Source organism: Vibrio sp. 14N.309.X.WAT.E.F5, assembly GCF_030397615.1.
Classification (GTDB): domain Bacteria; phylum Pseudomonadota; class Gammaproteobacteria; order Enterobacterales; family Vibrionaceae; genus Vibrio; species Vibrio lentus.
In genome coordinates this window covers 1-57,671 of record NZ_JAPNXR010000007.1, presented here as the reverse complement: position 1 = coordinate 57,671, position 57,671 = coordinate 1, and the positions used below count along the sequence as shown (strand labels likewise).

Sequence of the window (57,671 nt, the reverse complement as noted above, 5' to 3'; positions counted from 1 at the left end):
TTCTATCTTTAATATGATTGATATCCATCCATGCTCCACTTCTGGTTAACCCTGTATTGATAATTATACTAAAGCCCTTTATGGTCTGCACAACTGGATGAAAACAAAAGAATATAATTGCTCATGAAAAAGAAAATCTTACCTATACCTCTGATTTTATTGATTCCAATTGTCATGCTGGTTGTGGTGATACTGGCGGGTATTTATCGTTTTAGCTTAAGTGACGAAGAGATCTTGGCGAAGTTTCCTTCTTCTCAAGTCAGTTATGATCCTGTTGTTGAAACCGTTTTTGATTTGAAGACGACCAACCCATGGACAATTAAAGTACCCGAAACCAACGCGTACGCTTTTATTAATGAAGTCGATGAACCTAGAGCTATAGCCTTTGGACGCTATGACTCGGGTGTTGAGCGTGGTGTAGTAACGGTAGACACCAACAACCTTTCAGCCGTCACGTTGGGCAAGGCGAGTTTCTTTGTCGCACCGATGTGGGTATCTAACCAAGGCAGTGGCGTGTTCTATTATCTTGGCTTGTTTAAACATGACCAGCAGCGAAGCCGTGTCGTGCTAGTCGACCAGCTTTTTCTAGGCGATAGAGTGCAAATTCAGACTTTAGAGGTCGCTCAGCAGCAAGATTTACAATCCGCTAGCAAACAAACAGGGGAAGGTTTTATCGGCTTTACTCAGCATTCTGCGGAACAATCATTTGCAGAATCCCCTTCTGAAAAGGTGTTAATGAGCTTTTCTTTTGATACGCAATCAATTGGTAAGCAATAACGTTTTCGTTAATGCAAGGATCTGTTGTTTATGTGAGCTAAATTACATATTATCTTAATTAGATGAATGAAATTTAGACACTCCTTATGCTTGGTGTCTGCCTATTTTTACAAATGGAGCTTGCGAATGATTAATAAACGTTTTTTTAAGACGAAAGATGAAGTTGAAGTGACCTTCGAGCTAGAAGCTCAAGAAGCGAACTCTGTATCCATCGTTGCTGACTTTCTTGATTGGAAAGCCACCCCAATGAAAAAACTGGCCAAAGGGAAGGTTTACAAGTTTAAAACTCGCCTGCCTAAAGATGGCGAGTTTCAATTCCGCTATCTAGTAGATGACCAACAATGGGTGAACGATGCGAATGCTGATCGTTATATCCCGAATGAGTTTGGTGAAGACAATTGCTTGGTATCGACGGTTAACGCTTAATCGAGATGAAGTAGCGTGAACCAATAGAAAGCAGAAACTAGCCGTTTCTGCTTTTTTATTTTTTTATTTGGCGGTTAATATTATTAATCGTGAAGCGGGTTTCCACTTACGGTAACTCAATGACTTAGTCTAGATTGGGCAGATTCACATCATATTATGACAATGCAATGATGATTTATGCGTTTGAAAAGCATATCCTATGCCTTTATATCGTAGAAAGACCTGTTTACCGTGTATTCAAAAATATTTTCCTCTCCGTTTGCTGAGCTTTCACCTGTAAAAAAAGTAGCTATTTTAGGACTGCCACTTATTGCAGCGTTTGGTATTGCTTTGCAATCTTCAGAATCGGATCTGACGAAAACGATCGATCTTGATTTACCCGACTCAACCGTTATTGAGTCAATCCTATCACCTTCTTCTGTCGCGATTATCGAACCGCCGACGTTTGAGTATCAAATTCAGACGGGCGATAACTTGAGTAGCATCTTCACTCAACTTGGATTTTCTTATAAATCGATGATGAGCGTGATGGAAACCGATTTAAACTTCCTTGCCCTAGACACACTTCGTCCTGGTAACACATTACGTTTTTGGCGTGATGAGGCGACGGGCAGCCTTTCCAAAATGGAAATTCAATTTAGTGTTGCGGATAAAGCGGTTTACCGACGACTTGAAGATGGCAGCTATGAATTTGAAGACATTTCTATTCCTGGTGAATGGAAACAAAAGCCTTTAGTGGGTGATATTCACGGCAGTTTCTCTATGTCGGCGAACAAGGTTGGCCTGAATAGTCTTGAGATTGACCATATTGTGACGCTTCTTAAAGATAAGCTGAACTTTAGCCGCGACCTGCGTGCTGGCGATCAGTTTGAAGTGCTTCAGAAAGCACAATTTGTTGATGGTGTCGCAACCGGAAAGCGTGAAATCGAAGCGATTAAGATCATGAATCGTAATCGTGTTGTTTCTGCGTACTTACACACTGATGGGCAATATTACGATGCCAATGGCGATAGCTTACAACGTGCTTTCCAACGTTACCCTGTGAGCAGTGGATGGCGTCAGAGTTCTCAGTTTAATCCAAAGCGCTTACACCCTGTGACAGGCCGAGTCTCACCACATAACGGTACAGACTTCGCGACGCCAATTGGTACGCCAGTTCAAGCTACCGGTGATGGTAAAGTGATCATGACCCGTAAACACCCTTACGCGGGCAACTACGTGGTGATTCAGCACGGCAGCACTTACAAAACGCGCTACCTGCATTTGAGTAAGATCCTTGTTCGTAAAGGGCAAACGGTGTCTCGTGGTCAACGTATTGGCTTATCGGGTAAAACTGGCCGAGTGACGGGTGCGCATTTACACTACGAACTGATCGAACGTGGTCGTCCTGTTAACGCGATGACAGCGAACATTCCGATGGCCGACTCTGTGCCGAAAAAGGAAAAAGCGACATTCGTAGCATCGAGAGATGAAGCCGACAAGCTGCTTAAGAAAGCGTTGGAAGAGCAATCTAACAACAGCTAGTGATAGCGAGTCGGATATCGCTGATGGCTCTAATAGGTGAATAAGCGAATAGCTTGGTCGCTTATATATCTAAACATTGAACAGCCGCGAGTGCTGATTTGAATACCTAAGTGTTCAATTCTGCCCTCGCGGCTTTTTTGTTGCTTAAGCTACACTCTCTCAAAAGTCAAAAGTCAAAAGTCAAAAGTCAAAAGTCAAAAGCTAAAAGCTAAAAGATCAGAGTCTTATAGACCTGAAGACTTTTGCTGTCATACGCTCAGCGCATTTATATTGCTGACGATGGTTTCTGGGCGAAGTGGACAAGAATAGAGGTAGCCTTGGATACTGTCGCACCCCATTGAGTGGAGTTTATCTAACTGCTCACGTTCTTCGACACCTTCCGCGACGAGTGAGACACCCAGTCTTTGTGCCAATTGAATGATCAACCAAACGACGCTTTCTGATGTGGAGTTGGTTAACAGGTTCTGGATAAAGACAGCATCGATTTTAATACAATCGATAGGGTAGCTGTGGATGTAGTTTAGACTTGAGTAGCCAGTACCAAAGTCATCTAAAGCAATGGTGAAGCCTTGCTCTCGAAGATAGTTAAGAGCGTCTTTGACTTCAGGTGTTGGTGAAAGCAATACGGTTTCGGTCAACTCGATAACAAACTCATTCGCTTCAAAGTTGTACTGTTTGATCGTTCGAGTGAGATAAGTAAGGTAGCGCTTAGAGTCACTAAGCTCGTGAGCGGAACAGTTGATACCCAGTTTGATTTTATAGCCTAAGCCTTGCTCAAGTGTGATTTTTGCTCGGCAAACGAGTTCGATAATACGTTCGCCTAACTCGACGATAAGGCCAGATCCTTCCGCGACTTGTATAAACTCTACTGGAGATATGTCTCCGTGTTGAGTTGTTTTCCAACGAGTGAGCACCTCAAAATATTCCCAACGCGTATCGTCTTTGCCTACGATCGGTTGAACCACCACATACATTCCATTGCCTTCAGATGCAGGGGCATTGGCTTGATTACCATTAGATACCGTTTTACTTGATATTGAGCCTTCAAGCTCACTGCGTAAAGCCGCTATTAGCTCGGTTTTTCTTTGGTAGCGAGCTCTTAAATGGGTGTCGTAGCATTGGATGTGTGTATCAGTGTGCTGCTTACATTCTTTTAAAGCCAAACTGGTATTAAAGATGATCTGTTCTACATCTTTATTGTTTCCATCTGAGCGAGCGATACCAATACTGACATCAAAATCAATCTTCAAATCAACGCTGCAGTAGCCTTGTTTTATTTTGGTTACTATCTGTTCGCAGATACCGATTGGGTCGTTGTGATAAGTAATGAAAGCGAACTCGTTACCTGCTGTTCGAAAGGTTAAGTTGTTCTCTGGTAATGTTCTGCGTAGGGTTTCAGCGACATGCTGCAATACCTTGTCACCAATGTAATTACCGTGCATGTCGTTAATGGCTTTGAAGCTGTTTATATCCAACAGAGCCACAGTAAAAGGGGTGACATTCTGTTGAGTAATGGACTCTAACGTATCCGACAAACAACTGCGGTTGAGCAACCCAGTAAGACTATCGTGTGAAACTTCATAACTGAGTTGATTGACCAACTGCTCAGATCGGTCGTTGAACCACATTTCACGTAAGGTATGAATGACGATGTCCGCGAAAAGTTGATGGTGTTTGATCACTTCTTGTTGTTGGTCTGGGCTAAGAGGTGATGTGAAGGTCGAAAATAGCACACCCATGACTTCGCCACTCTGAGTTCGAGTGGGAATCGCGATCGAGTTTTGAGAGGTGATTTCTTGCCTGAATGCTGACGTTGGCAAAGATTTAACAATGTATTGAGCGAAAGAACAATCAGGGTGACTTTGATTAACGGCTTGTTGGTAGATGTGACCATGACGTGGATTGATCTTGTCATGCAGTACGTGGTCAGATTGCGCAATCACCAAAGGTACCATTTGGTCTGGAAAGTATTTTTTCTCAATGATGCTGGTGTATTGAGTGCCAAATGTTTGATGCAAAGTAAGCACGGCCGACTCTAAAAGGTCGATACCTTCCAATTTCAGTAAACGGCCAATGCGCTCTGTATCTATCATGCTGCTGTGCGTATGTTGAGTCATAGTCACCATCCGTAGCTAACCAGAATCAGTGTGTGAGCTGTATGTGTATGATTTTTATAAGCATAGTTTTTAAGTGTATAGTCTTGTATGCATAAAAACGGCACACACAATTAATATGCGTCTAGTTTATTATTGGTCGTGTTGTGTATTTTTTCAAACTCAGTTGTGACTTATTTCACAAAATCTGAGTGCTACGTTCTCTGTCTAGCCTGTCTTTCAGGTGATCCAAAAATAGCTTTGTTCGTGTATGTGAGTAGTCAAGCTTAGGGTAGTACGCGTAAACCATCACTTCGTCGGCCGTTATATTTGGCAAGACTGGAACTAATGTCCCTTGTTTTAGATCTTCTTTGATCATTGCTTTGATGGTTAAAAGCACGCCCATTCCTCGCTTCGCCGCATGAAATAATGCTTCAGGGTTGGTAGTCGCGAAGTTTCCATTCAACGTGATTCGTTGCCCTTTGGTGAGTGTCACTTCTCGAGTCGGGCGCTCTCCCCAGATTAGAGAATTGTGCTGCTCTAAGTCTTGCTCACAGGTGGGGTAACCATGTTTGGCGAGATAACTCGGTGCGGCATAGAAACCGGCTTTGTGCTCAAACAAGGGGGTTTTCTTGAAGCTCAAAGAGTTTAGCTGTTCCAGTTCTCGACTGATCACCAAATCCAATCCAAGTTCAGGTAATTGTCCTGAAGTGGTGGTGATGAGCTGTACTTTGATATCTGGGTATTTCTCCAAGAAGTCGTCCATATATTGCACTAGAAACTTAGAGCCAACGGCAATGGTCGCACCTATCTTTAGCAAGCCAGCGGGTGTTTGGTTTACTGAGCGAGTCTCGTCAATAATCGACTGCCAATTATCGAGCTGATCTTTGGCTCGTAGGTAAAAGAGTGCGCCTGCTTCGGTTTGGCTAATCGAGCGAGTCGTGCGCTTTAAAAGTTGAGTGCCAATGCGTTCTTCCAGCCAGTTTACTCTTTTGCTGATTGCTGAGCTGGTGGTATTCAGTTTACGTGCGGCTCCATTGAAGCTGCCTTCTTCTACCACTCTTACGTAGCTTTTTACGTTAAGAATCCAATCCATATTATTTCCTGTTGGGACTTAATCAAATTCCAATTTGGTTAATTATCAATTACTGGTTTTGAATATAGACTTATATCATGAACAAATAACAAACGAACAGGGAATTTTTTGAGCCAATCGACCTTTAAAAAAACGCCGTTACTCTTAGCGATGATGATCATTGCTACGGGGCAAGTGGGTGTGAGTATCTACCTCCCATCATTGCCATTAATCGCTTCTGACTTAAGTGTTACCCAAGTGGATGTGCAACTGCTCGTTACACTGTTTCTTGTGGGTTTTGGCTTGTCGCAGCTATTTTATGGCCCAATGTCTGATGCAGTGGGAAGACGACCTATCTTCTTGTTGGGTCAAGGTGTTTATCTGATTGGTACAATCGTTTGTTTTGCATTTTCTGACAATATGACCGCTTTAGAAGTTGGCCGCTTGTTGCAAGGCTTAGGCGCGGGCAGTGCTTCGGTGCTCGGACGTAGTGTTCTTAGGGACAGTTATGATGGCCCTCAACTCACTAAGGCGCTGTCTTATATTTCAATAACAGCTTCTATCATGCCGATTATTGCGCCAGTGTTTGGTGGTTGGATCTCGTTTCATCTAGGCTGGCAGGCGGTGTTCCTGTTTGTTCTATTGTATTTATTGGCCATATATATTCTCGGTTACTTTGTGTTGCCCGAGACACTGCCTTACGGAAAGAGTCGTTTTGAAGTCAGCCAAGTAGTGAAGAACTACGGGCGCTTGTTGACCAACCGCCAAGTGATCAGCAGCGCGAGTTATAACTGGATGAGTTACATGGCGAGCTTGGTGTCGTTATCGCTGTTCCCGTTCTTGATGCAAGAGCAACTGGGATTGACCGCGGCTGAATATGGCTCTTTGATGATTGTCCCTTCGGCAGGATTGTTGATCGGCAGTGTAGCGTTAAACTTACTTAACCGTCGATTCAGTACACCGCAGTTAATGAGTTTAGCGATTTTGATCGTGTTGGCGTCAGGTACTTGGTTATTAACACATGAACTATCCATCTTTAACCTAGTGTGGGCATTTACTTGGCTGGCGATAGCGCAGGGCATCTCTTTCCCTCTATCGATCAGCATGCTGTTGGAACCGCATAAGAAACAAGCGGGTGCGGTGTCTGCGCTGTCGGGTTCAATTCAAATGTGTTTGGCGGGCTTGTTAGGTGGGTACTTAGTTGAAAGCTGGGTCACGACTCACCTACAGCTTGGCGTGTTCTACCTGATTATTGGTGCCGGTATGGGTTCTGTACTGTGGTCCTCAAGTCGAGCCAACAAAAAAATCGCCTCTGCAGCAATAGAGTATAGCTAGATAGGTTTTATACTTGCACGCTCTAGTTAAAGCGTTGTATTTGTGTTGATGGTTTCCTACAATAACTCGGTCCATTTAATAGGTGTAAAACATGCAGCAAAATGAATTTGAAGTACTGGTAAAAGCGATCTGTGTTCTGGATGGCTTGCCTCAAGCGCTCGAGCTATTGAAATCCAACGAGGATACTGAAGTCGCTGAGGCTGCTGAATCACTGACTGGTCAATTTGCGTTAGCTGAAGTTGACGGCGAAAAGCGTATTTACCACGTGACGCTTCAAGAGAATGAACAAGGCGAAGAGCAAGAGTACATCGAACACGTTATGAACGAAGGCGATGACTTAATCAAATTTGCAGCTTGGTTCTTCGAGACAATGTTCGAATTAAAGCAAAAAGATACGTACCAGATTGCTGGTAAAACTTACAGACAGCCAAAGCGTAGCTAGTGTTATAACAGCTTCGTTTGAAAGGTATCTTTAGAACTAACGGTTTTTTAGAACTCAGCCTTTTTCTAAAAGCAGCTTATTGAGCTGCTTTTTTATTGCGTTCTATTTATAAACTCATATGTAAGTTTGGAATTTAATTACATAAAAGTGTGATGTGAGTCTTGTTTTTGGGTGCTTTAAGTGTAGAATCCGCGCATAAGAAAATTGATTATGTGCGGAGATAAGCATGAATTACGAACTAGGCCACGCATACCTTGGCCAAATGGTAGCAAAAAACATGATGCACGAAGCATTGTATGGCAAGTCAAAGCCAAAGAAACCATCGTTCTTTAAACGAATGATGAAGAAAATGTCTAAGTAAGCATTTTTAAACGGAATTTTAAAAGGCCTTAAACTCAATGAAGTTTAAGGCCTTTTTCGTTTAAGCAATTGATGACATTCAACGCTCTTTTTTATTGTGGATGGACACAAAAAATCTTTTAACTCAGCAGCTTATTCAGCGATCTTCGGAGATCAACTGGCTGATTGGTTAGATAAATCGACAACGTTGTTTGGAATGGAATCTAGACCATTTTCTTTCATCCAAGCTTCTAAGTTGTCTGCTCCGCCAATGTATTTACCATCAAGCCAGATTTGAGGGACAGTGACTGGTGTTTTTTCACCAATGTGCGCTTTTACTTCTGGAATCATGCGATATAGAGTGGCGCTGTCTTTCACGACATCGTGGTATTGGTACTCCACACCCGCTTCATCAAGCATTTTCTTTGCTTTGACGCAGAATGGGCATGTCGCTTTCCCGTAAACAATGTTGCCTTTCAAGCTGTCTCGTTTCGTCCACTCTTTGATTACTGATTGAACTAACACTCCGCGATTGAGTGCTTCGCCTTGGCTAACAACCTTGCCTTCAACGACAAGGATCGGCGCATGCCAAGAACCCAATTTGAGTGGTTCCCACCAATGAGATAACCAATCTTTCACTTCCAGTTCGACATCGACATCGGCTAATTCATTCTCAAAAGTATCCTTAAGAATGTCTTTAGTAAGGGTACATTCTCCACATGGGATATTGACTTTAAATGGACCCCAGCTGCCTGCCCAACGGTATAGTGTAATCTTGACTGGTTTCTTCATGGTTACGACCTCGTTTAAAATTCTCTTATCAATATAGAACGGACAGTAGCGTTATTTATTTCACTCGCTTTAAACTTTCTTCGATTTCGATGGTCTTTTTGTTTCCCAGTGGGTAATAAAAGCAACTGACGCAATAATAATAGCGGCTCCTAGCCATAAACGACCAGGTGGAACCCAACTAAATACGATCCAGCCAGCTAATACATTGAGTGGAAGCTTCGCGTGGTCAAATGGTTGAACAAAAGAAGCATCGGCTACGGAGTACGCTTTTACAATTGCCCATTGTGCAAGGGCAGTCATTACGCCAATGACCACTAATATTCCCCAGATAGTGCCACCGCTCGGGGTTTGCCAATCGGGCACAGCAAGAAGAAGATTAAAGGGTGTGATTAAAAGAAGAAGGTAAACCACCATGGTCGATGGGCTGTCTTGCGATGACAGTTTTTTCACCATTAGAGAGTAGCACGCCCAAAAGAATGCAGCGCCAACAGGCAGTAGCGTTGCCCAGCTAAAATCTTCTGCCCATGGTTCCAAAATGACCATAGCACCGATGAAACCCGCTAGGGTAGCACCCCAACGAGCTGCGCCTACTTTTTCTTTTAAGAAAAGCCCAGATCCGATAGTTGCAAAAAGTGGCGAAGTCATAAGAAGAGCAATACCTTGCCAAATCGGCACAGGGCAAGCCAGCGCCCAAATCCACAGCTGAATACCAATAACCGATAAGAAGACTCGGAACACGTGCAATTTTAGATTATCGGTTTTTAGCGCGCGGCGAATCCCTAACGTTTTAAGGTAAGGCAGAATAGCAAGTAACGCGATAGCGTATTGAATGACGGCGACGGTGGTAGAAGTAAGTCCGAAATGAATGCTAGCGATTTGAGTAAGGCTGTTAATGACAGCAAAGGCTAAACCAGCGGTTAGCATCCAGCTAGCGCCTTGAATCGGATGGTGTTGTGACATGATGCTTCTAATTCTTTGATGTGGTTTGTGTATGATACGGATTTACCACGATGAAACCAGAAAAAGCATTGATGAAGTTGGTCAGAATATTTGAATATGAAAAAAGGTTGAGCGATTGCCCAACCTTTTTAGCTTTAATCTAAGTCAGTTTTAGATTAGAAGTCGTAGCGCAGACCTAAACGAAGTGAGTCTTCGCTTTGTGTCTCAAGACCTGCAACTTTCACATCGTCTAGGTTGTTTAATTGGTAAGCAACGTATGTGCGAATAGATTTATTGAATTTGTATGTACCCGTTAATTCAAAGAAGTCAGCAGTGTCTACAGTGATGTTCTGAGTCGCATCTTTTTCCTGTTTTTGGTAAAGAGCAGCGAGTTCGAATTGACTTGTTAGTTTGTACTTAGCTGCAACTTCTACACCAGAGAATTCAGTATTCGCTTTGTCGTCTAGGTCACCCATTGTGTAGGTAGCACCTAGGTATAGAGCATCCATTTTGTAGTTGATACCAGCAATCACTGCGGTTGCAGAGCCGTTACCCGCACCGTTGTCATTGCCTGAGTAACCAAGACCGAAACCTAAGCCCATAGGTAGTGTGTAAATACCAGAGATGCCGTAACCGTCAGTATCTTTGTCTTCACCAGCAATCAAACTTGCTTTAAGAGAAAGTGCGTCTGCATCGTAAGCGTATACAAACGTGTTGTTAATCTGCTCGTCACCGGCATTGATGAATGCTTTTTGGTCACCAGAGTAGATAGTAACATCCGACATTTCTGAGATTTGAGCTGCAGCTGTATCTTGACGACCTACCGAAACAGCGCCAAAGTTACCTTGAAGGCCAGCGTACATGTAGCGCTGCTTAAAGTTGTCAGTTTCATCATTGTCAGCTGAAGAATTTACGCCTTGTTCTGCTTCGTAGAAACCGAAACCAGATAGGTCGCTAGTGATTTCTGTAGTACCGCCAACATTTAAACGCACACGGCTTTTATTTTTCATTGTTCCGTCGATTTCTTTACCGCCTGAACCAATGAAATCACCACGGAATTCTGCACGACCACCAATCTTAAGCTCAGTACCATCAGAGCTGTAAACTGTTGCTGCTAGAGATGAACCTGAAACTAGTGCTGCTACCACTGCAGAAGCTAGAACTGCCTTTTTCATAATCACTTACCTTGTATTTTAAAATCCGTGAGCAATGCGCTCTCCGTTTCGATATGAAGCTAATTTAGAGCAGATAAATTAAGCTTTCATTTCTATAAAATTACATTTTCGTGAATAGGGAACTTTTTTACATGTTGATTTTATTGCACTTTTATTTCAAGGGGCTGAGTAATTAGTGAATAGTTATACAAGCTCTGGCGTTTTTCTATTTGTCTGTTTGTGTTTTGATTCGCGGTTTGTTCGTGGTCGCTAAATAGCAACGAAGGGAGATCGTGAACTCTCGTCGCCGAATAACAGTTTGTGCTGGTGGTTATATCCTCTATGATGCAAAAACTTCAAAGCGAATAGATTCTGCTCAACAGGACGGAGAGGTTTCATGAAAACAGAGTACTTAGGTGACGTTTTACAAGGTAGACAAGTTATTGGATCCTTGAATGTGGACGACTTACCTACTGGGGAACATCAGTTTTGGTTCCAAGTGACCAGCGATGGACTAGGGCAACCGAAAAATATGCCAGTGTCTGTTTTTAAAGGAAGCCAAGATGGGCCAAAGTTGATGATCACCGCTGGTATTCATGGTGATGAGTTGAATGGCGTGTTGGCTGCTCAACAAATTATCAGAGATCTCGTTGGTAAGAGCTTAACAGGTACAGTGACGATTGTGCCTACGGTCAACTTGTCTGGTTTGTTAAATCATAGCCGCGATTTTATCTCTTCTGATCCGGGCTCATGTCCAGCTAATCTTAATCGACTTTTCCCTGGTGATGCACATGGTTTAGCTGCCGAGCGTTTTGTGGCTTCATTATGGGAGCGCTTACTCAAGCACAATGCAACGTTCGCGGTTGATCTTCATACCCAAACGCGCGGTGCGGTTTATCCTCTCTACGTTTTTGCTGATTACCGGATTGATCAATGCTTGGAGATGGCGAGATTAATGCAACCCGATTGCGTACTTAATGACCCCGGCGATCCAGGTATCTTAGAAACCGTATGGAACCGAAGTGGTATCCCAAGCATCACGGTCGAAGTGGGAATGGGTAAATTTACTCAGCCTGATATGATTCAAAGGGCAGTCGACGGCGTGTTTAATATGCTGTCTTACTATGAGATGTCTGAGGCTGTCGGTGAGCAAATAACAGAGCCTAAGCAACTTCCCGAGCCAGATTGGATCGAAGGCAACAATGTTGTGTCTATTCGTGCCGATATCGGTGGTTTTGTTCTACCTCAGGTTGAACTCCTGCAAAGCGTAGAACAAGGTGAATTGTTAGCGATTCAATATGATGCATTTGGTAATGAATGCCGTCGCTATCACGCACCGTCTGCAGGGCGTGTACTTAGCTATAATGTGGATGCATTAAGGGAGCCGGGGGCGCTTGTTTGCCGCTTATTGAGCTAGACCTAAGTTAGAAAGTCGCTGTATCAGTTAAACTTACCGTCATTTGACGTGGGTAAAAAAAGACCGAGCAGAGCTCGGTCAAAGGACAGTTGTCTAGAGTTAACACGTCTTTGGACTCTTCGACATAACTGCTCTTAGAGTAACGAGAATAAATTAAGAACCCATTGCGAGATGGTGACACTTCGACTGCTTTTTTGTTTCAAAAATAATATCGGAAAACATTATCTTAAGCTTATGAAAAAGCCGACTGCGAGTTACGCTAGTCGGCTTTTTATCCTCTTCTCTTTTGAATCTTTATCTCTATCTAAATTTGATTAAAAAGCATCATCCACAATATCTTTTAGTCGATCGTAAGGTACATAGCCCGGTAGAACCTGATCATTCATCATCATCGTTGGCGTTCCTGTTAAACCCAGAGCGCTAAAGGTTTGATGGTTGGTCATTAGCGTGTTCTTTTGTTCACCTGTAGTGTCCAACTGGGCTTCTGTTCCTGTTTTCTTCGCCACAGCTTGTAGTGAAGATTTTGTGTGGCTACCACTTTTTGCCATCAGCAGTCTGTTGACTTCAGGGAAGGCTTCTGGATTATCTTTCCATACTTTCATAGCGTATAGAGCTGCATTGGTATCAAGGCCATCGACTTGTTGCTGCTTAAATGACAAGTACACATTGATGATTTTGATATCACTATTTTCAGAAGCTAATTTCACTAAGCCTTTCTCTAAGCGTTTACAGAAAGGGCAGTTGTAGTCAGTGAAGTTAACGATGACTGATTTTCCGTCAGGGTTGCCCGTGATTGGGTGAGCGTTATTGTTATATAACCAGTCGTGACTCTCAGCTTGAGCTTTCTTTGCTTGCGCTTGGCCTGCGACATACTGCTCTAAACTGGTATGCAGCCCTGAAATCGTAGAAGGGTTCTCCTTCAGGAACTGGTTAATTTCTTCGAGTTGCTGGGTTTGTTCTGTGCTTAACTCAGCGAAGGCACTTGTGCTCATTAGTGAGCCTAAAATCAGTGTGCTAATCAGATGTTTTTTCATGTTGTTTATTCTCTAATTCTTGATAATCGTGAGCGCGTTTTGGGTCGCACTCACGGTATTATTGTTTGTTAAATTGGCTTTAATCGGTTCATTTGCTCTGCTCTGTTTTTCTTAGTGAGCGAGTTATGCAAAGTAGGTTCTTAACCACAGGCCGATAGGGGAAGTAACGCCGGTTGCGATACTGCTAATCTTTCCATCTTTGATGATGACAATACTTGGCGTGACATTGACTCCCCAACTTCTGCTGATCGATCCAGAGAGATCATTGATAACAGGGAAGTCATACTCTTTGGCGTCTAAGAAGCGCTGAACACGTTCGTCTGGGCCAGATGAAAGTGCTACAGAAACTACTTGATGGGAGTCGCTGAAGCTATTAACCGTTGGGCTCACCAATTTGCATGCGCTACACCAAGTCGCCCAAAAATAGACAATAACGGGCTTACCGTTTTTGCTTAGCTCGATAACATCAATATCTTCCCCTTGGATCGACTGACCCACGATTGGAATCGCGTCTCCTTGAGGCATGCTTCTGCTGTGGTAAAAATCCATGGCAAACGAAACCACGCCAACGATCAGTATCATTGAAACGAGTTCCTTTCCCCACTTCTTAAGACGGCTTGGCTTTTTGGTTTCAGCCTTTACAGCATTGTCTTCAGCTGAGCTAGGCCTTTGTTCATTGTTGGGCGTCTTCATCAATTATCTCGCAGCGTCGATGGCTTGAATAACAGTGTCACTGTCTAGAATCACGGGTAATGGAATACCATTTTTATAGCTCGGGCCATAAACGATATTAAATGGCACACCAAATCGCCCATTACTTTGTAAGTATTGAGTGACACTTTCACTTGGTGTTGTCCAATCGCCTTTCATCAAAACAATGTCTTCTTGTTGCAGGTGGCTGTAGACAGGGTCTTGAAGAATGACGCCAATTTTGTTGGCTTTACAGGTGATGCACCATTCCGCAGTCACGTCGACAAAGACGGTTTTTCCTTCCTCGACCAACTGAGGGATTTGTTTCGCATCCAGTTTCTGCCAATCAAGGTTATCGACAATTGGCGTTGCCCAGTTATCAGCGGTAACACTACCGACGATCAATGCAGCACCAAATACCAAGGTGGTGGTTGCCATGATAGGAATCAGTACCTTGCGCCCTAATTTCATGCCAATCCAAATTAGCACTGAAACGACGATAAACAGTGACAACAAGATGGTTGGGAACTTGCCAATGAATGGGCTCAGTAGGCTTGTTAACCACAGACTGGTGATGAACATCATTAAGCCGAATACCAACTTAACTTTGAACATCCACGCGCCCGGTTTTGGTAGCAATTTAGTTAGGCTTGGGAATAACGCGAAGATCAACCAAGGTGCGCTCATACCAATGCCGAGTGCGATAAAGATAGCCCACAACTCTTGGTAACTTGCGCCCAGAGCATAAGCCACTGCGGTTCCTAGGAATGGAGCACTGCAAGGCGTCGCCAATAGTGTCGCAAACATGCCTTGGATGAAGTGACCTGAATGTGAGTCGTCGCCTTTGGTTGCCATCCAAGTGTTTAAGCCTGACGGAAGTCTGAATTCGAATAGACCGAGTAGGTTAACTGAGAACAGTAGGGTAATGATCAGCATGAACCCGATGAACCAAACATTTTGGAACTGGATTCCCCAACCAATCGCATTGCCACCCATTTTTAGAACGGTCATACCTAGAGCTAGCAGCGCAAACGAAGTAATAACACCGGCAGCAGACGCTAGGAATGATAGTCGGATATGGCGATTTGAAGCACCTTGGTTCTGAATGATGCTGTTTAGCTTCATCCCTAACACGGGTAAAACACACGGCATGATGTTGAGGATTAAACCGCCCACTAACGCAAAGCCAAGCATGACTAGAAAGCTGTTGTTGCTTGTTTGGTAAGCTATCGGGTCTGACCCAACTTGCGCGGTCATCTCTTCGGCAAAGTTAGTATCTGAAACGGTAATACTCACTGTGCGATCCGTTAAGTCGACCTCGCCGATCCAGTTACTCACATCGAATACTGCGGTCATTGTATTGTCTGTGATGTGGACGGTTGGTGGAGAGAAGAAGTCATCAAGCACTTCTTGTCCATCAATCAATACCATCGGTTTATCCCAGCCTTCCTTGCTTGTTAGCTGAGTAACCAGTTGTTGTTTGCTTTTATCCCAGAACAGGCCGTTCACTGAAGTGCGGTTAGCTTCTCGTGGAGATTGGCTCATGCCTTGATTGAACAAGAACATCGCTTCTTCATCGAGCTCTAATGTTTGCGGATCAATCGGCAGTTCGATGTCGTAATCGGTTAACACACAGATATTGGTACACGACGGAAAGGTGAACGACGCCTTGAACAGTGCTGGCTTCGTGTTGTCTTTCAGTGTCAACGTAACGGGAAAGCTGACGTGTTTTTTGTAGCCTAACGTCATCACGTCGAGTTGTTCGTAGTACTTAGGGATCGGCCAATGCCACTCTACCGACTCTATGTTTGTTGAACCAGACCAGTCCCAACTTGGCGGGATACCACCTTCGCCGGGGCTACGCCAATAGGTTTTCCAATCGCCGTCGAGAACGACATCCAGCACGGTTTGAATCTTAGAACCGTCGTCCGATTGTTCACCCGTCGACATCATTCGCATCTTGACTGGTGGATGTTCAGGCACGCTGAGCCAGCCCGTCGTCTGTGCCAAAGCAGTAAATGACGTCATAACCAAAAGGGCAGTGACTAGCGTTTTCGCGCATGTACGCATGCAGAATGCCAACGAATCGACAAACTTAGTTAGTAGTGTGTTGTACACAAATGTATCTCCAAAAAATAAATAAAAGGGTGTAGTAGCCCGGTTATTTACTCTCTAAATATACAGTGCTTTAGATGTAAGCGGTGTTTTGTAGGTCGAGAAGAGCGATGGTTATCTCTAGACAATCTCGATATGTGCGGTGATAGGCTGTACGCAACAGCAATAAACAGGATAAAAGGAATCAGCCAACCTGTTTTAGGTGTCGCGAAGGTGAGCATTTTTGAGCTTAGGCTGCACGCGCTAGAGTTTGGCGCTGACAGAGTTTTAGACGCTTCTGAACCAAAAACGCTAGCATAGAGCTCAGACATTTTATCGAAAGATGCGACGTTTGCTTGAGGGTGGCTGGTTTCTGCGCCGACAAGTATTGACTGTCCAATTAAGGAAGCTGAAGAGGTTACTTTGTTTGTAGACAGCGTACTCGCCAGACAGGTTACGATAACCAGTCCGGTAAGGAACAGCGCCCAAAGCGAATGCTTTTGTCGGCGGTTCTGTTTAGATAAGAAAAGTAATGGTGTATTCAGCAAATCAGTCAGTAATCGAATCAGTTAGTCGTTAGTCGTTAGCAGCTAAAGCGAGCTCGTTGAATTGTGGCTAGCTTAGATAACTTTGCTCTGAGCTACAAGTCATAAAATTGTCAAAGCAAAAGGGATGCATAAGTGCCAAACCTTGCGAGTGAGGCATCAAGTATCGGCTTAAGTTCATAATAATTTGTTATTTTTCTCTGACCGCTGTTTTTCTCATCAACGTGACTCTATTTATCACCAAAGTAGTCGTTTTCTAATCAAGATAACCGTTTTCTAACTAAGGGACTTGTTTCTTACAAAGGTGACTGTTTCTAGCCAAGGTGACTTTTTTCAAAGTAACGCTTTTAAGCGCCTGTTGCGCATATATGAGGGGCAGTTTGGTTCTGTTTGAAAAAGATTAAGTAAATAGCAGACACAAAAAAGCCCAATTGCTCGTTAGAAACTGAATTGGGCTTTTTCCATCAGAGCTTAGTGCTCGCAACTCAAAGGCTTTGCTCGGTTTACTTAGTGAGTACGACGAGGACCGTTGCGAACTAAGTCTTTACCATTTTCGAATACTTCTTTAGTGATCCAGCGAGCAAGCAAAACCTTGTGACTGCTGTTGAATACTGCAACGAAATGACGACCATCAGAGTTATTGGTTGCCATACCTACGCCTTCAACGCCTTCAAGACCTAAGCCGCCCGCTTCCACTGAAATTAGGAATTGTTCTAGCTCTTCTAGCGTCTCAATAATATCAAGTTCGTTGTTCATTTTATGCTCTCTTGCTGTGTGCCAACATCGGATTTTAGGCGTTTTAGTACATGCGCCTGAGAAGAAGTATTGGCCGTTGTTCTTTGTTGGTTGCGTACTTTACAGGTCATAAGAGGGGATTGGAACTCTCAAATATTAGATACGAGCTGATATTTTGCGATTTTTTAACATAACATACGTTTAAATGCTTGTTATCCATATTCTTTTTACTACTATTTAGAGGGTCAATTTAGACATTAATAGGAATTAATATGATGAAGGTTTGGCGTTGTCTATTTTTAATGTTGGCGTTTGTCGCATTCGGAAGTTTTGCGCAAAGCGTGGAAAAAATAGCAGTAGCACAAGATCAGTTAATGCTCGATCTGGCAACACTAGAAACGGCGCACGATGCTGAAAAACCCTTTCTTGAAGATATATTAAGGCGTAAGAACCAAGCCTTACGCGAAGAGATCTTTTCACAACTGTCGTCAGATAAAAAAGAGGGGCTTGATGTCACTCTTGCTCAGCAGGTTGAACTCTTACAAAAATTGCTGTCATTGAATGAAGTTAAAATCATCTCAATGAGCAAAGAAAACCGTTCGGCTGAAGGTGATGTTAAAAAACGTCTTGAGTTACGCATTCAAAAACGAATCGGGATGATGGATGTCTATTATCAGCAGCTTGCTAAGACATTAGATTGGTCGAAAGAGCGTGGTGTGGATGTTGCTGTACCGGAAGGTGAACTTAAAACGGCACTTGTTGGTCGTTCTAAATATCTGACTAATGCCATTCTTTACACCGACACACAGCGACAAGATCTAGAAGCGCGTCTGTCCTTCGTCAGTGAAGAAGAGAAAGCGGTCATTAAAAAGGAGCTTGAACGATTCAGCGAGCGAACCAGTGTTATGGTGGCGAGCTTAGAAGAGACCATCACGTTAATGGAACCGTATGGCGTGGATGTGACCTCTTACAAGCGTGTGCTTTTGGCTACGACGGGTGATATCAACGCTGACGTGTTGGATGTTGATGTCGCACTTGAACTGCTCGATGGTTGGTTACGTTCGTTCAGCTCATGGGCTTTCGAAAATACCCCTTCTTTTATCGTTAAACTCGCTCTGTTTCTCGGTATTTTGTATATAACTCGCCTTATTGCTAACGTCGCCCGCAAGACCGTTCGTAAGAGTGTCTCGCACTCTAAAATGGACTTCAGCGTACTGATGCAGGATTTCTTTGTATCCATCGCATCTAAAGCGGTCGTGTTTATAGGTTTGCTGATTGCCCTTTCTCAAATAGGGATTGAGTTAGCACCACTATTAACGGGTTTCGGTGTTGCGGGTGTCATCATTGGTTTTGCATTGCAAGATACGCTGTCTAACTTTGCTTCAGGTTTGATGATCTTGATCTACCGCCCTTATGATGTGGGTGACATGGTTAAAGTTGCTGGCGTGCAAGGCACAGTAAAAGACATGAGCTTAGTATCGACAACCGTCCAAACCATTGACAACCAACGTTTGGTTATTCCGAACAACAAGATCTGGGGTGACGTTATTAACAACATCACAGCAGAGCGTGTGAGACGTGTGGACATGGTGTTTGGCATTGGTTATTCCGATGATATCGATAAAGCAAAAGCGGTATTGAATGACATCATCATTGCGCACCCTCTAGTACTTAAAAAGCCAGAGCATATGATCAAGCTTCATACGTTGAATACATCTTCTGTTGATTTCGTAGTAAGACCTTGGGTTAAAACCGACGATTACTGGGATGTGTATTGGGATGTGACGGAAACCGTGAAGAAACGCTTCGATGAAGAAGGCATCACGATTCCATTCCCTCAACGCGATGTACATGTTTACAATCACGAAGAGAGCTAATCCGAAAAGAATTAAGTACGGCTTAAGGTCGATTTTTTCTTAATGTGAAATTAAATGGACGCTGAGTAAGCGTCCATTTTTATTGGCTGTCAGTTTAAATTGAGCTTCATTCTTTTATGTCACTTCACCCACCTTAGAATTACGTTATGATGGGGTAGGCTTAGTTTGGACAGTTGAAATCGAATGGATGATTCACAGCAAAAAACGAATACTAGAAATACAACGGTAAGAAAAGCGACCCGAATTGAAAGCGTCATGAACTCTGCGATGTGGCATTTAACTCAGCGAGATATGACGGAAAGCGAGCTGATTGCAAAGCTGAAAGTGAAAACCGACAATCAAGAATGGATCGATGAAACTTTGGGTACTCTGAAAGGCTTTGGGTACCTTAAGTCTGACCAAGTGTTTGCTGAACAATTCGTGGAACAAGCGTTCTCTGGTGAATTTGGTTCTCGATATATTGTCGAAAAACTGAAGAAGAAGGGCCTGACGGACTCAGTGATTTCTGATGCGATTCATAAGGTGTCATTCGAAAAGTCTATTGATGAACAAACTATCTTGATAGACCGAATCAACCATTACTACACAAGCTTTACCATGAGTCGTGAAAAGCTGGTTGCGACGCTGCAAAAGCGTGGTTTTAGCTATCAGCAAGTAAAAGTTGCGATTGACCAGCACTCACAAGCGCATGAACTAAAAAGTAATATCCAAATCAAGGCTGAGAAAGCCGATTTAGAGAAAGAAGTACTCAAGTACGCTCGCAAGGGCAAAGGCTTGACCGCGATTCAGCAAGAGCTCAGACAGCGAAAAATCGACACGACTGAATTGCCACAATTGGTCGACCGATTAATTAACGAAGAGCAGCTAGATTTTTACTCTTCTTGTTTAGAACAGTTGCAGAAGAAATCTTATGATCTTAAGGATCACAAAGAGCGTTCAAAGGCTTATGCGATGTTGAGCCGTAAAGGCTTCTCTTCTGACGAGATCAAGTTTGCTTTGAGTGAAGGTAACGAGTAGCGGGTGCTATTGAGTTCAGGCATACGTAACGGGATAAGTATCTAGCCTCAAAACACCGTAGCTTCAGACATACCCGTTCAAATATGTAGCAGTTTCAGATAGCCAAAGGCACCTAACACTTTGTTTTAGCGTGTCGTGTGCATGCTTTCTGCAATACCTAGCCCATTACGCAACGCGAACTGAAGAAGGTCATTGTGGTTGTTCAAATCGAGTAATCCAAGCATTCTGTACTTATGTGACTCTATAGTTCGAGGGCTTAGGTGGAGCTGTTCCGCACATTCTTTCGCACTTAGGCCTTGGGCAATAAGTGCCAAAACCTTGGTCTGTTTTTTCGTCAGCAATAACAGTTTGTCACTGTCGTCTTCTAAACGGTTCTCAGTTTGTTTCAGTGTTCTTGCTAAGGTCGAATGTTGCCAGTAACAAAGCCAAACTTCACAGACCAACTTCAGGCGTTTGATATCTTCTAGGTCGAAGTTGGTGTCAGTGTCATGGAAGTTGGTGAAAGATAGTGCTCCCCAACGTTGATTAAAGAGCTGTAGAGGTATGATGCAGTGCCATCGGCCGCCTTCTTTATACAGTTGCTTTAATACGTAATTCTGAGTGTTCTTAAGCTCGTCTTTCGAGAATGCGAGATAAGTTTCGTTGGTCTTTAGCAACTTCAAATAATCAAGATAGTTGCCACCAATGAGGCTCTGTTTATTGACTGGTGGGATGTGTTTTTTGGATACGGAGAATGTTTTGCCATCTTCGACCAAAACCATTGAATTTGGGTAAAGTGTCAAACGATCAATGCCAAACCAATCAAGCACATCAAAGCTCGCTTCTGACCAAGTGGCTTGAAAACACTTAGGATCACTATTGATGAGGGTCGAGGATTGCTTCATCAATAACTGTTCAAAACTTAGGTTAGTAGCAGACACATCTTTCCTTTAGCAATATATTCATCAGATTAATATCCCGAAGACTATGCGTTCGCAAAGCACAGTGCAAGATAAGATGTTTACATTTTCGAGTGGTTCTAGTTTTCGTTTTTTTATAACTCTTTAATCTAAATGTTAGGATGATAAGCGGTAGATCTACTGCATTAATTGAACGGTGTTTTTTAATAAAATCGGGCATTTATACAACCGAGTAAACACTTTGATAAGTTTAAGGGCGTTACTGAGTCTTTCAGTCTCGATACTGACTTTTTTTCATCCTGCTGCAAGCGCGAACGCATCCCCAATGTTTGTCTATGCGCAGTCACCTATTCATTCAAATGTGCTTTCAACACAACTTCGTTCTGCTCAGCCCAAAAGGGTGGGGACTATTGAGTTCAAGTCCTCTTATACCCAAGCCAGTATATGGGCACACACGAGTGCGTATTCGCTCGACTATTATCAAAACCAGTCAAATATAGCAGTTCAATGGCAAGCATCTCCTGTTTGGAAAGCGGAGCTGGATTATCGAGTTGTGACTGCAAAAGATAATGGTTTAGACAGCTTTGTGATGGGTTTTCACGATCTGTTTGGTATTGGGCAAAATGGCCGTGATGAAGTGGCGGAAGATCAGTTCACCATGGGTTTTCATAATGCAGGTGTGCATGTGTCTGACTTTGAGGGTGATGATTTGACCAATGCGCTGACTTTTTACAATGAGCTTCTGTTGCATTCTAGAGGGCCGATGTCGCTCTCTGCTGGTGGCTCTTTATTTTACAACAACGTAAAAAGTGGCCAGTTTGCCAGAACTAGCTTCGAACAAGGCGTCCAACTTAACTACAGCTTTATCACTTTAAGACATAACTTTTTTTCAACGGTAGGTTTGGTTCACCGTAACGGTGATGACTACCTAGTTAGTTTAGAGGGTTTCAGCGCAAGTTGGGCATTAGGGTATGAGTATATGTTTAATGCTCGGCACAGTTTGTTAGTTGAGTCTTTAAATTATCAAGGGTGGGCAACGGATGAACCAGATTTCTCAGAACCTTCCAATGAAGTGGTTGTTGGTTATCGATATCGTTTTAATCAACTCGCCATTGAAGCTTTAATGATCGAAAACATCCGTAATATGGACAACAGCACCGACATTGGGTTTACGCTCGGCTTGCGCTTCTCTATATAAAAGCCATATCAACATATCATTATGTAATTTAATTCACCAAAACTATAAAATTTTCAGTAATTTTACGGTATATCAATATACGAAATTTTTGAACAATAGCACCACTCCAAAAGGCCGGATTAACAAGGCCAAATCAATATAGACAGGTAGTGGTTATCATGAAAAAGACATTAGTAGCACTTGCGATTGCGAGCATCTCAAGTTCAGCTTTTGCTGTAAACACAAGCAGCCAGAACAGCCAAAACGAAGACATGTTTGCATTCGATTCAATGCACAAAGATCAATTCTCAGTATCAGGCTCTTTCGGTGTTGGTGGTTACTACGACACGGGTTCTAAAGCGTTCTACGATGACTGGGCAACGGGTCTTACTCTTGCCGTAAACTACCGTAACAACCGTATTGTTGGTTACTTCGAAACTGACATGATGGTTAACTACACGACAGACAATAACGTTTCAGCGAATGATTCAGCTAACTACAAGTGGACAAACGGTATCGATACGGGCCCTGCAACAGATGTAGATAAAGCGTGGCTTGGTTTTGATACTGGTTTCGGTATCGCTTCATTCGGTTGGGAAAACGATACAGCACTAGATAAAGTTGATGGCGCAGGTGACAACACTTACGAGTTTGGCGCTTCTGCTGGTGATGCTTCTGACGGCTTTAACGTTGTTAAATTCCAAGGTGCAACAAGCGGCATTGCTTACGGTATCTCTTACTTCGAAACGAAAGACTCTCGCAACGATGAAGGCTTCGACAAAGGCGTGAACGGTTACATCGGTCTAGAGCAAGAAGTGTTCAACCTATACGCAGGTTACGAAAACCGTGATTACGAAGCTGATTATGAAGTTTACACGGTAACAGGTAACTTGAAAGTCGGCGCTCTTAAGTTAGGTGTGAACTCTTGGATTGAAGAGAGTGACTCTGTTAAGAACACAGGTTACTACGTTTCAGGTGGCTACACAGTTTCTGAAGACCTAACAATTGCAGCGGGTTACGCATCAAGCAACAACGAACTTGACGGCCAAGCGGATGTAGACGCTTCTTACATCAACATCGCTGCAATGTACCGTATCTCTGATAACGCTGACATGGGTATCGATATCAAGCAAGATCTAGACGGTTACCGTATAGGCGAAACTAGCGCGCAATACGACGAAGAAACACACGTATTCGCAGCAGCTTATTACTACTTCTAAGAGCTTTGAATTTGATTGCTATGGTGTAATCGCTTGCCCGGTCGTTACGCCATATTCTCTTCTTTATGCAGTTTAAGCATCCACAAATCGACATGTGGTATGCCACTCAAGTGTTATGAGTGGAATTATTATTTGGAGAAATGTAATGGTTAAGAACATTACTGCCAAGGGTGTTATTTACGGAAATGATACCCTGTTTACATGTAAACCGAATCGAAACGGACTATTTGAATTGGCACGTAAACATGGAAGAGTTGCAGGTACTCGCCCACAAGATCTCAAGAACAAGGTTTATGCTGAATCTCTTGATGAAGCTTGGAAATTACTCAAAACAGAGAAGTTTTATATTGTTTTGACGGGGCAGGTATTTGGCATTCATCGAAAATCACTAAGAAGCGCTGATTCTGTTGATGTTGAGTTTAATACTGAAACTCGCTCGGCATGTGTCACGGTATAGATCCAAAGCTGAATAAAAAAGGACGATAGATTATCGTCCTTTTTCCGTTTCAGTCTTGAGCTCAACCTTTGTTACTGAGGCTCAAACACAATCTATCGACTGTTATTGTTGACTATTGTTATTATCGACTATTGCTATCGACCGTATTGCCCAACGATAAATTGCTCAAACTCATCACACATCTTGTTGTTTGATTCATCATTATTCGCCAACTCTGTCGCCCCATCCACGATCGATATCTTTGCATTCAAATCGGTGACTGGCGCTCGTTCTCTTGTCGACAGCTTTTTAATCTTTTGCTCTTCAATAGCCCAAGCTTCTTGCGGTGATAAGTTACACTCGTCAGCGAGATATTTGGCATTAAAACCTTCCCCAGTCAGGCTTTCGATTGTACCGTTATGGTTCACGCTATTGCCTTTATGCCAATAGTGTTTCGCCAACAAAGGCCCGATCTCTGGGTTATCTGTTAAGTAACCAAACTTGTCGGTGAAATAAGCTCGTGTTTGATACACCGCCATATGAGCCAATAGATAACCTTGGTATGAGCAAGATGCTTCATCAGACAATAAGTGAGGGATCGCCATCAGTGGACGAGGACTGCAAGCCAATCCAAGAATTGCCTTTTCACTGCTACGAGCAAGTGCCGTGATTTTTTCAGGCGTGAGGTCTTCATCAGCTAATTCGTACAGGGCTCGCTCGAAATATGGAACTACAAGAATGCTGCGTTCTTGGTAAGCTCGGAAGGGCTGTTTATTGTCGATGATGGCTTTAATTAGATCATCTGGCACAGGTTGCCCGTCCGCATTTAGAGCGTACTGTTTTAGCCAGTCAGCGTCATTTAACAAGCTGTCGCAGAACATGGATTGTGTTTCAGCATAAGCCATCGAAGTCGGCGCAAACTCTTGAGAGAAACAAGGTGCGTTCATTTTTACATTAGAAAAATGCGCCGCGTGACCACCTTCGTGAAATAGTGTGTTAATCCCATCATAGCCACTGCCTATTTGATCGGGCTTAGCGTTGCTCGTGAAATTAACTTGAGCCGCAACCCAAGCATCTTGGTCATAGAAAGAAGGGATAGGACCATGACAGAAACCGTTAGGGTATTTTCCTTTACGATCAAGCAAATCGAGTTTCAATGTCGCTTGAGAGTATTCAATGTTGAGGCGACCAAAAGACTCTATCCAGCGTCTCAGTGATTTTGAGAAGGGAACATACGGGTCTAAGTCATTCATAACGTCACCAGCAAAAGAGTAGGTAAAGTTATGAGCTTGCAGTGCACTTTCACCTTTCTGCTTAGCTAAGTTCGCTAGGCTTTGTTGATGGCTGTCACGCGTACGTGCGTCGAAGTCGTCCAAGATCGTAAATAGTTGCTCTGTTGTCATCTGTTCAGTTTTAACTACTGAGTAATCAAAAAAGGTGTTGAAACCCAGTGACTGAGCAAATTGGTTACGTTTTTTGATCAGTTCAATGAAGCCGTTAGCCAGCAGCCACTGTTCTAAATCGAGTAATGTTTGGTGTGCAGAAAGTCTGACCTTTTCATTACTATTGCTTCTAACTGTAGAGCCCAGAACGGGCAACGAGCCTTCTGTGTCTTCACCTGCCTCATTGACGTAAGTCATTACGTGATTTTGTTTTTTCTCAAACAGCTCTGCTTCGAATTTGATGAGGTCGGCTTTCAGTTTCTGAGATTGTTGAGATTCGATCGCGTGAGATTTAAAGGTTGCTAACCAGCCATTTAGTCCAGTTAATGTGCTCTCTTTTTCTTCCGCGTCTTGAATTTCGTCAATGGCGGAAATGTGCTTTTCGATAGTGGTTATCTGTTCAGCCGCGCTAAGAAATTCGGTCCACTGAGTTTGCGCTTGTGTTGACCCATTATGGTCGTCACTTATCCCCATGTAAGTATCCCAAAAGAAGTCTTCTTTGGCTTTATGAGTTGCAAGATACTTTTGATTTAATTCGTTGAGATAGTTCGTAGCAGTCATGATATTCCTTGAAAATAACGCTTGAATTTCAAGATTATGACACATTCATAAGGTGTATTGTGTGACAAAACATATAACTGAATGCAAGTCACAGCATATCGATTTACTTTACAGCGTATCAGTGATAATTAATTAACTGTTAAAGATTTGTTTTTTGCTAGTATTAATAAGAGATTGTTTGCTGATTTTTCTCCCCTTTTATTGAGTCAATTGATGTTCTCAATGTCAGCGTTTTTGTAAGGAAGAGGTTTAGGATGGATCCTATTTTATATATCGAAGTTGGTGGCGTTGTTTGGCAGGTGCTTGCAGATGGTACTTGGCTTCAAGTGCCCGCATCACAACCCAAAGTTGAAGGTGTGCAAGTTGTGAGTATTGAACCTCAGAATTTGGACCAAACTCAGCCTCTCACTGAGCCGCAAATTGCCGCTGTTGAGCAACAGTTGGAAGAGGTGGTCTCCCAACTCGTTAACAATCTTGAAAGCGCACCTCAGCAACAGAACTCTGTCAACGATCAGCCCAGCTCTAGCGCTTCTTTTATTGCTTATGTTCGCTCCACACTAGACGAAACATTCGCAGACGCGGGCTTTGATACTCGTCCCACAGAATATGAAGAAGAAGACACCAATTCAAACGATGGCAACCTAGATGCGCTGTTACCTAGCGCAATATTAACCGTCGATATATTAGATGGCGGTGACGGTTACGAAAACCAGTTCGAAGTACCAGGTGTCACGATTACGGGCACGGCTGTGGATGTTCGAGACGGGCGTACTGTTGTTCTGACCATCACCGATGTTAATGGCAACACAGTCACCACTTCCGCAATCACAAATGACGAAGCTTATGTCGTCGACGGCGTCGATCTTTCTTCGCTCGCGGAAGGTGACCTTAAGGTCGATGCGATCATTGCTGATGACTTTGGAAATAGCATTACCGCTAACGATTCCACAATCAAAGACACCCTAGCCACAATCGAAGTCGATTTTGATGGCTTTGGTGACGAGTTTTATAACAAGTTTGAAGTCGAGAATGGAGCCTTAGTAGGTACTGTTGCCAATGTCGAAGATGGCCAGACGATAAGCATTTCTATTACCGACAGCCAAGGTCTCACACAAGAATACACAACCACCGTTTCAGGCGGCACGTGGACACTAGTTTCTCAAGATTATTCTAGCTTTGCCGAAGGTGATCTCACTGTCGTTGCTAGTACCGTAGATATTGCAGGAAACCCTACAACAGCGACCGATACCATCGTTAAGGACACGCTTGCGAGTATTACAGCAAGTGTTGATGATGGCGGGGATGGTGTTCTCAACAGTTTCGAAATCCAATCTGCCAAATTCTTTGGTACCGTGCAAAATGTTGAGGATGGTCAAACGGTCAATATCCGTATTTCAGACAGCACCACCAATGTTATCGTTCTGACGGCAACGGTAGTCAATGGTACTTGGTCTGTGGAAGGCGTCGATTTAACGAGCTTTGCTGATGGCAGTATTACCATCGAGGCTGAAACTATTGATATCGCAGGTAACCCAGCGACCGCAGTCAATAGTTCAGGGGTAATTGTTATTGATACCGTTTCGCCTGTTATTGATATTGATACGTTAGATGGCTTTAGTATTTTGGCGTTTCGTAGTGGCCAACTTACAACCATGCAGGGTACAACCAATGTTGCAGAAGGACTGCCAGTTTACATTGAAGTAAGCGACGGGGCTCAGACTCTAGTCTTTGAAGGTGTTGTTGATTCTGCGGGTAACTGGCTGGTGGAGAATATTGATATTTCTGCCCTAGATTCGTCTGCTGAATGGACGATTGACGCAAAAGTTTTCAATACCGTCGGCAACGAAGCCATCGATGACATGCCGACGATTATTCTTCCTGAGTCTGTGGTGTTTTCGGAAAACGTCATCGGTATTTTTGGCGATGAAACACAAACATCAGATATTCGCATCGATTTTGCAGACTTCTCGTTTGGTGATGATCAAAGTCTAGCTGAGTCATTAACCTCTCAAGGCCTATCCATCACCATAGCGGTATCGGCTGACAAACAAAGCCTTGTTGGAACACGAAGCGATGGCGAAACTGTATTCGATGCTGCTATATCTGGCAGCAACGTAAATATCAACTTCTATAAGGCGATTGACCAAGAAGCAGGATTAGATTCAATTCAGACTGCACTGGTTATTGAAGGTTTACAAACTGACGCGGACAACACCACAGAGTTAGTAATTGGCCATCTACCCATTGTAATCAAAGATTCGGAGCCGTTAATTTTCGATGAGTCTTATGATGTGATAGAAGGTGAGGTCACGTCAGGAAATGTATTGAATAATGATATCGACCTTGATACACAGCTGACAATAAAAAGTGTTGAAGTTGATGGAACGACACAAACAATATCCGGTAGTGCGCCAGTTTCTTTTACTCTTGATGAAGGTGTTTTAACCGTTTTTGCAAATGGTCACTGGACGTTTGTCGCCAACAGAAACTTAGATCACACCGTAGCTCAAAACATTAGTTTCAACTATGTCGCCGGCGATAGCAGTAACGACTTCGGAAATGGCACTGCGGTTATCGATATTTTCGATGGTGATGCGGGATTAGTGGTAGATGGGACAACGACCAGTACGGAAGGTGACGTATCTGATGGAGTCCAAACTGTCGTCGGTCAGTTTACTGTTTCCGCAGGTTCAGACAATCCAGATCCCACCTCGATTGTATTTAATGCCAATACCCTGATGCAGCTAAACGCCTTGGGCTTAACGACTGGGGATGAGGAGCTTCCTCTAACTTACACGTTAGCCAATGATGGTAAAACGATTACCGCACAAGCAAATGGTGAAACGATATTCACACTAACGTTGAGTGCGGTTGCTAGTGGTATTGATGTTCTAGCAGACGTCACATTAGTGTTAGAACAGCCTATAAACCACCTAATCAGCAACGATTCTATTACCCTACCACTTATCATCGATGGAGAAGATTTAGATGGTACTGCTTTAGAGCAAGGGCAATTCGATTGGATTATCCAAGATGGAGTCGACCCGGTACTAACTTCAACTAGCAATGCTGCTGTGGACGAATCTGATCTTATTCACGGAAGTGTTTCTGATACTGGTATTTTTAATCTCAACGTCGGGAGTGATTTTGTGGAGTCAGTCTTTTTCGATGTGGGAGATCAGCCGCAGTTATTCAGTGGCGGTGTACAGATCATTTATGTTGTCTCTGCGGATGGAAGTGAACTTACTGGCTATGTTGGTTCTGAAAGTGCTGACAATAAAGCATTCACCTTGAGCTTTACCTCTCCGTCAGGTGAGGCGGATACTGATGTTACTTATACTTTTGAACTCTTTAAGGGACTCGACCAAGATAACATTACAGACGAACTTCCATTTGTTGTTACCGCCAGAGATGATGACAATGATGAAACCAAATTAACCTTGAATGTATCAGTGACTGATGGCGGTGAACCAACGATTGGTTCCGGAACGGTTGAACTGAGTGAAATTCCTGTTGCTGATAGCACTCCGTCGGGAGTAGGTTCAACAGCGAATGTGACTCTGGCTGTTACCGCGGGTAATGACCCGCTGGTTTTCTTAGGTTTGGATGTGACTACGGGGCAAGCTGTTCTTGATAGCGATGGTGTAGCAGTAACCAGCAATGGTGAAGTGCTGACTTGGCGTGATAACGGTAATGGAACCTTTGATGCAGTCCTTAGTAATGGCGATGCTGTCTTCAAAATCAAGTTACCAGATGATTTTAGCCTTGAAGCGAATGGCTCAACAAACGTAAATGTAGTTATTGAGCTCTATCAGTCCATTGATCATGGCTTAGGTTTAAAAGATACCGAGCTGACAATTCCAGCTTCTATCGTCACTATTGACTCAGATGGTTCTCGAGATACGCAAGAATCCGACATCAAAATATACGACGGTAAGGACCCTGAATTCTCAACTGTAGGTAGTATATCTGTCGATGAAGACGGCCTCATTGGTGACAATGAACAAGCTGGTACTGAAGAACCGAGTCCATCGATATCAATTATCCAAGGCTCAGATGATATCGCATCAGTGTCAATTAATACCGCTGCTTTTGATGCGCTTGGCTATAGCAGTGGTGGGCGAGCCATATCTTTGCAAGAAGTGAATGCCGATGGTTGGTATTACGCTCAAGATTCGTCAGGTAACGATATCTTCCGAATTCGTTTTAACAACGATGGTACTACAGAGTTCAATCTGTATGCACCGCTCGATCATGCAACGGGTGATGGTGAAAACAACCTAGCTGTGAATTTTGAATTGGTTGTCACTGATGTCGATGGTGACAGCTCTGATCCTGCTATCTATTCAGTCAACGTTACGGATGCGGTTCCGACCTCTCGAAGCGGTTCGATTGAAATGGTTGAGGGCGATGATCTCAATGGACAGTTCTTAACGGAAGAGTTTGCAGGTGCAGATGGTGCGGAAATCATTAGCTTCACCTATCGAAATGTCACGTATACCTTTGATGATGTCGGTACTCCTATCACGATCAATCTTATCAACGACTATGATAGTGGATCTACTTATGGTCAGTTTACTCTTTCTCCTGATGGTAGTTACCAACTAACCACGAATCCAAACGTATCGACAGATCCTACTAACCCTAAAATAATCGATGATATTGACTATTTGGTACGAGATGCAGATGGTGATGAAGTAATAAGTAACGCAGAGCTCATATTGGATGATAGCGAAGGCTTTATTCGTTATGAAGATTCTGAAACTACAGAAGATAACAACGCGATTATCGTTGTGAGCGTTTCTACTGGAGATGTGGACCAAAGCGAAACCGTTACTGCTATTGAGTTCTCTGAAGCTTCTTTGCAAGGCGGTAGCTTGTATTTAGATGGTGTATTGCTTCAAGTGGTTGATGGCAAGGTGACGCTTTCAGGCAATCAGTTAAAGGCGATTGACAGTCAGTTTACCGGCCCGAATGGTCAGTTAACTTATCGACCTGCACTCCATGAATCGAATACGACCTCAACGGTTATTCTAGCGATCAACGCCATCATTAGTACTGACACCATTCCCAAAGAGTTGACTGCTGACGTTGCTGTTTCTGTTTTACCCGTGGCAGATGCGCCGGATTGGTCAGATTCTGAATTTACTTATCAATCAGTGGAAGATGACGCAGACCCCATTAAATTGGATATCACCGCTCAGTTGGTTGACCAAGACACATCTGAAGAATTGTCTTACACCATTAGTGGCATTCCAGATGGGCTGAATATCACCTTGAACGGTAACGCGGTTAAAGAGGGCAAAGAGTACACCCAAGCTCAAATCGATAAGATGGAAATTAGAGCCGATGAAAACCTTGCGGGTCGATTCGAGTTTGATATCACTGCGATTGCAACCGAAGCGGGAAACACCTTCGCTAACCCTGATGATAGAACTGCCGATATTGTTAATACTGTAGTCGTTGAGATCTCACCGGATGCGGACACTCCCATTTTATCTGTTAAAGATTACAAAGGTCTTGAAGATGAAAACATCTTCTTAAAGAACGTAATCAATGGTGCGTTGACTGATACCGATGGTTCTGAATCATTGAGTTATCAAATTGAAGTACAAGATGGCTGGGCGATTCAAGGCGGATTATTTGATCTAATTGGTCCTAATACTTATCTCGTTTCTGCTGAAGCGATAGAGAACGGCACCGCTTATTTAATACCAAAAGAAGACATCAGCTCCTTTACGGAAGACCTATTTATTAACGTGACTGCCGTTTCTTATGAATCGACAATTGACTCGTTAGACCCTGTTAATGTGACTGCGCTTAGCGACACTAAAACCATCAATATTTTCCTCAAAGGTGTGGTGGATGAGCCTAACGTCGTGGACGGAGGTAATGCACACTGGGAATATGACAGTGATACTAAAGTTATCAGCAACCAATCTGTTCTCAATGAAGATGGTCTGATTCGACTTGATTTTGTGGTTCAAACTTCTGATGACGACGTTTCAGAAGAGATCAATATACTTCTGACCAATATCCCTGACGGCACCTTGTTAGTGGATTCGTTGGGTGAGCCAGTGTCGCTGACGATCGCGTATGTTGATGATGTGACAGGGCCGGTATTCCAAGTCTCTAACGCTCAACTGAATGACCTATACCTCAAGCCTGTTACTGATTTCAGTGGCGAGTTAGAGCTAACTGTTATTGCTATTTCAACAGAGCCTGATGGTGATTCGGGTGAGTTCCCGATGACGTTGAAAGTAGAGTTAGCGCCCGTTGTTGATCAAGAAGATGGTCAAACAGTCAGCACTCAAGGTATTGAAGACAGTCAAATTGGATTGAATCTAGAGCCATCAGTGAATCAAGATGTTGATGGGAGTGAGTCTTTAACGGGGTATGTGATTGACAGTCTTCCTGCTGATCTGACTCTTTATTTTGATGGTAGCGTTATTGATGTATCGGTTTCAGGGTTAGATTTAGAAAGTTTACTAGACTCTACGACGCCAACACTGTCCGAGCTTTTAAGTAGCGGAAGACTATCCGTCACCGCTACTGAAGATTTGAGCGGTACATTTTCGATCCCAATTACCTATGAAGTTACCGACACTTCACCGACAGGCGCGACTGATGTAAAGGATATTTCAGGATCAATCAGTGTCACTGTAGATGCAAGGGTCGAGTCAGATACTCGTTTGGAAAGTTCTGGTCAGCTATACCTCAGTGAGGACGGTTCTCCAGTCAACGTGTCGGATGCGGTTACTTTTGTTGACGCTGATATCGATGGCTCAGAGTACTTAGATTATATCTTGATCGATGTGCCTGATGGCTATTCGCTGATTATCGATCACCCCAACGGAGCCGCTCAAGATGTTTCAGGAAACTGGATTATCTCCGCCAATGGCCTGACGAGTGACTCTATTCAAGAGTTGGCACAAGAGATCTTGAGCGGTATGACGATCTCCAGCCCAAGTGACACACCTGTGTTAGATATTGTGGTGCGTGCTCGTGTCATTGATGGTGAAGATTCGAAGTATATTGATACTTCATTCCAAATTCAGATCACTGGCCATGACGGCGGTGGCGGTTCTTGTGACCCTGTAGGTCCGCCAAGCCCGATTCAACCGGATGGCGAGATTAAGACACCAGAAGGGGAAGATATCGATCTTACGGGCTTGCTCAATACCAATGTAGCCAGTGATCCAGACAATACGATCTCTTTCTATATTCCTGCCGATTCTCTTCCTGAGGGTGTCGAGATTTCTGGTGATGGCGTTATTGCTGAATATGACGCATCTGGCGAAGTAGTCGGTTACTCGATTACTGCCGATGGTCTCTCGAAACTGACGTTAACTGGATTGGATGAGGATTTCGCTGGATGTATTGATTTCACGATAGAGACGATTGAAACCTCACCGTGTAACGGCGAAACAGTAACAACACAACAGACGATTAGCATTCAGGTGTTACCAGTCGTGGATGACATTACCGTGGCTACAGATTCGACAACAATCCAAGAAGATATCGCGACAGACCTTAATCTCGAACTCGTTCTTGGCGATAGCGTTGAAGATGGTCAGTTAATCACGGGCGAAGGCAATAGCGCTACTGGTAAAGAAACCGTTAACTCTCTGACGATTACGGTATCAAATGGTGGCATGCTATCGGAGAGCCCTGCTGATACTGGCTTGTTGGTTGATAACGGCAATGGTACTTGGACCGTAACCGATCCTAGCCGCTTGAGTGATGTGTTGGTAACACCACCTGAGCATTACAGTGGCGAAATCACCTTAACAGTAACCGCCAATATTACCGATGAAGCGGATTGCGTGACTGAAACGGATACGCAAGATAAAACGACCGTGGTGACGATCACCGTTGAACCTGTTGCTGATGCGGCAAACTTGGTGACAGAGGATATAGTAGGTGACGAAGATAACTACATTTCATTGTCATCGCTGAGCGCGGAGCTGATTGACCAAGATGGCTCTGAAAATATGTCTTTGGCACTAAAAGGTGTACCTGAAGGGGCTGTCGTTGCGATAAAAGTTGGGGACTCATATGAGTTGGTTCCAAACAACGGCGCAGATGGCGGTACCTTCAATGGAAACCCTACCTATGAGTGGCAATTAGATCCAAGCCAGTTGGCTAACTTAGTGATTATGCCGCCAAGAGATTTCAGTGGTGACATGAACCTGGTACTTGAGGCAATCACTCAAGAAATCGGCACCACTGAAATCCGCTATACCGAATCTGACTTTACCGTTGGTGTGAACCCAATTGGTGATAAAGTTGAGTTCTTCGATTTACCAGAACAGCTCACTGGAAGTGAAGATGATGGCATTGCTATCCCACTTGATGCCAATAGTTTTGAAACCAACAGCGATGAATTCTTATCTATTACCGTAACGGTTAATGCAACTTCGGATCCGTCAGGGTTAGTCGGATTAGATCGAATTCGAATTGGCTCAGAAACCAGCTCGTTTATCCGTGTTGGCGATATTGCGCAGGCGACGATTCTCGTTAAAGCAAGTTCTGTTGATGAACTAGAATTCTTTGCGGGCGATGCGTTTGGTAATCTCGACATTACGATTACCGGCCGAACGGTTGATCAAAATACCGTACTTGGCGAGTTAGTGGTCGACACGGGTGACCCAAGCTCACAAGACATGACGCTTATCATTACACCAGAACCGGATGCGCCTTTACTAAGCGTTGAATACTCTTCAATTGTGGCTGAAGCAAGTGGCACGATTCCTCTTGGTTTAGACCTTTCTCTTGTAAATCCTGCCGATTCAGAAGTGGGCTTCATTACTATTTATGATATTCCCGCAGGTTTGACGTTCTCACACGGCTCTATGGTTGATGGTCAATATGTGGTGGATTTAGCAGATGTACCTAATTTAGCAATTACTGGCGGTTATGATGGCGTTGACCCATTTGAACTCACCATCGAACCTTCTGCTGAGATAGGCAACAACCAAGCGGTAGGGTTGCCTCAAACGGTATCGGTTGAATTTGTTGCTGAAGGAGACTCTACGATTACCGCAACAGACGATAACGACTTGCTGATTGGCGGTACAGGATCGGACAATTTTGTGTTTGAATCATCAGGTTTGGGCAGTGCTGGGGCACCAAGTTACGATGTAATTCAAGATTTTGATGCGTCGCCAGACACTGATGCGATTGACCTGACGAATATTCTAGGTAGCTTGGATCTTAGTACTGGAGCACAAGCTCGTAATTACTTAGACCTCGAGGAGTCGGGCGAAGGCGTAACCATTTCTATCAAGCCTAATGGTGACGAAGATGTTCAACAAAACATCTTGCTGGCTGATGTCACGTACGACGATTTGTATCAAGGTGATAGTAGCAGTGCATTAGAAGCACAAATTTTACAAAAAATGATAGATGACAACAACTTAACGCTGTAAGTTAGATGTACGGTCTATAAAAGGAAGTTTAGATTGGTAGAACAAAAAGACAGCTGGCTAGGTTGTGTTGAGTGGTTATGTGAGCATTTTAATGTTCGAAGCCATCCTTCCAAAATAGTGTCTGGCCTACCTTTAGTCGAAGGAAGGCTCAATGAGTCCCTTTTCCCAAGAGCGATTGAGAAATCGGGCTTAACTCTGAGCCACGTAAAAAAAGAATTACTGACTCAATGTCAGTTCCCCGTTGTTGCTGTTAATTCCGCGACAGGGAGCCCCCTTGTCGTCACTCAAGGTTCCGGTGGCGACTTTCAAGTATTGGATTGCGAAACCAACTCAAACCAACAAACTTCATTAAAAGAATTGGTTACTCAAGTCGAATCGTATGTTTGGCAAGTGGGTGCTCAAGCTCTCGATGATGCTCGCGTTCAATCCCATGAACGCAGCGAAAATAAGTCCAACACCCGTTGGTTGTGGCGTGTCGTCAAAGAAGTAAAACCCTGGTACAGAGATCTGTTTATCGCTTCATTCTTGATCAACTTGCTCGCGCTAGTCGTGCCTCTTTTTACTATGAACGTGTATGACCGCGTGGTTCCGAACCAAGCGTTTAACACGCTTTGGGTTCTGGCGGCAGGTGTTGGTATTGTTGTTATTTTTGATTGGGTATTGAGAAGCTCACGAAGCTCTGTGACTGACATGGCTGGACGCTATATTGATAACAAGTTGTCTTCTCAACTGTTCTCTAAAGTCCTTGGTATGAAATTGGAAAATCGACCTCAATCAGTAGGCGCATTTGCCAGACAGCTTCAAGATTTCGATAGCGTTAAAGATTTCTTCACTTCTATTTCTTTGGTTACTTTAGTCGACCTGCCATTCACCTTGTTATTCCTATTCCTTATCGGCTGGCTCGGTGGTGCGATGATGTTCATCCCCGTCGCCATCATGTTGGTCTTGATCGTGCTGAGCATTGCGATGAAAGGCAAAGTAGAGAAAACATTCGATGAAACCGCACGTTTATCGACACAAAGACAAGCACAGCTGTTTGACTGCTTAACAACCCTTCCGGACATCAAGCAAAACAACGCAGAAGGAATCACTCAGAAACGTTGGGAACAGACGATTTCATCGCTCTCTCAATGGCAGACTCAATCTCGTCACTACTCTAATATTGTGACTCATTCTATTCAGTCGAGTCAGCAGATCGTCACCATCACTCTGATCATATTCGGCGTGTATCAGATCTCTGAAGGCTTATTGAGTATGGGTGGCTTGATAGCGGTGGTGATGTTGAGTGGACGTGCTGCGAGCTCAGTAAACCAACTTTCTCTTTTAATGCTGAGATTCCAACAAACACGCTCTGCCGTTGAAGGTCTCAACCAGATCATGGACTTACCGCAAGAAGAATCTAAGCACCAAGTGATCGACAAGGGTGATTTTGCTGGTGGAGTCAGATTAGATGAGGTCACGTTTACCTATCCTGATACTCAAAGCCCTGCGTTGAAAGAGATTTCTCTTGATATTAAGCCGGGCGAGCGAGTTGGTCTTGTCGGTGCGGCGGGTGCTGGAAAAACCACACTTTTATCGATTGTGGCTCGTCAGTATTTACCAACAACAGGGCAAGCTTTTTACCAAGAGATTGACGGGCAATTATGGCCTACCAGTGTCTTGCGTAGCGGTATGGGATGGGTTGGACAAACCACTAATCTTATCTTTGGTAGTGTTTACGACAACGTCACTTTGGGTGCGACCAACGTTGATGAAGAAAAGCTAAGACAAGCGCTGCAACAGTCAGGGCTCAACGGTTACATGGGGCGCTTGAGCAACGGCTTAGAAACGCCAGTCGGCGAGGGGGGGCGATTGCTTTCAGGAGGCCAACGACAAGCTGTGGCGATAGCGAGAGCACTGTATCGCTGTCCTAAATTATTGATTATGGATGAACCTACTAGTGCGCTAGATAATCAAGCTGAGATACAGTTCTTCAATGCACTTCAAAGTATGCCAAGAGAAACTTCAATGCTGATCAGCTCGCACAAATCTTCATTCTTGATGATGTGTGACCGAGTGATTGTACTGGACAAAGGTCAAATCGTAGCTGAGGGGGAGCCAAAAGATATCCTCTCTCTACAGAAGAAAAGTGTACCCAAAGGGGCGAGTCGATTTAAGACGGTTTCAGTGGTGAAGGGAGGCCGTCATGAGTAATGATATTCAATGGACCAACAACCACTTGGCATTCCGTTCTCGTAAGCTGATTTGGCTAAGTGCTCTACTCATTGTCTCGATTATTGGTTGGGCGACGTGGGCAACATTGGAAGAAGTGGTTATCGGCGAGGGCAAAGTCGTTCCTAGCCTTTCTGTACAAACCATTCAGAGTTTAGAGGGCGGTCTTGTCCAAGAAATCATGGTGCGACAAGGCCAATCAGTGGTGAAAGGACAGCCTCTGGCTAAGCTCGAAGATACACGTTTTAAAGCTGCGTTTTTAGAGTCGGCTCAACAAGCCGATACCTTACTGGCCCAACAATTAAGATTGAAAGCGGAACTGGCGACGGTCGTTTTAAATAATGATGCAAAAGAGTGGTTTGAAAGAGTGGTTTTAGTACCGCAAGATATTGTTGTCGATGTATCAAGCCATCCCGCGTTAATGAATGCTAAGGCGAACTATCGAGAGCGTTTAGGACAGTTGAAGTCTGAGCTGGAAGAGGCGGCACTTCGCATCGAGCAGCAAGATCAAGCACGTGTCGATACGCTCAATAATATTCAGACTTTAGAGAGCAGCCTAGATATCGTGATTCGAGAACGCAACATGTTGAAAGACGTAGTGGCGAGTGGTGCTGTAGCAGAAGTCGAGCTGCTGAAACTGAACCGTGATGTGGTCAAGCTGAAAGGTGATATTGCCAGCTCGAAAGTGGCGGCTCAGAAACAGATAGCGGCTTACTCAGAATCGATCGCCGACCACCGCAGCATCGCGTTAGATTTTCGTGCCAAAGTACAAGGCCAACTGAACGAAGTTGCCAGCAAAATAGCGCAATTGAATGAAAGCCAACAGGCGATCGCCGACCAACTGAAGCGAACACAAATCTTAGCGCCAGTTGACGGCACAGTAAAAGAGGTCTTTGTGCGTACCATTGGTGGTGTTGTGCGTCCAGGAGAACCGATCATTGAGATCATCCCATCAAACAGTGACCTGATTGTTGAAGCGAGAATCTCTCCGCAAGATATCGCGTTTGTTCACACGGGACTGGGTGCAACAGTCAAATTCACGGCCTATGATTTTGTCATTTATGGCGGACTTAAAGGCGAGGTGATTTATGTCAGTGCCGACGCCTTACAAACGGAAGACGGCAACGCCTATTACCGCGCCCATATTCAGTTAAACGAGGACCAACAACAAAATTCTGCTTTTAGCATTATCCCAGGGATGCAAGTCGCGGTTGATATATTGACCGGAGAAAAAACAGTATTGAGTTATTGGTTAAAACCTATTTTACGAGCTAAGGAAAACTCACTTCGCGAACGATGAAGTGCGTTGAGCATAAATATAAAAGGAAGTGTAATGCATTCAAAATTCTTACTCTCTTCTTGCTTACTAATGAGTGGACTGTCTCAAGCAGCGTCATTAGAAGAGTCCGTGGCCTTTGCCATCGACTATAGCCCAGAGATATTGGCGCAGTACTCCCGATATCAATCGGTGGTAAGAGACGGAGACGCGGCGAGTGGTTTGTATATGCCACAAGTGAACTTGTACGCAGCAGCAGGTTATGAAGAGACACGCTACAACAGTGGCAGCAAACTCGATACCGATGATAGAGGCCTAACGAGAACCGAAATTGGCGTTAAAGTATCCCAGTTACTGTTCGATGGTTTTAAAACGACGTCGAATGTCGACCGATTAACCTTCGAAGCGGAAGCTGAGCGTCTAACTCTGATTTCGCGAGCTGAAAACGTCTCGTTAGATGTGGTGAGAAACTACCTCGATATCCTCAAAGCAGAGACACTGCTTGAACTGTCTAAGCGTAACGTAAAAGAACACCAAGAGATCTACCAAGATATCCAAGATAAAAAGAGCAAAGGTTTGAGTAGCAACTCGGATCTTGCTCAGATCTCGGCGCGTGTTGCGACGGCGCAATCTTCATTAATCGCTGCTCAAAACAACCTGTTTGATTTGCAAACTCAGTACCTACGCTTAGTAGGCAAGCCTGCTGTGAACTTGGTTTATCCACGTTTTGACTATGCTTTGTTACCAAGCTCAGCACAGGTTGCGCTTGAACAGGCTGTCGAAAATCACCCTGAAATCCAAGCCTCTTTGCTTGATATTGACGCCGCTCGTAAAGAGATGCGCCGTGAGAAGGGGGATTACTACCCAGAGCTTAAACTCGAGCTTCATGCCAACAAAAATGACAACGTGTCTAACCCACCGGGTGGTGTCGATGAAGATGCGCGTATCATGTTAACGATGGATTACGACTTGTTTAATGGCTTCTCTACCGACTCTCGCGTGGAATCATCTGCGTGGCGAGTTGAAGAAGCAAGAGCAATCAGATTAAGAACGGAGCGTGAGGTTAAAGAGGGCACTCAGCTCGCTTGGAACGCCTACAAGATGCTTGAACAACAAAAGTCCCTTCTTCAACAGAACGTGGATGCAGCAAAAATTGCAGAGCTTGGTTATATTCAACAATTTAATGTTGGCAGACGAAGCTTGCTAGATGTGCTCGATGCAAAAGTGGAAGTGTTCTTGGCTCGAAGAAACTTCATCAGCACTGAATACGATCAAACGTTAGCGGCATACCGCGTATTGAACGCGATGGGCATGTTGACCTACGCATTAAGGGTTGAACACCCAGAAGAGTGGCAAGGGGAGAACAAGTAATGAGATATTTTAAACTAGCACTACTGAGTTCTATCTTGCTAATGGGTTGTGCAGAAACGCCCGACACGACAATGACTCGCCATCAAATTGATGATCTCGCGGATGATGACCGTGATGGTGTGATTAACCAACGAGATCTTTGTGCTGATACACCAGAAGGTGTGACGGTAGACATTAAAGGCTGTGCAAACTGGAAAATTGTCGAAGATGTTGAAGTGTTAAGCGTAGCATTTGATTTCGATAAATACGTTCTAAAACCTGAACACACGGCCGTTCTCAACGAGTTAGTGCGTTTACTGGGTGAGCAACCAGATGCATCAGTGACCTTAGTTGGTGATACGAGCTCAGAAGGTACTAACGTTTATAACAAAGCACTGGCCAAGAAAAGGACTGGGGTGATTCGAGACGCTCTGATTGACAGAGGTATCGATGGAGAGCGAATTTTCGAACAAGAATTTACTCAGATAACCAGTTTAACTCAGCACCTTCACAAGCGTAAGCGTAGAACCATTGCGGTGTTAAAAACAGAAAGCATGGAAGTAAATCCATCTTGGAATATCTTTACCTCAGAGATGCAGCTCGACAGCAATAGTGATGTTGAATCTAAGACATCGATTGATCCAGTAGGAGGCCAGTAATGAAACGTCCATCTAATAAATCGGGCTTACTGCTTGCTGCTGTACCTGCATTTTTTTCTGTATCAACGTTAGCGAATGACGTGAGTGATATTGGTTTGGTCGCGATTGAACCGAACATGGAAGGGCTTGTTAAAGATTTGCTTGAGAGCAAAGAAATCGACTTAGAAATTTTGTTGAGTGACAGTGTCCCTGAGCAGATGATCATGCAACGCTCACGTGTTGGTATTACTTCCAAAAAATGGACTGACAAAGAGATGGCTAGGTTCGACATGCGCTACGGCTACAGACCGACTGAGCTAATGTTTACAGCCGACGTAATAGCTATTCTGGCGAATGAGAATAACCCAGCCACATCCATTAGTGTTGCTGAACTTATCGATGTGTTTGGTTGTTCTAACGATCCCAAGCACCCTAAATGGTTACCAAGCAGTGATATTCGTAACGGTGAAAGCCTAGATACTCATATGTTGCCTTTTGCTATCGATCACAACCTAAAAGGGCACACCACCTTTTCAAGCTGGGTCGAATGTGGAACGGAAGGAGAATATGCTCATACTCAATTCTTAGCGGATTTACCTGACCTCATTAATAAGATTGAAGATGAAGAAGCTGCCATTGGTTATACGGTTTACTCGGACCAAATTTCTGATGTGAAATGGCTAAGTGTGGTTGATAATCTAGGCGTGAACTACGACTTGAACAAGGAAACGATCCTCTCTGGTCGCTACCCGTTAGCAACGGTTTATTATATGTACCTGAATATTCCAGCGCATCGCAAAGGCTTTACGGAACAAGAGAAGTTCTTTGTGGGGCTTACTCTGTCGGAAGAGCATCAAGCCGTGTTGAACCAATACGGCTTCATCAGTTTGCCGCCAGAAGCTATTCAGCGTAACAAAGTTAGATTATCGCTTGAAGAGCCTGCAATAGAAGGTGGTTATAAATAATTAGTACGACATATTGTATGTAGGTCGTCGGAATGGTATTGTTAGTTCCGTAATGGTTCTCAACGTGACGGATTACGTTATTCGGCGATAGAATTTATCTAGCGGGCATGTATGCCCGTTTTTTTTCGCCTAAAATTTGTGGCTTGAGCGGTTGTTTGTTGATTGGTCGCGTATAATGGTTGCTTCGTACTGCGTGAAATAAGCACAAATAATGAGAACTCTTCCTGTCTTAATCCTACCTTTGTTATTGGCTCTGAGTACCTTTTCATTTTCTGCGCAAGCGAGTGAAAGCTGGTGGTTGCGAACGGTATTCAATAGCGACCCAACTCAGCCGAGTTCTCAAAACTATATTAACGATATCGATCTTATGGATTGTGGCGAAGTTGAAGGCACTCTGTTGTGCAGTGACTTAACCCAATATTACGATTTGGATGTTTATGTTGAACTGGAGTTGGATGACTCAAGCGTCGAAGTGGTTCGCCTTAATCTGCCATATTCGAATCTAAGTTACACAAAGCTTCAGGCATATCTTCGTCAAGATGGCTTTGCTCTTAGCTCAATTCGGATTGGAGAGGATGAGTTTGATGTCGTCGCTCAACTCGAACAAGCGAAACGTGAGGGAGTTGGTTACGACAAGGTAGATAAACAACTCGTAGAATTCATCAACTCACCACATCATTCCTCTGAGCAAATGAGTGTATGGAATGTGCCTAATTCTTCCTCATCTTCTTCTCGTTCTTCAGCTCCTTGGATTCAGTTACATAGTGATGGTGACAACTTAACGGTTGAACTAAATCGTCTCTAATTGTTCAAATTTATAGATGATTTTGTCATTCATCAGAGTAAACAAGCCTTTCAGGAGAACGGTTGACGGGCAGACAGCAAGCTATTATTCATTTAAGTGTTCGTTTTTCTGTGGCTCTCACATTTTTAGTAAGCGTTTACCTTTGCCATTTGTTATACGTTGAGCCTTCGGTAAAACGAGCTTAGGATACGTGCAGTATTGATAAAGGAGACAACCCATGGTTGCAAGAGTAACGACAGCGCCACAAGGCCCAGAACTTTCTGAGTTGGTGCAAGGATACTGGCGTACAGCAGAGTGGGGCATGACCCCGCAACAACGCCTGACTTTCCTGAAGCAGCACATTGATCTTGGTATCACAACTGTTGATCACGCGGATATTTACGGTAACTACCAATGTGAAAAGTTGTTTGGTGAAGCATTAGCGCTTGAGCCAAGCCTCCGTGATGATATTCAAATCGTCACCAAGTGCGACATCAACTTGTGTGGTGACCACACTCCAGATCGTAAGATCAATCACTATGACACCAGCGCGCACCATATTTACCAATCAGTAAATAATTCTCTAGAGCGCTTGGGTGTAACCGAACTGGATGTATTACTGATTCATCGCCCAGACGTACTTATGGATGCAGATGAAGTAGCAGAAGCGTTCGCTGAACTACATAAGGTAGGTAAAGTTAAGCATTTCGGTGTTTCTAACTTTTCACCGCGTCAGTTCGACTTACTGCAATCTCGACTAGGTAAGCCACTGGTGACTAACCAAGTTGAAATCAATCCATTGAACTTCGAAGTCGCCCATGATGGCACGCTGGATCAACTGCAGATGAACCGTATTCGTCCAATGGCGTGGTCTTGTCTCGGTGGTGGTAGCATCTTCAGTGGCGATTCAGCGCAAGCGATTCGCGTTCGTGATGAGCTAGAGGCGATTCGTCAAGAAGTGGGTGCAGATAGCATTGACCAAGTAATTTACGCTTGGGTTCGTCGTTTACCGTCTAATCCGATTGCGATTATTGGTTCAGGTAAGATTGAACGCGTGAAGACAGCCGTTGATTCACTGAAAATCGAGCTGACTCGTGAGCAGTGGTATCGCGTATGGGTTGCATCTAAAGGCCACGGTGTGCCATAGGAAACGATTCAAAATAGAAGTAAAAGCCAGCTAACAAAGCTGGCTTTTTTTGTTTTGAGACGTGTTCATTAATTTCTAAAATGGGTATTTTCGAAACGGCTCATTGTGAATAGCTATTTGTCGTATGGCGGGGGAGTAGCAACTGGGTACTCTAATAGTTCATTTGTCCAAGTAAATCCGTTCGACAGGTTTTTTGTCCCCGAGACCATAGTGCCATCAACCGCATTGTAAAGCAGGTAAGGAGCATTACTTAAATCACCTTCGATGTTGTAGTAGTGACAGTATGAAAAGTATTTCGATCTTTGATGTATATACACTTGATAACCTGCATCACGAGCCGCTATCAACTCACTTTCCTTAACCGTTTCTCCATTTTTCCAACCACCGCTACCAAAGTTGATATCTTCGAAATGATCACTGTTGACGATGTCTTGGAACAGTTCGTAACAGCCTCTCGCGTTGTTGATATCTCTACGCACCCCTGCGTTGCTGTTGCGAACAGGATAACAGCTTCCTGAAAAGTTAGAATAGATACCATCAATATTGAAATCTGAAGTGTTTTGTCCTTGTAGCTCAGTGACATCTCCACCTCTAGCTAAACAAGCTCCTTGGTAGATCTCAGCTCCAGCACGGAAGTTATCAAATAGTGCGCGGCTTGTTGCTTCCCTTGCATCATCAGCGATAGATAAAAAACGTGGAGCCGCGATGACAGCGATAACGGCGAGTATGACAATGACAACGACCAGCTCCAATAGTGTGAAGCCTTTTCGCAACGAAGTTTTTTCCATGCTGATGAATCCTAAGGGGTTAACGAGTTTTTACTTGATTTTATAGTATTCCGTATTTTATGGTTGATTAACACAGTTAACCGATAAATATTTGTTATGGTTGTTTGTTTCTTCAAAACTGTGATTAAAGTGGAATAATTTTCAAAAACACTCATAATGCACTCTGTTTTTCACCAGTTGGATATTTCCATTGAGCACTTCAAAATTCTCTTCAATCGCCCTTAAACCAGAGCTTCTAAATACGTTAGATTCTCTTGGTTATACTGAAATGACGCCTATTCAAGCGTTAAGTCTTCCTACTATTCTGGATGGCAAGGATGTTATCGGTCAGGGTAAAACGGGTTCAGGTAAAACAGCTGCTTTTGGTTTAGGCGTGCTGCAGAACCTACGCGTTAAGCGTTTTCGTGTTCAGTCTTTAGTGCTATGTCCGACTCGTGAGCTTGCAGACCAAGTAGCAAAAGAGATCCGTACTCTTGCTCGTGGTATTCACAATATTAAAGTGCTGACACTTTGTGGCGGTATGCCAATGGGACCACAAATTGGTTCACTAGAGCATGGCGCACACATTCTTGTGGGCACTCCTGGTCGTATCCTTGATCACCTAGAGAAAGATCGTATTGACCTGTCTGAGTTGAACACACTTGTTTTAGATGAAGCCGATCGCATGCTAGAAATGGGCTTCCAAGATGCTTTGGATGCAGTGATTGAAGCGGCACCAAAAGATCGTCAAACGTTATTGTTCAGTGCGACTTTCCCTAAACAGATTAAATCTGTTGCAGATCGCATCATGCGTAACCCAGAAATGGTGAAGGTTGAATCAACGCACGATCACTCAAGCATCCAACAACATTTCTACAAAGTTGAAGGTACTGAAGCTCGTGATGATGCATTAGAACTACTGCTTCTTCATCATCAACCAGAATCAGCGGTTGTGTTCTGTAATACTAAGAAAGAAGTACAGAACGTAAACGACGAGCTAAGCCACCGTGGCTTCAGTGTTATCGAGCTTCATGGCGACATGGAACAGCGTGAACGTGACCAAGCTTTGGTTCAGTTCTCAAACAAAACCATCTCTATCTTGGTTGCAACGGATGTGGCTGCTCGTGGTCTTGATGTTGATAACCTAGATGCTGTGTTCAACTTTGAGTTGTCTCGCGATCCTGAAGTTCACGTACACCGCATCGGTCGTACTGGACGTGCAGGAAGCAAAGGTGTCGCTATCAGCTTCTTTAGCGAAAAAGAGATGCACCGTGTTGCTCAAATTGATGAGTACATGGATATGCCAATCGAACCGTCTCAGATGCCAGCAAAACCAATTGCTAAACCATACTACTCAAACATGGTTACTATCCAGATTGATGGTGGTAAGAAGGCTAAACTTCGTGCAGGTGATATTCTTGGTGCGTTGACAGGCCAAGGCGGTATTGATGGTAAATCAGTAGGTAAGATCAACTTGTTCGCGATGCGTGCTTACGTTGCTGTAGAAAGATCAATGGCTAAGAAAGCATTAGGTAAAATCGAATCAGGTAAAATGAAGGGCCGTCAGTTCCGCGCCCGAATTCTGAAGTAATTCGAGATTGTCTCCCTTTACTGCTAGTCATGCTAGTGATAACGCAGTAAAGGGTGTTCCACAGTTAGTGACGTATCAAACGTTTATTCGTCGGGTCTAATCGAATAGAAATCGTTGATATGTCCTCCTTCGCTAAGATACCAAGTCATCGCTTCCTGTCGATTATTAGCGGATATCGTAATTGTGGTTAGTCTTCCATCGTCAAAATAACAAAGCTCGTACTCTAACTCGCTTGTATAATGAGGAGTAGCGGCCATAGCTTACCTCCCAAATATTAATCATTTGAAAACAAGCAAACCATTCGTTTAAAGGGTTTGTGTTACGTCAAATGAGCAATAAAAATCAAGTTACATCACTGCCATTAATTATTTTTAGTTTAATCATTTGCCGAAATAGTTAGATTAGCAAGTCTGAGTCTCAATTTATCTCAAAGTTTTTACGGCCACCTCCTATTAAGGCTACTTTTATAAGAGCTAAAACGAGCGTTATAAGAACCAGAGCTAACCTTAAAACGGTGAGTTAATGGATTTGTGGCTTTACTGAATATCGTGAGAGGGTTAAATGAGAAAGTGTCGATGGTTAGTCTTATTAGTCTGTTTTGTATTCGCTGGCTGCGGGACTAAATTTGCCTATAACAATATAAGCTGGTTTGCGATTAGCTATATTGAAGACTTTGTTTCTCTATCGAATAGTCAAGAATCCGAGCTCGAAGAGCGCCTCGACTTATTACAGCAGTGGCATAAAGAAACTCAACTACCGCTGTATATCTCGCAATTAGAAGCGATTCAAAATCTAGATCGTTCTGATATGAATTCAGCTTTTATCATTGACCAAAGTGAACAAACTAAAAATCATATTCGCTCTATCGTTAATAAGTTCTCTCCTGATATTTATGCATTAAGTATGCAGTTTACTCCTGAGCAAGATAACGAATTCTTAAAGAATTTTAGAGAGAAGCAGCAAGAGTATTACGAAGAAAGATTATCATTGGATGATGAAGATTCGAGAGAGCGATATCGGAGTCGAATAGAAGATAGGGTAGAACGATGGCTAGGGACGGTATCGAAAGAGCAAAAACAGATTATTTCGACTTGGTCTCAAGAGTGGGTAAATACCAACGATAACTGGCGCCAATATCAAAATAATACATACCAAGATCTCACAACACTCATGCAAAAGAAGACTGACTTACATATTGCGCAGCCAATTATTATGAACCTGCTTTTGAACAATGAAGCTTATTATCCGCAAGAACTGGAGTCTAAGCTTGAAAAGAATATGCAGACATCAGCGAAGTTCTTAGTGGATATTGCGGCAGTGAGTAGTGATAAGCAATGGTCTTATTTTATGAATGAGTTAGAAAGCCTTAAATCAACGTTGGTAGCACTGCAGGAGTAGTACGGCTCTAAATAACATCGGTATATGGTAAGGCTGACCTCGTGAAACGAGTCAGCCTTTGTTTCTTTCTATGTGTTGAGCTTTAGGGTTTTAATTGCGATTGCTCATCAGCAGCTTTGGAATAGAGCCTTTAGCGGTCTTAGATATTTTCTGCATCAGTTGAAAGCTCGGCTGTTGAATGCCGTGGTCACTTTGAAGCTCATCAATCATCAATAACCACAACCGTGCTGTCATTTCTGAATCGGCTAACGCTCTGTGGAAAGTACCGTCGTTGTCAATATTCTTAAAACGCACAAGGTCGCCTAGCTTATGAGTCGGCGCATCTTGGATTAGGCGGCGAGCAATCAACATTGAGCAAGCGAACTTGCCTGTGTAGTCTCGACCAATAAAGTCTAATTCCGCATCGAGAAAGCGCTTATCAAACGACGCATTGTGAGCAACAAGTTGGCTGCCTTGGATAAAGTCTGCAAACTCATCCATTACTTCACTACAACTGGCCGCTGTGCTTAACATGCGGTTACTGATCCCGGTATAGCTTTCAATGAACCCGCTAACACGAAACCCTGGGTTCATGAGTTGCTGAAAGGTGTCGACGACTTCGCCGTTAACTAATTTAACCGCACCGATTTCTATCGCTCGATCACCCATGTTTGGTGATAAGCCTGTGGTTTCGAAATCGAGAACGATAACGGAGTCTGCGGAATTTGGAGCCATCGTGTTTCCTAATACTATTTATTTAGTTGTATCGCTTTATTGGGGCGCTGGTGTTGCTATGGGTCAATCTATTGTATGTTGCTGCTGATAGTGAGCTCAGTGTAACCCGTCGAATCATCATGCTCTCTGTTGAAGGTCAAAGTATCGTAGCGGTGAACAATCAATTCAGCGGTGGTGGCGATGATCGTCCCTTCAAGCAAGTGTCCACCAATCACATCGCCATTTTCATCAGCAACGGATATATGAACATGCTGGTGGTTTGGGGTTAGCGTTGCCATTACAGACACAATTTCGAACGGAGCTTTGATTAGCTTGGTGTTGTTTGCATTAGCCAGACGAATATTGAGTTGAGAAACACATCCTACACACGACGCGACAGAGCCCGCTGAGATGTTGTGCGCTGTCACAAGCTTTTGGAGCTCAAGCTTTAGATCTTGGCCTCGGGTTAATCTCGTTGCGATAGGAGTGATCATCTTATTGCCTCAGTTTGATTTGTATTTCAAAGAACAAAACGAAGCCACATTGGGCTTCGTCTTATTTTTGTTTTGGCTAATGCGGACTTTCTCATTTTCTAAATCTGAAATTACTCAGGTTGCTGCAGATCTCTTTTCTTTTTAGGCACGAAGTTCAATACAGAGATTGGCACTTCTTTGCGTGGTTCGAAACCTTCAACAACGCGACGCTCAATCAGGTGACCAAGACGTTTTTCGATAATGCACAGGTTCTTGAAGTTGTCTTTCGATAGGAAAGAGATCGCTTCGCCAGACGCATCAGCACGGCCAGTACGACCAATACGGTGAACATAGTCGTCCGCTGGGAATGGGATGTCGTAGTTCACTACGCGGCTTAGGTTGTCGATATCGATACCACGAGCGGCAACACCTGTCGCTACTAGATATTTTAGGCGACCTTTTTTGAAATCAGCCAGAATCTTTTCACGAATCGCTTGGCTACGTCCACTGTGGAAAGCTTCCGCTTCGATACCACGCTTTTCAAGCTGAGCAACCAATTTAGCCGCGCCGTGCTTAGTCTCGATAAAAATAAGCGCTTGATCCCACTCACCGTCAGTGATCATGTGGCTTAATAGTGCTGACTTACGGTCTTTATCGACGGTCACCAACCATTGTTCGATGTTCGCTTTAGAAGCGTCAGTTTTGGCGATAGAAATCTCTTCTGCTTCACTGATTGCGCTTTTCGCTAGCGCACGCACTGGCGTTGATAGCGTTGCTGAGAACAACAGGTTTTGAATGTTTTGTGGCAAACGCGCGATGATCTTGTTGATGTCTTCGATGAAACCCATGTCTAGCATGCGGTCGGCTTCATCAAGAACCAGTACTTCAACTTCATCAAAATGAACGGCACGTTGTCCGTACATATCGATTAAACGACCTGGTGTTGCCACAAGAATATCAACACCTTCAATCAAGCGGTCTTTTTGATGTTGGTAAGACACGCCACCATACATTGCTAATGAAGTTAGGTTTAGGAACTTCGCGTACTTAGTAATGTTCTGCTCAACCTGAATCGCAAGCTCACGAGTTGGTGTCAGAATAACAGCACGAATACGTTTTTTACGTTGTGTTTCACCTTTACTTAGCATTTCTAAGATAGGGAGAACAAAGCTCGCAGTTTTACCTGTACCTGTTTGTGCAGCAGCAATTAGGTTCTTACCAGAAAGCACAATCGGAATTGCTTTTTCTTGAATAGAGGTTGGCTTTTCATAGCCTTGTTTTGCAACGGCTTTAACAATAGGTGAGCTTAATCCAAGCTTGGAAAATGGCATAAGTTTCTCGGTATGATTTGGCTAAATAGCGATGGAAAGGTTCAACAATCTTATACAAGGATAAGATTAATGGCGGCATTCTACCATGTTGCTTGTGTACCGCTAGTAACATAGACACTTTAGTTAGATAATACTGGCTCAATAAGACGACGATAAGACAGGGATGTATGGAAATTACGCCGAATGAACGCGATGCAGTATATAAAACAATTTTTTCTCGCCGAGATGTTCGTGGTCAGTTTCTTCCTGATGAGATCCCAGAAGACGTTTTGATGCGTGTGCTAACCGCAGCGCACCATGCGCCCAGTGTTGGTTTTATGCAACCTTGGGACTTTGTCGTTGTCCGTGATATCGAAACCAAACAACAAATCAAAGCCGGTTTTAATCAGGCTCATGCAGAATCCGCGGAAATGTTCACCGATGAAAAACAAGCGATGTATAAGCGCCTAAAACTAGAAGGCATCGTCGAATCACCTATCGGTATTTGCGTGACTTGTGACCGTAATCGAACCGGAAAGGTCGTGCTAGGTCGAACCATTAAACAAGAGATGGATCTGTACAGCACCGTGTGTGCGGTTCAAAACTTATGGCTGGCAGCTAGAGCCGAAAACCTCGGATTAGGGTGGGTGAGTATTCTTCACGATTCAACACTACGAGACGCATTAGATATCCCAGAAAACATCGATATCGTGGCGTACTTATGCATCGGCTACGTTGATCACTTCAAAGATAAACCCGAACTAGAAACCATGGGTTGGCTACCAAGAAGAGACGTCAATTCAGCTATTCATGAAGGGAAGTGGAACTCAGACCAAATCAAGTCAAACGAAGAGTAATTGCATCTACCGGTATTAATCTCGATGGTTAGTACAATATCTAAAAAAGGGCTCATTGAGCCCTTTTTGATATTTGCTAGCTGTTATCTGATTTAGATATACAAACCAATTTAGATAAATAAATCGAGACCTTAAGCGATCTCAATCTTCTCCGCTTGGTTCTGCTCTACCATTGATAGTGCTAGCGCTTCCGCAGCCTTAATACCATCGATACCAGCAGATAGGATACCACCAGCGTAGCCTGCGCCTTCACCAGCAGGGAAGAAGCCCTTAAGGTTGATGCTTTGGTAGTCTTTGCCACGTTTGATGCAGACAGGAGAAGACGTACGAGTCTCAACACCTGTTAGTAGACCGTCTGGTGTAGAGAAGCCTTTGATCTTCTTCTCGAACGCTGGGATTGCTTCACGAATCGCTTCGATAGCAAAATCAGGCAGCGCTTTTGAAATATCAGTTAGGTGTATACCCGGTGTGAATGATGGTTTTACTTCACCGATTTCACTTGGATCACGACCTTTCAGGAAGTCACCGATTTTCTGTGCAGGGGCGTCGTAGTTCTCGCCACCTAGAACATAAGCGGCACTTTCTAATTCACGTTGTAAGCGGATACCTGCTAGTGCATCACCTGGGTAATCGCGTTCAGGGTCGATCCCCACAACGATGGCACTGTTTGCGTTGCGCTCTGCACGAGAGTATTGGCTCATGCCGTTGGTTACTACGCGGCCTTCTTCAGAAGTCGCTGCAACCACAGTACCACCCGGGCACATACAGAAGCTGTATACAGTGCGGCCATTCTTACAGTGGTGTACGAGTTTGTAGTCCGCAGCACCTAGGATAGGGTTGCCCGCGTTCTTGCCGAAGCGAGCTTCATCGATCATCGCCTGTTTGTGTTCGATACGGAAACCAACAGAGAAAGGCTTAGCTTCCATGTAAACGCCACGTTCGTGCAGCATTTCAAACGTATCACGAGCACTGTGGCCAACAGCCAGTACTACGTGACGAGTTTTAATCTCTTCACCGTTAGAAAGCGTTAGGCCAGTGATTTGACCGTCTTCCATGTGAACGTCGTCTACGCGAGTGCTGAAACGGATTTCGCCACCTAGCTCAATGATAGAAGCACGCATCTTCTCGATCATGGTAACCAGTTTAAAGGTACCGATGTGTGGCTTACTTACGTATAGAATTTCTTCTGGTGCGCCAGCAGCTACGAATTCTTCGATTACTTTACGGCCGTAGTGCTTTGGATCTTTAACTTGGCTGTATAGCTTACCGTCAGAGAATGTACCTGCGCCACCTTCACCGAACTGTACGTTTGATTCAGTGTTCAGTGTACGCTTACGCCAGAAACCAAAGGTATCTTTCGTACGTTCACGAACTTCTTTACCGCGCTCAACAATGATCGGGTTGAAACCCATTTGAGCAAGCACTAGGCCTGCGAACAAACCACAAGGGCCAAAGCCGATAACGACAGGGCGCTCAGTTTGGTTCTCAACCGCTTTAGCCACGAATTTGTACTCCATGTCAGGAGTCACTTTTACGTGTGGATCGCTGATGAATAGTTCTAACAACTCAGCTTCGTTTTCAACGAGAACATCAAGCGTGTAGATAAGTAAGATTTTTGATTTCTTACGAGCATCGTAGCCACGTTTAAAGATATTAAAAGAAAGTACCTGATCAGCGTTAATGCCAAGCTTTGCTTCAATAGCGTCTTGAATGGCTGACTCTTCATGGTCTAGTGGGAGTTTAATTTCGGTTAAACGTATCATTTTGATGTCTCGTTTTTATAGGTGTCTTAGCTAGATCGTTTCTTAATACAGAGTTTGATGAAAACGCTGATGTTGAAAGAAGCGATAAGCTCACAATGGCGCGCATTTTACGAGAAATTGATTTATCTGTCATACTAATTTGGAAACATGGAGCAAATAGACACGATATTAGAGCCGTATGATGTTGAATTTTGCCTTGGGATGAGTATTATCCTCCATTCTTCAATTTTGACTAACTTATAGAGCAGAGCATCATGGCATTTGTCGTAGGCGATAACTGTATTCAATGTAAATACACAGACTGTGTGGCAGTGTGTCCCGCAGATGCGTTCCATGAAGGCCCGAATTTCATGGTAATCAACCCAATCGAATGCATTGATTGTGGTTTATGTGTACCTGAATGTGATGCTCAAGCGATTTTCCAAGAAGATGAACTGCCAGAAGATCAAAAGATCTTTATTGAAGTGAATGCCGAGCTTGCCGAGATTTGGCCTGTGCAAACTGAAGTAAAAGCACCGATGGATGAAGCTGAAAAGTGGAATGGTGTGTCTGATAAGTTGGCAATGTTAGAAAAGTAGTTGTTGAAAAGAACTCAAATAAAAAGGCGTACTGATTTAATCAATACGCCTTTTTTAATACCTGAACATTGTCGATTGGATCGTTAGCTTATGAAATCTAGCTATGCTGACGACGCATGTTGTCGAGAATAATACCTGTCGCCATTGCTACGTTCAAAGACTCCGCGCCACCGAATGCAGGAATCGTAATCTTATCCGTTACGTATTTAGCCGCATGTTCACGAATGCCGTGAGACTCGCTGCCCATTAGCAAAATGCCATTGGCAGTAAATTCTGTCTTATGAACACTTTCGCCTTCTAAGAACGCGCCGTAAACCGGTAGGTTCACTTGTTCTAAATAAGCCGGTAAGTCTGTTTGGCTTACGTGTACTCGGCCAAAGCTACCCATAGTTGCACTGATGGTCTTAGGGTTGTATGGGTCTGCACAATCGCTGCTCGCAACGATATGCTTAACGCCATACCAGTCTGCTACACGAATAATCGTACCTAGGTTGCCCGGGTCTGAAACGCCATCTAGTGCAATCATCAGCCCTGTTGCTTTTGGCAGTTCAAATGTTGGGATCTCAACGACAGCAATCGCTGCATTGTTGCTGACCAAAGTACTTGCTTTGGTTAGGTCATCTAGCGAGGCTTCAACACAATCAAACTCAAACAGTGAAGCGTGATTTTCAGATAAGAAATCAGCGGTAGCAAAGACGTTCTTCACGACTAAGTCACTATTGAACAGCTCAAGAACGTTCTTTTCACCTTGAACTAGAAACAAGCCGTGGGCTTTACGTTGTTTCTTTTGGCCCAAAGCACGAAGGAGTTTTAATTGGTTTTTTGAAATCATGTTTTTATCCTAGATATAAGCCCGCGCATTATAGAGCAAAGGTTGGAGAACCAAAAGCGTGATAGCTCAATGCGATCCACATAAAAAGCAAAAGCGACCCGCTTACAAAAAGAAAAGCGTACTAAATAGCACGCTCTTATCTGATTTACTTACCAAAGACTAAGCTGAACAAGTTAGGCGAACTGAGAAGGCTGGGAGAACTGACCGCTTAATATGGGACAGGGTAGCGCTTAAACACTGTGTTGATATCAGTGAGTATCTCTTCTGATAGAGGCTTGCTGAAAGCGGCTACGTTTTCTTTGAGCTGTTCCATCGTGGTCGCTCCAATGATGGATGAGGTAACACCATCGACTTGATTACACCATGCTAATGCAAGCTGGCTCGGCGTAAATCCATGAGTGTTCGCGACTTCTGCATATCCTTTTACCGCTTCATTGGCAGATTCGGTGTCGCGGAAAATGCCCTTACGCTGCATGTATGTCCAGCGGCTGCCTTCCGGTCTTGCACCATCAATGTATTTTCCACTGAGCATTCCTCCGGCTAACGGCGACCAAGGCAGGTAAGCGACATCTTCATGCACACAGTTCTCAATCAGATACGGCCAGTCTTTTGCGTGAAGTAGGTTGAATTCATTCTGAATCGAGACCATGCGCGGCAAATCGTGTTTTTCGCTCAGCTTGAGATAGGTGTTGATGCCCCAAGTGGTGTCATCAGACAAACCAACATGACGGATTTTTCCTGCTTTAACGCAGCTCGCTAGGGCTTGAAGGATCTCCAACATTTCCCCTTCATGCTGCTTTCGGTCGATATCACTGAAGCGAATTTGATTTGGGAACTGTTTTCCAAAGTGAGGTGTACTTCGATTTGGCCAATGCAGTTGATATAGGTCGATATAATCAGTCTGTAGACGCTTTAATGACGCATCAACCGCTTCGATTACGGCTTCACCCGTTATAGGACCACCATCTCGAACCCAAGGGAGGCCTGGGCCTGCAATCTTACTCGCTATGATCAATTCTTGGCGGCGCTGCGGGTGGCGCGATAGCCAGTTACCAATGATCGCTTCTGTTTTGCCGTAGGTCTCTGGAGAAGGCGGAACCGCGTACATTTCTGCAGTATCGATGAAGTTAATACCTTGGCTTAGTGCGTATTCGATCTGTTGGTCGGCTTGCTGCTGCGTATTTTGCAACCCCCAAGTCATGCTGCCAAGACAGATGCGGGAAACGGGAATTTGACTACTTCCTAGTTTTGAATATTCCATTGAATTCGGGATTCCTGTGGTTAAGTTCTCTGGTACTCGCATTAGAGTTTTTGAAAAGAGAGCGAGTGAGGAATGAAAACGAATATAAATTATTAGCACAAAATGACACGACAAGGTATGGCTGAGGGGAGTTTAATGAGTCATTTCTCAACGTAGCGAATGAGCTAGCCGCATAGTCGTGGAGCTATAGATATAAAGCAGGGGAGTCACAAAACGTGAATGGGTTCGACGCTTGAATAGGCATCATAGACAGAGAGAAGAAGAGTCAAAGACAAAAGAGCTCTACATCATAGAGAAGTAGAGCTCTTTTATTAGGGGTTCTATAAACAAGTTCTGAGTGTTGATAAAGTTACGAGGTCGCGTTGGTGTCAAAACCACCTTGAGATTGCGCCTGTCTTAGAGCTTCCTGCCTTTGAACTTCTTTCTCAGTTAATGCTGGTTGAAGTGTTTCCTCAGAGGCTTGAGGAGATAAAATGAAATATTTGTTAATCGTCATAACTGTGTCTCCGTGTAACGTATGACAGATTCTGCATCAAGGATAAAGGGTGATCATCATCCACTTTGTACTTTTTATAGGCTGAGAGTGGAGGGCGTAGAATGCGTACAAAGCGATCTCTTATCATCCGTATGCAATGTTGAACTGACGAAACCCTCTGATTTCAAGTATAGGAAGCTCGTCTAATTTCGCACAATAATGATGTAGAGCAATTACATAGATGGTCAGGGGCGTAAGATGAAAAACCTCGCTACTGACTCTGCGTACGTATTTATTTAACAATGCCTCGCTTATCTATATGAATAATAAAGTCAGTAAATCAATTACTTAATCCATGGTGAGATGAATTATGGAAAAGCTTGTAGAACGTTTTCTGAATTACGTTACTTTTGATACTAAATCCGATCCTTCTAATCAGCAGTGCCCAAGTTCACCGGGTCAAATTACATTTGCTGAAGCCTTAAAATCAGAATTGATCGCATTAGAGTTAGCTGATGTCTCTTTAGATGAAAATGGCTATTTGATGGCGAAACTGCCGTCGAATGTCGATTACGATGTGCCTGCCATTGGCTTTGTCGCGCATATGGATACCGCTCCTGATGCTTCCGGTGCAAACGTGAAACCACAGCTGATTAAAGATTATCAAGGTGGAACGATAGAATTAGGTGCAAGCGGTGAATGCCTGAATCCAAGCCAATACCCTGATCTTGATACCTTGCATGGCCATGACCTTATTACGACTGACGGTACGACTCTGCTTGGGGCTGATAATAAGGCGGGCATCGCTGAAATCATCAGTGCAATTGCTTACCTCAAAGCGAACCCAGACGTTAAACATGGCGATATTTGTATTGGCTTCACGCCAGACGAAGAGATCGGCCGTGGTGCTAACTTGTTTGATGTTAAGAAGTTTGGTGCCGAATGGGCGTATACCATTGATGGTGGCCCGGTAGGGGAGTTGGAATTTGAGAACTTTAATGCCACGAGCGCCGATGTTATCTGTCATGGCGTGAATGTTCACCCAGGTACCGCAAAAGGTAAAATGGTGAACTCGATGAACATCGCGGCGCAATTCCAATTGATGATGCCAACGCAAGAAACACCAGAGTGCACAGAGGGTTATGAAGGTTTCTACCACCTGAAGTCAGCTGAAATGGGTGTAGCTCGCTCTGAACTGGGTTATATCATCCGTGATTTTGAACGTGAGGGTGTAGAAGCGCGTAAGGCATTCATGCAACAGAAAGTGGATGAGCTGAATGAGCGTCTTGAGAAAGGCCGTGTTGAGCTGGTGCTAACCGATAGCTACTTCAATATGAAAGAGATGGTTGAACCGCATCAACATATTATTGAATTAGCGAAGCAAGCGATGATTGAGTGCGATGTTGAGCCAATGATCAAACCGATCCGAGGCGGTACAGACGGCGCTCGCTTATCTTTCATGGGCCTACCGTGTCCGAATATCTTCACTGGCGGCTATAACTTCCACGGTATTCATGAGTTCATTACCATTCAAGGCATGGAGCAAGCGGTAAAAGTGATTGTCGAATTGTCTCAGCGTACGGCGACTCATTACCAAAAATAGGATATCAAAGCGTTATATCTCTTTGTATTTTTAAGAGTATTCAATAATACTCTCTTTAAGCATAAGGGAGTACGCGATGAAAAAGTTAGTTTTACTTTGCACCCACTTAGCCGTGGGTGCTTTTGGTTTTGGTTTTGGGCTTGGTGTCTATGCACTACCTATCTTGATTGAGCCTGGTTCTCCGTCTTCAAGTTCGGTTAAAGCGATCAGTCAGCAGGCGATCTACAC

The 57,671-nt window shown here is 43.8% G+C and carries 47 protein-coding genes (1 of these 47 running past the window's edge); 25 read left to right on the top strand and 22 right to left on the bottom strand.

The annotated features are described in order from the left end of the window. Positions 1–91 carry the beginning of a GFA family protein gene (locus OW495_RS10020; protein WP_017087345.1) on the bottom strand. The gene continues 392 nt to the left of window position 1, outside the view, so the window shows 91 of its 483 coding nt (coding positions 1–91); its start codon is at positions 89–91; its stop codon lies beyond the left edge, outside the window. 32 nt (positions 92–123) lie between these two features. On the opposite strand from OW495_RS10020, the gene OW495_RS10015 reads away from it, so the two are divergent. The 3 genes from OW495_RS10015 to OW495_RS10005 all read left to right on the top strand — a co-directional run bounded on the left by OW495_RS10015 (position 124) and on the right by OW495_RS10005 (position 2,727). Continuing rightward, a complete protein-coding gene (locus OW495_RS10015) occupies positions 124–777 on the top strand; it encodes a hypothetical protein (protein ID WP_065207010.1) in 654 nt (217 codons plus the stop codon). A gap of 126 nt (positions 778–903) precedes the next feature. Further along, a complete protein-coding gene (locus OW495_RS10010; protein WP_009845720.1) occupies positions 904–1,203 on the top strand; it encodes an isoamylase early set domain-containing protein in 300 nt (99 codons plus the stop codon). A 231-nt stretch (positions 1,204–1,434) separates the two neighbouring features. Next, the gene (locus tag OW495_RS10005) at positions 1,435–2,727 is read left to right on the top strand and encodes a peptidoglycan DD-metalloendopeptidase family protein (protein WP_289886282.1); all 1,293 of its coding nucleotides are present in this window, start codon (positions 1,435–1,437) and stop codon (positions 2,725–2,727) included. 248 nt (positions 2,728–2,975) lie between these two features. On the opposite strand, the gene OW495_RS10000 is transcribed toward OW495_RS10005, so the two are convergent. Both OW495_RS10000 and OW495_RS09995 read right to left on the bottom strand, forming a co-directional pair. After that, positions 2,976–4,844, bottom strand: a complete 1,869-nt coding sequence (locus tag OW495_RS10000) for a GGDEF domain-containing phosphodiesterase (protein WP_289886280.1) — start codon at positions 4,842–4,844, stop codon at positions 2,976–2,978. A 175-nt stretch (positions 4,845–5,019) separates the two neighbouring features. Beyond that, positions 5,020–5,916, bottom strand: coding sequence for a LysR family transcriptional regulator (locus tag OW495_RS09995; protein WP_065104543.1), 897 nt, complete (start codon positions 5,914–5,916; stop codon positions 5,020–5,022). Positions 5,917–6,024: 108 nt separating this feature from the next. Between OW495_RS09995 and OW495_RS09990 the strand changes: the two genes are divergently transcribed. The 3 genes from OW495_RS09990 (at position 6,025) to OW495_RS09980 (ending at position 8,033) form a co-directional block, all read left to right on the top strand. Then, positions 6,025–7,230 carry a multidrug effflux MFS transporter gene (locus OW495_RS09990; protein ID WP_065104544.1) on the top strand — a complete coding sequence of 402 codons (1,206 nt, stop codon included), beginning with the start codon at positions 6,025–6,027 and terminating at the stop codon, positions 7,228–7,230. A 91-nt stretch (positions 7,231–7,321) separates the two neighbouring features. Continuing rightward, positions 7,322–7,672, top strand: coding sequence for a hypothetical protein (locus tag OW495_RS09985; RefSeq protein WP_017105643.1), 351 nt, complete (start codon positions 7,322–7,324; stop codon positions 7,670–7,672). 226 nt (positions 7,673–7,898) lie between these two features. Continuing rightward, the gene (locus OW495_RS09980; protein ID WP_017109040.1) at positions 7,899–8,033 is read left to right on the top strand and encodes a hypothetical protein; all 135 of its coding nucleotides are present in this window, start codon (positions 7,899–7,901) and stop codon (positions 8,031–8,033) included. Between the two features lie 152 nt (positions 8,034–8,185). On the opposite strand, the gene OW495_RS09975 is transcribed toward OW495_RS09980, so the two are convergent. The 3 genes from OW495_RS09975 to OW495_RS09965 form a co-directional block, all read right to left on the bottom strand. Next, a complete protein-coding gene (locus OW495_RS09975; protein ID WP_289886275.1) occupies positions 8,186–8,803 on the bottom strand; it encodes a glutaredoxin in 618 nt (205 codons plus the stop codon). A gap of 69 nt (positions 8,804–8,872) precedes the next feature. Further along, the gene (locus OW495_RS09970) at positions 8,873–9,763 is read right to left on the bottom strand and encodes a DMT family transporter (RefSeq protein ID WP_289886273.1); all 891 of its coding nucleotides are present in this window, start codon (positions 9,761–9,763) and stop codon (positions 8,873–8,875) included. A 155-nt stretch (positions 9,764–9,918) separates the two neighbouring features. Next, positions 9,919–10,917, bottom strand: a complete 999-nt coding sequence (locus tag OW495_RS09965) for a porin (protein WP_099165757.1) — start codon at positions 10,915–10,917, stop codon at positions 9,919–9,921. A gap of 376 nt (positions 10,918–11,293) precedes the next feature. Between OW495_RS09965 and OW495_RS09960 the strand changes: the two genes are divergently transcribed. Beyond that, positions 11,294–12,313, top strand: a complete 1,020-nt coding sequence (locus tag OW495_RS09960) for a succinylglutamate desuccinylase/aspartoacylase family protein (protein ID WP_099165756.1) — start codon at positions 11,294–11,296, stop codon at positions 12,311–12,313. Positions 12,314–12,627: 314 nt separating this feature from the next. On the opposite strand, the gene OW495_RS09955 is transcribed toward OW495_RS09960, so the two are convergent. The 5 genes from OW495_RS09955 to OW495_RS09935 all read right to left on the bottom strand — a co-directional run bounded on the left by OW495_RS09955 (position 12,628) and on the right by OW495_RS09935 (position 17,432). After that, positions 12,628–13,347, bottom strand: a complete 720-nt coding sequence (locus tag OW495_RS09955) for a DsbA family protein (RefSeq protein ID WP_099165755.1) — start codon at positions 13,345–13,347, stop codon at positions 12,628–12,630. Between the two features lie 123 nt (positions 13,348–13,470). Beyond that, complete coding sequence (locus tag OW495_RS09950) at positions 13,471–14,040, bottom strand: protein disulfide oxidoreductase (protein ID WP_099165754.1); 570 nt, start codon at positions 14,038–14,040, stop codon at positions 13,471–13,473. Positions 14,041–14,043: 3 nt separating this feature from the next. Next, complete coding sequence (locus OW495_RS09945) at positions 14,044–16,107, bottom strand: protein-disulfide reductase DsbD domain-containing protein (protein ID WP_099165753.1); 2,064 nt, start codon at positions 16,105–16,107, stop codon at positions 14,044–14,046. Between the two features lie 95 nt (positions 16,108–16,202). Then, a complete protein-coding gene (locus tag OW495_RS09940) occupies positions 16,203–16,679 on the bottom strand; it encodes a hypothetical protein (RefSeq protein ID WP_157934802.1) in 477 nt (158 codons plus the stop codon). 504 nt (positions 16,680–17,183) lie between these two features. Next, on the bottom strand, positions 17,184–17,432 hold the full coding sequence (locus OW495_RS09935; protein ID WP_017105653.1) for a hypothetical protein: 249 nt from the start codon (positions 17,430–17,432) through the stop codon (positions 17,184–17,186). A 251-nt stretch (positions 17,433–17,683) separates the two neighbouring features. Here OW495_RS09935 and OW495_RS09930 point away from each other — a divergent pair, with 251 nt between their 5' ends. Further along, complete coding sequence (locus OW495_RS09930; protein ID WP_065104550.1) at positions 17,684–19,288, top strand: mechanosensitive ion channel family protein; 1,605 nt, start codon at positions 17,684–17,686, stop codon at positions 19,286–19,288. Positions 19,289–19,471: 183 nt separating this feature from the next. Next, positions 19,472–20,305, top strand: a complete 834-nt coding sequence (locus OW495_RS09925; RefSeq protein WP_017109048.1) for a RecX family transcriptional regulator — start codon at positions 19,472–19,474, stop codon at positions 20,303–20,305. 125 nt (positions 20,306–20,430) lie between these two features. Here the strand turns inward: OW495_RS09925 and OW495_RS09920 are convergent, their stop codons facing one another. Beyond that, a complete protein-coding gene (locus tag OW495_RS09920; RefSeq protein ID WP_099165752.1) occupies positions 20,431–21,225 on the bottom strand; it encodes a LuxR C-terminal-related transcriptional regulator in 795 nt (264 codons plus the stop codon). 241 nt (positions 21,226–21,466) lie between these two features. On the opposite strand from OW495_RS09920, the gene OW495_RS09915 reads away from it, so the two are divergent. The 3 genes from OW495_RS09915 to OW495_RS09905 all read left to right on the top strand — a co-directional run bounded on the left by OW495_RS09915 (position 21,467) and on the right by OW495_RS09905 (position 24,058). Beyond that, the gene (locus OW495_RS09915) at positions 21,467–22,402 is read left to right on the top strand and encodes a DUF3187 family protein (protein WP_102291535.1); all 936 of its coding nucleotides are present in this window, start codon (positions 21,467–21,469) and stop codon (positions 22,400–22,402) included. 158 nt (positions 22,403–22,560) lie between these two features. Then, positions 22,561–23,601, top strand: a complete 1,041-nt coding sequence (locus OW495_RS09910; protein ID WP_099165751.1) for a porin — start codon at positions 22,561–22,563, stop codon at positions 23,599–23,601. Positions 23,602–23,746: 145 nt separating this feature from the next. Continuing rightward, on the top strand, positions 23,747–24,058 hold the full coding sequence (locus OW495_RS09905; protein WP_065104554.1) for a hypothetical protein: 312 nt from the start codon (positions 23,747–23,749) through the stop codon (positions 24,056–24,058). A 134-nt stretch (positions 24,059–24,192) separates the two neighbouring features. On the opposite strand, the gene OW495_RS09900 is transcribed toward OW495_RS09905, so the two are convergent. After that, entirely contained in the window at positions 24,193–26,040 is a 1,848-nt protein-coding gene (locus OW495_RS09900; protein WP_099165750.1) for a M3 family metallopeptidase, read from the bottom strand. A gap of 254 nt (positions 26,041–26,294) precedes the next feature. Between OW495_RS09900 and OW495_RS09895 the strand changes: the two genes are divergently transcribed. The 8 genes from OW495_RS09895 to OW495_RS09860 all read left to right on the top strand — a co-directional run bounded on the left by OW495_RS09895 (position 26,295) and on the right by OW495_RS09860 (position 43,842). Then, the gene (locus tag OW495_RS09895) at positions 26,295–35,471 is read left to right on the top strand and encodes a type I secretion C-terminal target domain-containing protein (RefSeq protein WP_289886256.1); all 9,177 of its coding nucleotides are present in this window, start codon (positions 26,295–26,297) and stop codon (positions 35,469–35,471) included. Between the two features lie 33 nt (positions 35,472–35,504). After that, positions 35,505–37,664 carry a type I secretion system permease/ATPase gene (locus OW495_RS09890; RefSeq protein ID WP_289886255.1) on the top strand — a complete coding sequence of 720 codons (2,160 nt, stop codon included), beginning with the start codon at positions 35,505–35,507 and terminating at the stop codon, positions 37,662–37,664. Then, positions 37,657–38,982: an HlyD family type I secretion periplasmic adaptor subunit gene (locus OW495_RS09885; RefSeq protein WP_065104558.1), complete on the top strand. Its 1,326-nt coding sequence runs from the start codon at positions 37,657–37,659 to the stop codon at positions 38,980–38,982. Before OW495_RS09890 ends, OW495_RS09885 begins: the two co-directional genes overlap by 8 nt. Before the next feature lie 33 nt (positions 38,983–39,015). Beyond that, the gene (locus OW495_RS09880; RefSeq protein WP_065678872.1) at positions 39,016–40,329 is read left to right on the top strand and encodes a TolC family outer membrane protein; all 1,314 of its coding nucleotides are present in this window, start codon (positions 39,016–39,018) and stop codon (positions 40,327–40,329) included. Further along, positions 40,329–40,967: an OmpA family protein gene (locus OW495_RS09875; protein ID WP_065111395.1), complete on the top strand. Its 639-nt coding sequence runs from the start codon at positions 40,329–40,331 to the stop codon at positions 40,965–40,967. The genes OW495_RS09880 and OW495_RS09875 overlap by 1 nt, the downstream gene beginning before the upstream one ends. After that, complete coding sequence (locus OW495_RS09870; RefSeq protein ID WP_289886250.1) at positions 40,967–41,911, top strand: substrate-binding domain-containing protein; 945 nt, start codon at positions 40,967–40,969, stop codon at positions 41,909–41,911. Before OW495_RS09875 ends, OW495_RS09870 begins: the two co-directional genes overlap by 1 nt. 211 nt (positions 41,912–42,122) lie before the next feature. Then, complete coding sequence (locus tag OW495_RS09865; RefSeq protein WP_289886249.1) at positions 42,123–42,716, top strand: hypothetical protein; 594 nt, start codon at positions 42,123–42,125, stop codon at positions 42,714–42,716. A gap of 217 nt (positions 42,717–42,933) precedes the next feature. Further along, positions 42,934–43,842 carry an aldo/keto reductase family oxidoreductase gene (locus OW495_RS09860; RefSeq protein ID WP_102313505.1) on the top strand — a complete coding sequence of 303 codons (909 nt, stop codon included), beginning with the start codon at positions 42,934–42,936 and terminating at the stop codon, positions 43,840–43,842. A gap of 113 nt (positions 43,843–43,955) precedes the next feature. On the opposite strand, the gene OW495_RS09855 is transcribed toward OW495_RS09860, so the two are convergent. Next, on the bottom strand, positions 43,956–44,630 hold the full coding sequence (locus OW495_RS09855) for a prepilin-type N-terminal cleavage/methylation domain-containing protein (RefSeq protein ID WP_289886248.1): 675 nt from the start codon (positions 44,628–44,630) through the stop codon (positions 43,956–43,958). A 190-nt stretch (positions 44,631–44,820) separates the two neighbouring features. Here OW495_RS09855 and dbpA point away from each other — a divergent pair, with 190 nt between their 5' ends. Then, on the top strand, positions 44,821–46,200 hold the full coding sequence (gene dbpA, locus OW495_RS09850; protein ID WP_017109063.1) for an ATP-dependent RNA helicase DbpA: 1,380 nt from the start codon (positions 44,821–44,823) through the stop codon (positions 46,198–46,200). Between the two features lie 83 nt (positions 46,201–46,283). On the opposite strand, the gene OW495_RS09845 is transcribed toward dbpA, so the two are convergent. Then, on the bottom strand, positions 46,284–46,457 hold the full coding sequence (locus OW495_RS09845) for a hypothetical protein (RefSeq protein ID WP_016798853.1): 174 nt from the start codon (positions 46,455–46,457) through the stop codon (positions 46,284–46,286). 304 nt (positions 46,458–46,761) lie between these two features. On the opposite strand from OW495_RS09845, the gene OW495_RS09840 reads away from it, so the two are divergent. Next, positions 46,762–47,598 (top strand): DUF6279 family lipoprotein, encoded by an 837-nt coding sequence (locus tag OW495_RS09840; RefSeq protein ID WP_289886247.1) that lies wholly within the window; start codon positions 46,762–46,764, stop codon positions 47,596–47,598. A gap of 90 nt (positions 47,599–47,688) precedes the next feature. Here the strand turns inward: OW495_RS09840 and OW495_RS09835 are convergent, their stop codons facing one another. From OW495_RS09835 to OW495_RS09825, 3 genes are all read right to left on the bottom strand, one after another. Continuing rightward, positions 47,689–48,312 carry a 3'-5' exonuclease gene (locus OW495_RS09835; protein WP_017098680.1) on the bottom strand — a complete coding sequence of 208 codons (624 nt, stop codon included), beginning with the start codon at positions 48,310–48,312 and terminating at the stop codon, positions 47,689–47,691. Positions 48,313–48,380: 68 nt separating this feature from the next. Further along, positions 48,381–48,785: a DUF296 domain-containing protein gene (locus OW495_RS09830; protein WP_289886245.1), complete on the bottom strand. Its 405-nt coding sequence runs from the start codon at positions 48,783–48,785 to the stop codon at positions 48,381–48,383. Between the two features lie 110 nt (positions 48,786–48,895). Further along, the gene (locus OW495_RS09825) at positions 48,896–50,095 is read right to left on the bottom strand and encodes a DEAD/DEAH box helicase (protein ID WP_009844775.1); all 1,200 of its coding nucleotides are present in this window, start codon (positions 50,093–50,095) and stop codon (positions 48,896–48,898) included. Positions 50,096–50,262: 167 nt separating this feature from the next. On the opposite strand from OW495_RS09825, the gene bluB reads away from it, so the two are divergent. After that, on the top strand, positions 50,263–50,931 hold the full coding sequence (bluB, locus tag OW495_RS09820; protein WP_065104568.1) for a 5,6-dimethylbenzimidazole synthase: 669 nt from the start codon (positions 50,263–50,265) through the stop codon (positions 50,929–50,931). 131 nt (positions 50,932–51,062) lie between these two features. On the opposite strand, the gene OW495_RS09815 is transcribed toward bluB, so the two are convergent. After that, entirely contained in the window at positions 51,063–52,694 is a 1,632-nt protein-coding gene (locus tag OW495_RS09815) for an NAD(P)/FAD-dependent oxidoreductase (RefSeq protein WP_289886241.1), read from the bottom strand. Positions 52,695–52,948: 254 nt separating this feature from the next. Here OW495_RS09815 and fdxA point away from each other — a divergent pair, with 254 nt between their 5' ends. Then, positions 52,949–53,272 carry a ferredoxin FdxA gene (gene fdxA, locus OW495_RS09810; protein WP_004731764.1) on the top strand — a complete coding sequence of 108 codons (324 nt, stop codon included), beginning with the start codon at positions 52,949–52,951 and terminating at the stop codon, positions 53,270–53,272. Positions 53,273–53,369: 97 nt separating this feature from the next. Here fdxA and OW495_RS09805 read toward each other — a convergent pair whose 3' ends face one another. The 3 genes from OW495_RS09805 to OW495_RS09795 all read right to left on the bottom strand — a co-directional run bounded on the left by OW495_RS09805 (position 53,370) and on the right by OW495_RS09795 (position 55,861). Beyond that, the gene (locus OW495_RS09805) at positions 53,370–54,104 is read right to left on the bottom strand and encodes an RNA methyltransferase (protein ID WP_289886240.1); all 735 of its coding nucleotides are present in this window, start codon (positions 54,102–54,104) and stop codon (positions 53,370–53,372) included. 208 nt (positions 54,105–54,312) lie between these two features. Beyond that, on the bottom strand, positions 54,313–55,365 hold the full coding sequence (locus tag OW495_RS09800) for an aldo/keto reductase (RefSeq protein ID WP_289886236.1): 1,053 nt from the start codon (positions 55,363–55,365) through the stop codon (positions 54,313–54,315). A 349-nt stretch (positions 55,366–55,714) separates the two neighbouring features. Further along, positions 55,715–55,861, bottom strand: coding sequence for a hypothetical protein (locus OW495_RS09795; protein WP_004731758.1), 147 nt, complete (start codon positions 55,859–55,861; stop codon positions 55,715–55,717). Between the two features lie 349 nt (positions 55,862–56,210). Here OW495_RS09795 and pepT point away from each other — a divergent pair, with 349 nt between their 5' ends. Next, positions 56,211–57,443: a peptidase T gene (gene pepT / locus OW495_RS09790; RefSeq protein WP_289886233.1), complete on the top strand. Its 1,233-nt coding sequence runs from the start codon at positions 56,211–56,213 to the stop codon at positions 57,441–57,443. Positions 57,444–57,671: the final 228 nt, after the last annotated feature.

Coding starts and splice junctions, on each gene's coding strand:
- OW495_RS10015 (WP_065207010.1), top strand. CDS start 124: ATGAAAAAGAAAATCTTACCTATACCTCTGATTTTATTGATTCCAATT.
- OW495_RS10010 (WP_009845720.1), top strand. CDS start 904: ATGATTAATAAACGTTTTTTTAAGACGAAAGATGAAGTTGAAGTGACC.
- OW495_RS10000 (WP_289886280.1), bottom strand. CDS start 4,844: ATGACTCAACATACGCACAGCAGCATGATAGATACAGAGCGCATTGGC.
- OW495_RS09995 (WP_065104543.1), bottom strand. CDS start 5,916: ATGGATTGGATTCTTAACGTAAAAAGCTACGTAAGAGTGGTAGAAGAA.
- OW495_RS09985 (WP_017105643.1), top strand. CDS start 7,322: ATGCAGCAAAATGAATTTGAAGTACTGGTAAAAGCGATCTGTGTTCTG.
- OW495_RS09980 (WP_017109040.1), top strand. CDS start 7,899: ATGAATTACGAACTAGGCCACGCATACCTTGGCCAAATGGTAGCAAAA.
- OW495_RS09975 (WP_289886275.1), bottom strand. CDS start 8,803: ATGAAGAAACCAGTCAAGATTACACTATACCGTTGGGCAGGCAGCTGG.
- OW495_RS09970 (WP_289886273.1), bottom strand. CDS start 9,763: ATGTCACAACACCATCCGATTCAAGGCGCTAGCTGGATGCTAACCGCT.
- OW495_RS09965 (WP_099165757.1), bottom strand. CDS start 10,917: ATGAAAAAGGCAGTTCTAGCTTCTGCAGTGGTAGCAGCACTAGTTTCA.
- OW495_RS09960 (WP_099165756.1), top strand. CDS start 11,294: ATGAAAACAGAGTACTTAGGTGACGTTTTACAAGGTAGACAAGTTATT.
- OW495_RS09955 (WP_099165755.1), bottom strand. CDS start 13,347: ATGAAAAAACATCTGATTAGCACACTGATTTTAGGCTCACTAATGAGC.
- OW495_RS09950 (WP_099165754.1), bottom strand. CDS start 14,040: ATGAAGACGCCCAACAATGAACAAAGGCCTAGCTCAGCTGAAGACAAT.
- OW495_RS09945 (WP_099165753.1), bottom strand. CDS start 16,107: ATGCGTACATGCGCGAAAACGCTAGTCACTGCCCTTTTGGTTATGACG.
- OW495_RS09935 (WP_017105653.1), bottom strand. CDS start 17,432: ATGAACAACGAACTTGATATTATTGAGACGCTAGAAGAGCTAGAACAA.
- OW495_RS09930 (WP_065104550.1), top strand. CDS start 17,684: ATGATGAAGGTTTGGCGTTGTCTATTTTTAATGTTGGCGTTTGTCGCA.
- OW495_RS09925 (WP_017109048.1), top strand. CDS start 19,472: ATGGATGATTCACAGCAAAAAACGAATACTAGAAATACAACGGTAAGA.
- OW495_RS09910 (WP_099165751.1), top strand. CDS start 22,561: ATGAAAAAGACATTAGTAGCACTTGCGATTGCGAGCATCTCAAGTTCA.
- OW495_RS09905 (WP_065104554.1), top strand. CDS start 23,747: ATGGTTAAGAACATTACTGCCAAGGGTGTTATTTACGGAAATGATACC.
- OW495_RS09900 (WP_099165750.1), bottom strand. CDS start 26,040: ATGACTGCTACGAACTATCTCAACGAATTAAATCAAAAGTATCTTGCA.
- OW495_RS09895 (WP_289886256.1), top strand. CDS start 26,295: ATGGATCCTATTTTATATATCGAAGTTGGTGGCGTTGTTTGGCAGGTG.
- OW495_RS09885 (WP_065104558.1), top strand. CDS start 37,657: ATGAGTAATGATATTCAATGGACCAACAACCACTTGGCATTCCGTTCT.
- OW495_RS09880 (WP_065678872.1), top strand. CDS start 39,016: ATGCATTCAAAATTCTTACTCTCTTCTTGCTTACTAATGAGTGGACTG.
- OW495_RS09875 (WP_065111395.1), top strand. CDS start 40,329: ATGAGATATTTTAAACTAGCACTACTGAGTTCTATCTTGCTAATGGGT.
- OW495_RS09870 (WP_289886250.1), top strand. CDS start 40,967: ATGAAACGTCCATCTAATAAATCGGGCTTACTGCTTGCTGCTGTACCT.
- OW495_RS09865 (WP_289886249.1), top strand. CDS start 42,123: ATGAGAACTCTTCCTGTCTTAATCCTACCTTTGTTATTGGCTCTGAGT.
- OW495_RS09860 (WP_102313505.1), top strand. CDS start 42,934: ATGGTTGCAAGAGTAACGACAGCGCCACAAGGCCCAGAACTTTCTGAG.
- OW495_RS09855 (WP_289886248.1), bottom strand. CDS start 44,630: ATGGAAAAAACTTCGTTGCGAAAAGGCTTCACACTATTGGAGCTGGTC.
- OW495_RS09845 (WP_016798853.1), bottom strand. CDS start 46,457: ATGGCCGCTACTCCTCATTATACAAGCGAGTTAGAGTACGAGCTTTGT.
- OW495_RS09840 (WP_289886247.1), top strand. CDS start 46,762: ATGAGAAAGTGTCGATGGTTAGTCTTATTAGTCTGTTTTGTATTCGCT.
- OW495_RS09835 (WP_017098680.1), bottom strand. CDS start 48,312: ATGGCTCCAAATTCCGCAGACTCCGTTATCGTTCTCGATTTCGAAACC.
- OW495_RS09830 (WP_289886245.1), bottom strand. CDS start 48,785: ATGATCACTCCTATCGCAACGAGATTAACCCGAGGCCAAGATCTAAAG.
- OW495_RS09825 (WP_009844775.1), bottom strand. CDS start 50,095: ATGCCATTTTCCAAGCTTGGATTAAGCTCACCTATTGTTAAAGCCGTT.
- bluB (WP_065104568.1), top strand. CDS start 50,263: ATGGAAATTACGCCGAATGAACGCGATGCAGTATATAAAACAATTTTT.
- OW495_RS09815 (WP_289886241.1), bottom strand. CDS start 52,694: ATGATACGTTTAACCGAAATTAAACTCCCACTAGACCATGAAGAGTCA.
- fdxA (WP_004731764.1), top strand. CDS start 52,949: ATGGCATTTGTCGTAGGCGATAACTGTATTCAATGTAAATACACAGAC.
- OW495_RS09805 (WP_289886240.1), bottom strand. CDS start 54,104: ATGATTTCAAAAAACCAATTAAAACTCCTTCGTGCTTTGGGCCAAAAG.
- OW495_RS09800 (WP_289886236.1), bottom strand. CDS start 55,365: ATGGAATATTCAAAACTAGGAAGTAGTCAAATTCCCGTTTCCCGCATC.
- OW495_RS09795 (WP_004731758.1), bottom strand. CDS start 55,861: ATGACGATTAACAAATATTTCATTTTATCTCCTCAAGCCTCTGAGGAA.
- pepT (WP_289886233.1), top strand. CDS start 56,211: ATGGAAAAGCTTGTAGAACGTTTTCTGAATTACGTTACTTTTGATACT.